At 64.1% G+C, this 57,671-nt stretch carries 34 protein-coding genes (1 of these 34 running past the window's edge); 16 read left to right on the top strand and 18 right to left on the bottom strand.

Translation table 11 applies throughout. The features are described from left to right. A protein-coding gene (locus tag LJY25_RS09070; RefSeq protein ID WP_227608004.1) for a hypothetical protein crosses the window boundary here: on the top strand, nucleotides 1-119 show its 3' end. It extends 625 nt beyond the left edge of the window; 119 of the gene's 744 nt are visible here — the last part of the coding sequence; its start codon lies off the left edge, out of view; its stop codon occupies nucleotides 117-119. Nucleotides 120-191: 72 nt separating this feature from the next. Here LJY25_RS09070 and LJY25_RS09065 read toward each other — a convergent pair whose 3' ends face one another. Further along, entirely contained in the window at nucleotides 192-2,645 is a 2,454-nt protein-coding gene (locus LJY25_RS09065; protein WP_227608003.1) for a TonB-dependent receptor, read from the bottom strand. A gap of 113 nt (nucleotides 2,646-2,758) precedes the next feature. Here LJY25_RS09065 and LJY25_RS09060 point away from each other — a divergent pair, with 113 nt between their 5' ends. The 3 genes from LJY25_RS09060 (at nucleotide 2,759) to LJY25_RS09050 (ending at nucleotide 11,222) form a co-directional block, all read left to right on the top strand. Beyond that, complete coding sequence (locus tag LJY25_RS09060; RefSeq protein WP_227608002.1) at nucleotides 2,759-3,424, top strand: MarR family winged helix-turn-helix transcriptional regulator; 666 nt, start codon at nucleotides 2,759-2,761, stop codon at nucleotides 3,422-3,424. 72 nt (nucleotides 3,425-3,496) lie between these two features. Next, nucleotides 3,497-5,308: a M61 family metallopeptidase gene (locus tag LJY25_RS09055; RefSeq protein WP_227608001.1), complete on the top strand. Its 1,812-nt coding sequence runs from the start codon at nucleotides 3,497-3,499 to the stop codon at nucleotides 5,306-5,308. Between the two features lie 505 nt (nucleotides 5,309-5,813). Next, on the top strand, nucleotides 5,814-11,222 hold the full coding sequence (locus tag LJY25_RS09050) for a LamG-like jellyroll fold domain-containing protein (RefSeq protein WP_227608000.1): 5,409 nt from the start codon (nucleotides 5,814-5,816) through the stop codon (nucleotides 11,220-11,222). 103 nt (nucleotides 11,223-11,325) lie between these two features. Here LJY25_RS09050 and LJY25_RS09045 read toward each other — a convergent pair whose 3' ends face one another. The 6 genes from LJY25_RS09045 to LJY25_RS09020 form a co-directional block, all read right to left on the bottom strand. Further along, nucleotides 11,326-14,592, bottom strand: coding sequence for an AsmA family protein (locus tag LJY25_RS09045; protein ID WP_227607999.1), 3,267 nt, complete (start codon nucleotides 14,590-14,592; stop codon nucleotides 11,326-11,328). A 148-nt stretch (nucleotides 14,593-14,740) separates the two neighbouring features. Next, nucleotides 14,741-15,460, bottom strand: a complete 720-nt coding sequence (locus LJY25_RS09040) for a ThuA domain-containing protein (RefSeq protein WP_227607998.1) — start codon at nucleotides 15,458-15,460, stop codon at nucleotides 14,741-14,743. A 230-nt stretch (nucleotides 15,461-15,690) separates the two neighbouring features. Beyond that, nucleotides 15,691-17,130 carry an MBL fold metallo-hydrolase gene (locus LJY25_RS09035; RefSeq protein WP_227607997.1) on the bottom strand — a complete coding sequence of 480 codons (1,440 nt, stop codon included), beginning with the start codon at nucleotides 17,128-17,130 and terminating at the stop codon, nucleotides 15,691-15,693. 82 nt (nucleotides 17,131-17,212) lie between these two features. Continuing rightward, a complete protein-coding gene (locus LJY25_RS09030; RefSeq protein ID WP_227607996.1) occupies nucleotides 17,213-19,639 on the bottom strand; it encodes an ABC transporter permease in 2,427 nt (808 codons plus the stop codon). Between the two features lie 39 nt (nucleotides 19,640-19,678). Then, nucleotides 19,679-20,368, bottom strand: a complete 690-nt coding sequence (locus LJY25_RS09025; protein ID WP_227607995.1) for an ABC transporter ATP-binding protein — start codon at nucleotides 20,366-20,368, stop codon at nucleotides 19,679-19,681. Between the two features lie 63 nt (nucleotides 20,369-20,431). Further along, the gene (locus LJY25_RS09020) at nucleotides 20,432-21,691 is read right to left on the bottom strand and encodes an efflux RND transporter periplasmic adaptor subunit (protein WP_227607994.1); all 1,260 of its coding nucleotides are present in this window, start codon (nucleotides 21,689-21,691) and stop codon (nucleotides 20,432-20,434) included. Between the two features lie 302 nt (nucleotides 21,692-21,993). On the opposite strand from LJY25_RS09020, the gene LJY25_RS09015 reads away from it, so the two are divergent. The 3 genes from LJY25_RS09015 to LJY25_RS09005 all read left to right on the top strand — a co-directional run bounded on the left by LJY25_RS09015 (nucleotide 21,994) and on the right by LJY25_RS09005 (nucleotide 25,213). Continuing rightward, entirely contained in the window at nucleotides 21,994-23,370 is a 1,377-nt protein-coding gene (locus LJY25_RS09015) for a sigma-54-dependent transcriptional regulator (protein ID WP_227607993.1), read from the top strand. Further along, entirely contained in the window at nucleotides 23,360-24,703 is a 1,344-nt protein-coding gene (locus tag LJY25_RS09010) for a sensor histidine kinase (protein ID WP_227607992.1), read from the top strand. The genes LJY25_RS09015 and LJY25_RS09010 overlap by 11 nt, the downstream gene beginning before the upstream one ends. Nucleotides 24,704-24,934: 231 nt before the next feature. Beyond that, nucleotides 24,935-25,213, top strand: coding sequence for a hypothetical protein (locus LJY25_RS09005; protein WP_227607991.1), 279 nt, complete (start codon nucleotides 24,935-24,937; stop codon nucleotides 25,211-25,213). Nucleotides 25,214-25,329: 116 nt separating this feature from the next. On the opposite strand, the gene LJY25_RS09000 is transcribed toward LJY25_RS09005, so the two are convergent. Next, complete coding sequence (locus tag LJY25_RS09000; protein ID WP_227607990.1) at nucleotides 25,330-27,987, bottom strand: PAS domain-containing protein; 2,658 nt, start codon at nucleotides 27,985-27,987, stop codon at nucleotides 25,330-25,332. 335 nt (nucleotides 27,988-28,322) lie between these two features. Here LJY25_RS09000 and LJY25_RS08995 point away from each other — a divergent pair, with 335 nt between their 5' ends. Next, a complete protein-coding gene (locus LJY25_RS08995) occupies nucleotides 28,323-30,932 on the top strand; it encodes a T9SS type A sorting domain-containing protein (RefSeq protein WP_227607989.1) in 2,610 nt (869 codons plus the stop codon). A gap of 206 nt (nucleotides 30,933-31,138) precedes the next feature. Next, nucleotides 31,139-32,758 (top strand): N-acyl-D-amino-acid deacylase family protein, encoded by a 1,620-nt coding sequence (locus LJY25_RS08990; RefSeq protein WP_227607988.1) that lies wholly within the window; start codon nucleotides 31,139-31,141, stop codon nucleotides 32,756-32,758. 23 nt (nucleotides 32,759-32,781) lie between these two features. On the opposite strand, the gene LJY25_RS08985 is transcribed toward LJY25_RS08990, so the two are convergent. Then, on the bottom strand, nucleotides 32,782-33,102 hold the full coding sequence (locus LJY25_RS08985) for a hypothetical protein (protein ID WP_227607987.1): 321 nt from the start codon (nucleotides 33,100-33,102) through the stop codon (nucleotides 32,782-32,784). A 308-nt stretch (nucleotides 33,103-33,410) separates the two neighbouring features. Between LJY25_RS08985 and LJY25_RS21245 the strand changes: the two genes are divergently transcribed. Together LJY25_RS21245 and LJY25_RS08980 are read left to right on the top strand one after the other, a co-directional pair. Beyond that, entirely contained in the window at nucleotides 33,411-33,545 is a 135-nt protein-coding gene (locus LJY25_RS21245; protein ID WP_262908708.1) for a hypothetical protein, read from the top strand. Between the two features lie 158 nt (nucleotides 33,546-33,703). Beyond that, the gene (locus LJY25_RS08980) at nucleotides 33,704-34,573 is read left to right on the top strand and encodes an alpha/beta fold hydrolase (RefSeq protein ID WP_227607986.1); all 870 of its coding nucleotides are present in this window, start codon (nucleotides 33,704-33,706) and stop codon (nucleotides 34,571-34,573) included. A gap of 29 nt (nucleotides 34,574-34,602) precedes the next feature. Here the strand turns inward: LJY25_RS08980 and LJY25_RS08975 are convergent, their stop codons facing one another. The 3 genes from LJY25_RS08975 to LJY25_RS08965 all read right to left on the bottom strand — a co-directional run bounded on the left by LJY25_RS08975 (nucleotide 34,603) and on the right by LJY25_RS08965 (nucleotide 37,244). Beyond that, nucleotides 34,603-35,064 (bottom strand): MaoC family dehydratase, encoded by a 462-nt coding sequence (locus LJY25_RS08975; RefSeq protein ID WP_227607985.1) that lies wholly within the window; start codon nucleotides 35,062-35,064, stop codon nucleotides 34,603-34,605. Nucleotides 35,065-35,308: 244 nt separating this feature from the next. Beyond that, on the bottom strand, nucleotides 35,309-36,313 hold the full coding sequence (locus LJY25_RS08970) for a J domain-containing protein (protein WP_227607984.1): 1,005 nt from the start codon (nucleotides 36,311-36,313) through the stop codon (nucleotides 35,309-35,311). After that, the gene (locus tag LJY25_RS08965; protein ID WP_227607983.1) at nucleotides 36,285-37,244 is read right to left on the bottom strand and encodes a histone deacetylase family protein; all 960 of its coding nucleotides are present in this window, start codon (nucleotides 37,242-37,244) and stop codon (nucleotides 36,285-36,287) included. The genes LJY25_RS08970 and LJY25_RS08965 overlap by 29 nt, the downstream gene beginning before the upstream one ends. Before the next feature lie 888 nt (nucleotides 37,245-38,132). Here LJY25_RS08965 and LJY25_RS08960 point away from each other — a divergent pair. The 4 genes from LJY25_RS08960 (at nucleotide 38,133) to LJY25_RS08945 (ending at nucleotide 45,518) form a co-directional block, all read left to right on the top strand. Continuing rightward, on the top strand, nucleotides 38,133-39,413 hold the full coding sequence (locus tag LJY25_RS08960; RefSeq protein WP_227607982.1) for a PcfJ domain-containing protein: 1,281 nt from the start codon (nucleotides 38,133-38,135) through the stop codon (nucleotides 39,411-39,413). Between the two features lie 78 nt (nucleotides 39,414-39,491). Beyond that, on the top strand, nucleotides 39,492-41,021 hold the full coding sequence (locus LJY25_RS08955; RefSeq protein WP_227607981.1) for a TROVE domain-containing protein: 1,530 nt from the start codon (nucleotides 39,492-39,494) through the stop codon (nucleotides 41,019-41,021). 1,489 nt (nucleotides 41,022-42,510) lie between these two features. Further along, the gene (locus tag LJY25_RS08950; RefSeq protein ID WP_227607980.1) at nucleotides 42,511-43,911 is read left to right on the top strand and encodes an RtcB family protein; all 1,401 of its coding nucleotides are present in this window, start codon (nucleotides 42,511-42,513) and stop codon (nucleotides 43,909-43,911) included. A gap of 167 nt (nucleotides 43,912-44,078) precedes the next feature. Next, the gene (locus tag LJY25_RS08945) at nucleotides 44,079-45,518 is read left to right on the top strand and encodes an RtcB family protein (protein WP_227607979.1); all 1,440 of its coding nucleotides are present in this window, start codon (nucleotides 44,079-44,081) and stop codon (nucleotides 45,516-45,518) included. Nucleotides 45,519-45,661: 143 nt separating this feature from the next. Here LJY25_RS08945 and LJY25_RS08940 read toward each other — a convergent pair whose 3' ends face one another. The 5 genes from LJY25_RS08940 to LJY25_RS08920 all read right to left on the bottom strand — a co-directional run bounded on the left by LJY25_RS08940 (nucleotide 45,662) and on the right by LJY25_RS08920 (nucleotide 54,919). Continuing rightward, on the bottom strand, nucleotides 45,662-45,874 hold the full coding sequence (locus LJY25_RS08940) for a PID-CTERM protein-sorting domain-containing protein (protein WP_227607978.1): 213 nt from the start codon (nucleotides 45,872-45,874) through the stop codon (nucleotides 45,662-45,664). A 78-nt stretch (nucleotides 45,875-45,952) separates the two neighbouring features. Then, nucleotides 45,953-50,398 (bottom strand): DUF4394 domain-containing protein, encoded by a 4,446-nt coding sequence (locus tag LJY25_RS08935; RefSeq protein WP_227607977.1) that lies wholly within the window; start codon nucleotides 50,396-50,398, stop codon nucleotides 45,953-45,955. A 306-nt stretch (nucleotides 50,399-50,704) separates the two neighbouring features. Continuing rightward, nucleotides 50,705-51,886: a PAS domain-containing sensor histidine kinase gene (locus LJY25_RS08930; RefSeq protein ID WP_227607976.1), complete on the bottom strand. Its 1,182-nt coding sequence runs from the start codon at nucleotides 51,884-51,886 to the stop codon at nucleotides 50,705-50,707. A 276-nt stretch (nucleotides 51,887-52,162) separates the two neighbouring features. Next, nucleotides 52,163-53,674, bottom strand: coding sequence for an NHL repeat-containing protein (locus tag LJY25_RS08925; protein WP_227607975.1), 1,512 nt, complete (start codon nucleotides 53,672-53,674; stop codon nucleotides 52,163-52,165). A 39-nt stretch (nucleotides 53,675-53,713) separates the two neighbouring features. Continuing rightward, nucleotides 53,714-54,919, bottom strand: coding sequence for a tail fiber domain-containing protein (locus LJY25_RS08920; protein ID WP_227607974.1), 1,206 nt, complete (start codon nucleotides 54,917-54,919; stop codon nucleotides 53,714-53,716). A gap of 144 nt (nucleotides 54,920-55,063) precedes the next feature. On the opposite strand from LJY25_RS08920, the gene LJY25_RS08915 reads away from it, so the two are divergent. Continuing rightward, the gene (locus LJY25_RS08915) at nucleotides 55,064-55,561 is read left to right on the top strand and encodes a hypothetical protein (RefSeq protein WP_227607973.1); all 498 of its coding nucleotides are present in this window, start codon (nucleotides 55,064-55,066) and stop codon (nucleotides 55,559-55,561) included. 250 nt (nucleotides 55,562-55,811) lie between these two features. On the opposite strand, the gene LJY25_RS08910 is transcribed toward LJY25_RS08915, so the two are convergent. Then, entirely contained in the window at nucleotides 55,812-57,548 is a 1,737-nt protein-coding gene (locus LJY25_RS08910; RefSeq protein ID WP_227607972.1) for a T9SS type A sorting domain-containing protein, read from the bottom strand. Nucleotides 57,549-57,671 lie beyond the last annotated feature (123 nt).

The following is a 57,671-nucleotide window of genomic DNA, read 5'->3' as shown; positions in this document are numbered from 1 at the left end:
AGCTGACCAGCTTGGATACGGCTGCCCGGCGGGCTTCCGGCACCTACTCCTTTAGCGTGGCTACGCCGGGCGGCGCGCCCGCTACAGTTACCGGCACATTCACCAACGTGCCGTTCTGACCAGCAGCAGCAAACAGAAAGCCCTGCCTGAAAAGCAGGGCTTTTTTATGCGGTAGTACCGGGCTGCTGACGTTAGAACTCCACAATGAAGCCGATGGTGGGCAGTACAGTTGAGGAACTGTTGTCGAGCAGGGTAGGTACGGCATTCGCGCCGTTCGGCTGCAGGGGCTGCCCGTCAGTGGTGACGAAGGCGGTGTTGTCCGGGGTGCGCTGGAAGGTATAGCTGTCGGGAGCCGGGTTGCTGGTGACAAAGGCGTTCTGCACGTCCACGTACAAATCCAGCGTCAGCCGGCGCAGGTTGATTCTCTTGTCGAGGCGGAAGTCGAACTGCTGGAAGCTGCCCAGGCGCTCGGTGTTCAGCCGGCTGTAGTCGAGTACGCCCAGGCCGTTGGTGAGGTAGTTCTGCCGGGAGGCCGTCAGGTCGTAGGGCGTGTAGGGCGCGCCGCCGGCAAACCGATACTTGAGCCCCATTTCCCAGCCGCGCCCAAACTTGCGGCCCAGCAGTACCGAGGCCAGGTGGCGGGTGTCCCAGGCCGAGGGCTTGTACCGGCCGTCGATGCCCGTAAACTCGCTCCAGAACAGCGTGTAGGAGGTTACGGCAAACAGGTTGCGGGTCAGCTTCTGCTGAAAGAAGAACTCCCCGCCGTAGGCCTGCCCCCGGCCGGTGCTGGTGACGGCCTCATTGCCCAGGGCCGCAAAGTCCCCGCCCAGGTTGGCCAGACTGATGCCGTTGCGCACCGACACGGGGTAGCGCCCGTACTTTTTGTAGAAGCCCTCCACGGTGAAGCGGGTGCTGGCGGCGGGTAGAAACTCGAGCCCGGCCACGTAGTGCGTGCTTTGAATGTAGTCGGCGCTTTGGTTGACGAGCCGGCCGCCGTTGTCGCGAAAGCCCAGCAGGGTGGAGGGTGGAATCTTGTAGTAGCGGCCCACCGAGGCGTTCAGGTTCCACTTCTCGGCCAAGGCATAGGAGGCCGACAGCCGGGGCGACAGGGTTTGCAGGAGGTTGGCGCCGCCGTCGGTAAACGAGTTGCCGTCGGTGCGCAGCCCGGCCGAGAGGGTCAGCCGGTCGCCGGGCAGCAGGCTGCGCGTAACCTGGGCGAAAAGGCCGAACCGGGCAAAGCTTAGGTCGGACTGAAAGCGCACGTCCACGGCCGGCTGCTGTTCCGAGCCGTCGGGGTTCAGCACGGCCCGGCGCAGGCGGTTGAAGTAGCGGGAGTTGAACTCAATCCACTGCCCCGAGGCGCCGTAGGCGTAGCGCCACTTGCCCGCGGTTTGGTTGACGTCGACGCGGAGCTTGTTTTCGGCCTCCCCGGAGCGGGTAAGCAGCACCCGCCGGCTTTCATCCCCGCTGAAGCTGGTGCCGCCTTCAAACAGATCCACCTGGTTGTCGAGCTGGGTGCGGCTCAGGGCCACGTTCAGGTAGCCCTGGCTGATGAGCTGGCGCAGCGCCACGCCCACGGTGTAGTTCCATTGGTCGATGGCGGGCGTGTTGCGCAGCAGGTACTCTTTTTCCGGCGACGACTCCTTCGGCACGGCCACCTCAAAATGGTCCAGGGCCCCCAGCCCCAGGGCCGTGAGCGTGGTTTTGGGTCCAAGCTTCGTGGTGACTTTAAACTGGGCGTCCCAGTAGTTGGGGCGGATGGGCAGGTCGATGGCCTTGAACAGCAGCTGCAGGTAGGAGCGGCGCACCGAGGCCAGGTAGGTGGTGTTTTTCGTGAGCGGACCCTCGAGCGTGCCGGCTACTTCGGTGCCGCTCAGCCGGACGTTGCCCTGGGTGCGGTCAGGGTTGCCGTCGCGCTGCCGGAACTGGAGCACCGAGCTGAGGGCATTGTCGTAGCGGGCCTCGAAGGCCGAGGAGCTGAGCGTGACGTCCTCGATAAACGACACGTTGAGCATGCCCGCCGGCCCGCCCGCCGAACCCTGGGTCTGGAAGTGGTTGATGACCGGCACCTCGATGCCGTCGAGGTAGTACACGTTCTCGTTGGGCGCCCCGCCCCGGATGATGATGTCGTTGCGGAAGCCCGCGGTGCCCCCCGTGCCGCCGCCACCCACGCCGGGCAGGCTCTGCACCACTTTCGAAATGTCGAAGTTGCCGCCGGGGTTGCTTTTGATTTCCTCCACGTTGAGCCGCTGCACGCTCAGGGGCGTTTCGGCCGTAGCTACTCGAATAGCGCGACTGGCCGTGACCTGCACCTCGCCCAGCTGCCGGGCCGCCGCGGTCAGCTCGAAGCGCACGATGTTGGCATTGCCGGAGGTGATGGTGACGTTGGAACGCAGCAGAACCTCGTAGCCGATAAAGCTGACCCGCACGTTGTAGCTACCCGTCGGAATGCCGGTCAGCCGGAAACGACCTTCCTCATCGGTGGCTGTACCCAGGGTGGTGCCTTCGAGGGCCACCGTCACGCCCGGCAGCAGTTGCTGGGTGGCCCGGTCGCGGACGGTGCCGCTCAGGATGCCGGTGCTCTGGCCCCGGCCCGGTACGCTGGCCGAGAAAATGAAGAAAATCAACAGGTAGAAAGTGCGCATGGAGGTCATGATTTAGTTGGGTATCATACAAACCTGTGCAAATATAATATGTTATCGAAGTAAACAAATATTATTTCATACTATCCTTGGTATGGTTTCGCTAATTTGCTGCCATGAAGTATGCGTTGCTGAAACAGGTTCTGGAAGAAGTGGAGGCTTTTGAACAGACGCGCCCCAGCGCTGGGGCCGCTATGCTGGCCGACTTTGCCGCCTGGCTTCACACCCGCACAACGGAAGTATCCATCGGGATGGCGCAGTCGGTTGCTACGCCCCGGATGTCAGCGGAAGCGGAAATCGGCAAGCTTATCGTCTTCATGAACCGCTACGCGCGGTCTTACATCCGCCTCGGGCTGGCCGGCACCCCGCTGCTCACCCCTGACGACTTTGCGTACCTGGCCACGGTGCTGGGGCATCAGCCGTTGTCCAAAACCGAGGTTATTGCCCGCAACGTTCACGAAAAAGCGTCCGGCACGGAGGTTATCAAGCGGCTGCTCGCCCACGGCCTGGTAGCCGAGCAGGCCCACGCCACTGACCGGCGCAGCAAGCTGCTGACCGTTACGGAAGCGGGAATGGGCGTGCTGGGGCAGGTGTTTGGGCGTATGGACCAGGCCGCCCAGCTTATTGCCGGCGACCTAACCCCGGACGAGCGGGCCCAGCTGCTGTACCTGCTGCAAAAGCTCGATGCCTTTCATCACCCCATCTACGCCGGCGCCCGGCCCGGCTCCTTTGAGCAGCTGCTGCGGCATCTGCCGTCCGGGTCCGGGAACAAACCAGCATAGGCCGGGCCTTACGCAAGCAACCCGCTCACCCGCCGGGCGTCTTTGCTCACCTTTTCTCACCAGACCTTTTCCATGCTTTCATTTCTTCGACCGGTCGCCCTGGCTGGTTTAGTAGCCGCTGCCGGCCCGGCTTTGGCCAAAGCTCCGTCCGAGCTGACGTATACCATCACCATGAACCCGGCCGCCAACTCCAACGAGTTTCAGGTGCGGCTGGAGCTGCCCAAGCTCAGCAAGCAGCAGGGCATCTACCAGTTTGCCGCCACGGCCCCCGGTACCTACCAGGTAATGGATATGGGCCGGTTCGTGCGCAAGTTCGAGGCCTTTGATGAAAAGGGGAAGCCCCTCGAGGCCAAGCAGATTTCCACGAACCAGTGGCAGCTCAGCAAGCCGGAGAAAACCCGGGAAATCCGCTACACCATTGCCGAAACCTGGGATACGCCGGTGACCGAGCATTCGATCTACCGGATGTGCGGCTCGTCGCTCGAAGCCGACCATGCATTGCTCAACGGGCAGACGGTGCTGGGCTACCCCCAGGGCATGCAGGCCAAATCCCTGAGGCTGAAGCTGGAGTACCCGTCCGGCTGGAAAGTGGGCACCGTGCTGGTCCCCGACGCGCAGGGCTATTATAAGCTGAAAAGCTACGACCACGCCGTGGACTCGCCCATTCTGCTGGGGAAACTGACGGAGGCCACCACCAAGCTCGGCGACGCCGACGTAGCGCTGTACTGCTACTCGGAAAAGGACATGGTGCAGGCCCAGCCCCTGCTCGACCAGATGCAGAAGATGCTTACGGCCGCCCAGACGTTTTTCGGCGGGCAGCTGCCGGTGAAGCGCTATGCCTTCCTTTACCACTTCAGTGAGCGGACTGCCGGCGCCTGGGAGCATTCCTACAGCTCGGAGTACGTGCTGCGCGAAACGCCGCTCACGCCGGAGTCGGCCAAGGGCATCGTGGATATTGCCTCGCACGAGTTCTTCCACATCATGACGCCGCTCAACATCCATTCGGAAATCATTGAGCACTTCAACTTCGTGCAGCCTACCGGCTCGGAGCACCTGTGGCTGTACGAGGGCGTCACGGAATGGGCCGCCCACACCATGCAGCTGCGCGGCGGCCTCGTACCCCTCGACGATTACCTGAATATCCTGCACAACAAAGTCACCTACGACCGGACCCGCACCGACACCACCTACACGCTGAGCCGGCTGGGGCTGAACTCGTTCAGCGACGAAGGCCAGCAGCAGTACGGCAACATCTACCAGCGCGGGGCCCTCACCGCTACCCTGCTCGACCTGCGCCTGCTGGAGCTGAGCGGCGGCAAGCGCGGCCTGCGTGACGTGCTCGTGGAGCTGGCCAAAAAGTACGGCCCCGACCGGCCCATCAGCGAAAAGACTTTCTTCCAGGACTTCACCAAGCTGACCTACCCGGAAATCGGGGACTTCTTTCAGCGCTACGTGCAGAAGGCCGAGCCCCTGCCGTACCGGGAGTATTTCGCCAAAGTGGGGGTCCGCTACGACCCGATTCTGCGCACCGGCCGCAAAGTGGCTTCCCTGGGCAAATCGGGCTACGTGGTCAAGGACGACGGCGTATTCATCGACCAGCCCAGCGCCGAGCTGCAGGCGGCCGGTATTCAGCGCGGCGACCAGCTGACGGGGGTGGCCGGTACCTTTGTGGACCGCCGCAACTATATGCCCGTGCTTGGGGCCGTGACGAAGCGGGAGCCGGGCTCCACGGTGGAGCTTACCATTCGGCGGGCCGGAGCGGAGCAAAAGGTGCCCGTGCGCCTGGCCGCCACCGACGAAGTGCAGCGCTACGTATTCGCCATCGACCCGGCCGCTACCCCGGCCCAGCTGGCCCTGCGCCAGGCGTGGACGAAGAACCTGTAGGGCGTTGATCCTACGCTTTTTAAAGCCCCGGCTGCCGAGCAGCCGGGGCTTTTTTGCATTCAGCTGAGTTCATCGGGCAGGTAGGTGCAGGTAGGTAGGTGAGTGGTTACTAAAGCCGGGAGAAGCGGCACACTAAACAACGCAAGCACCACGGCACAAAGAGGCCGAACAAGGCCGGTCAGCCCGCAATTCAGCCCAGTGAACGGGTGGCGGGCCCAACTGCCGCGCCCGTTACCGGCTGGCACTGAATGGAAGCCGCCAGGATGGGGCGAGGCCGGGTAGGTCGAGGCCGGGGTTGTGCTTTGCCCGGTTTTGCGCAGGACAGTGCAGGATAGGAGAGGGGCAGCGGGGCAGTAGTATTGGGTACTGATTCCAGGCAACAGGCTAAGGAAGTTGATGTTGGGGACCGGCGGCCGGAGCCGCCGGGTGCGGCAAAGCCCAGGTCCGGTTGAATGTTCATTAGCACTTCACTGATATTCTTTTCCATCTAACCCCCTGCTTATCGATGCGAAATCCTACTGCTTTCTTAGCGCGCCGCGTGGCGGCCGGCCTGGGGCTGGCTGCGGCGCTGCTGACCACCACGCTGGCTCAGGCCCAGACCGTGGCTTTCCCGGGCGCCGGCGGCTTTGGCCGCTTTGCCACCGGCGCCCGGGGCGTGGCCACGCGCGACGTTTACGTCGTAACCAACCTTAACGACAGCGGGCCCGGCTCATTTCGGGACGCGGTCAGCCAGCCCGGCCGGGTGGTCACCTTTGCGGTGGGGGGCATCATCAATCTGCAAAGCAACGTGCAGGTGGCACCCAACGTCACCATTGCCGGGCAGACCGCGCCGGGCGACGGAATCGTGCTATTCAACAAGCGCGTCACGTTCACCGGGGCCAGCAACAGCATCTGCCGGTTTCTGCGCATCCGCCTCGGGGCCACCGGCAACCAGGGCAACGACGCCTCCGGCCTGTCGCAGGGCGCCAACATCATCTTCGACCACATGTCGTTTTCCTGGGGCATGGACGAGGTGTTCTCGATCAGCTGGGACGGCAAAGGCACCGCGCCGGATAACATTACCGTTCAGAACTCCATCATCGGGCAGGGCCTGCACCGCGCCAACCACTCCGCCGGCGGCCTGATTCAGACGCCCGACGGGGGCAAGGTGAGCTTGCTGGGCAACCTTTACATCAGCAACAAAACCCGCAACCCCAAGGTCAAGGGCGTCAACGAGTTCGTGAACAACGTGGTCTACGACTGGGGCAACGGCAACCGCCTCGGGGAGCAGCTGAACTACGGCTGGTCGGGCGACGCCTACATCATGGGCGGCTCGTCGGGCGTGTCGGAAGTCAACATCATCAACAACTACTTCGTGGGCGGCCCGCTCACCCCGCCAAGCAAAACCACGCCGTTCTCACGCGGCACCGGCACCTTCAACCTCTACGGCGCCGGCAACTACTTCGACAACAACCGCAACGGCGTGCTCGACGGCACGCTGGTACCGTACGACACCGTGGGCTACCCCGGCATCGTGGGGGCCGGCTTCCGCAGTCAGCCGTTTGCCTACCCGGCCGCCAGCCCGGTGCTGACCGCCCAGCAGGCCTACCAGCACGTTATCGACAGCGTCGGCGCCGCCTACCCGCGCCGCGACCAGGTCGACGGGCTCATGATTGACGAGGTCCGCTCCCGCGGCACCCAGGGCTACTACGTGTACAACGAGACCGATCTGCCCTTCAGCAACGGCGGCCTCGGCAACGTGTTCGGGGCCCCGGCCCCGGCCGACGCCGACCAGGACGGCATGCCCGACGCCTGGGAAGACGCCCACGGCCTCAACAAGAACAGCCGCGCCGATGCCGTGGCCTTCAGCGCCGCCTACCCGGCCTACCTCAACATCGAGGTGTACATCAATTCCCTGATCAAAACGCCGGCTCCAGCCTTCGTGAAGCCGCCCACGGACCTGCAGCTGGCGGCAACGTCGGTCGAGCTGCCCGCCCCGGCCAGTCAGGTGGTGCTGAGCTGGACCGACAACGCCACGGGTGAGACGCACTTTGTGCTGGAGCGGTCCGCCGATGGTGTGACGTACAGCGCCATTGCCCAGCCCGGCGCCGATGCGGTAAGCTACACCGACAACGCCGGCTTGCAGCCCAACCAGACCTACTACTACCGGCTGCGTGCCGTTACGGCGACCGAAGAGTCGGGCTTTGCGCTGGGCTCGGTGAAGACGCCGGCCCTGCCCTCAGCGCCCGGCGTAGCGGCTTCGCCCACGCCCACCAACGGCCAGCAGTATGCCGATCTGGTGGCGGGCGGCCTCACGCTGAAGTGGACCGGCAGCACCAATACCGTCAGCTACAGCGTGTACCTGGGCACGAGCCCCACCACGCTGAGCAAAGTGGCCGACGTGCCGTATTCCGCCACGCCAACGTATCAGGCGGCCGGCCTGACCGAAAACGTGACCTACTACTGGCGCATCGACGCCGTGAATGCCAAGGGTACTGCTGACGGACCGGTGTGGTCGTTCCGCACGACGGGCGCGGTAGTGCCGCAGCTGGTCGGCCACTGGGGCTTCGACGAAACCGCCGCCGACGGCCTGCAGATCCTGGACCAGTCGAGCTATGCCAACCACGGCGTGCTGGGCCTCGACGACGATGACCAGAGCATCCGGGTAGCGGGCAAAGTAAACGGGGCACTCAGCTTTGCCTCGGCCCGCACCGACATGTACGTGGTCAGCATTCCGCACCAGGACCAGCTGTACCTGGACCGCAGCTCGTTTTCCCTGGCGTTCTGGATGAAGGCCGACCCCACGCTGCTGCCCTCGGGCACCACGGCCAGCGCCTACCTGCTCTGTAAAGGCTCGTTCACCAGGAACGCCGCTACCGGCGCTACCGGCCGCCGCTTTGACATTGAGTTCAAAAGCCGGCAGCTGCGCTTCGCCATCGACGACGACGTGAACAAGGACGAGCTGCAAACGGATGGCACACCCTTCTTCACCGGTAACTGGGTGCACGTGGTCGCCATGCGCGACGTGCCCAACAAAAAGCTCCTGCTTTACCTGAACGGCACGCTCATCAAGGAAATTACGACCAAGGCCAACGGCATCGGCGAAGTAAGCGACCTGGTCGTAGGCAACATCGGCGAGCTGGAGTTCCTGTCGTCGGCCAATGCCCCGGCGCCCTACAAAGGCGCTTTGGACGAGCTGAAGGTGTTCAACTACCTGCTCACGCCCCAGCAGATCGTGGAGCTGCGCCACTCCGGCCCCCTGCCCATGCAGGCCTACGATCCCAGCATTGCCAGCAACACCGTGCTCGAAGGCTACGGCGACGTGAGCCTGGGTTGGAAAGGCGGCTTCCAAAGCACGGGCTACAAGCTCTACGCCGGCTCCAGCGCCACCAGCCTCGCCTACGTGGCCGACGTAACGCTGGCTGATGCCGCCTACCGCCTGCCCTCTCTGACGCCCAACGCTACCTACTTCTGGCGGGTAGATGCCGTGAGCAGCCTCGGCACCACCACCGGCGAAACCTGGAGCTTCCGCACCGGCAACCCCCGCGGACTGGTAGCTCACTTCAAGCTTGACGAACCCTCCGGCATCCGGGCCACCGACCACAGCGCCTACCAGCACCACGCCACGCTCAGCGGCCTCACCGGCAGCCAGTGGCAGCCCGGCGCGGGCAAGTTTGGCGGCAGCCTGCTGTTCGGCACGCCGGTGCCCACCGGCTCCCTGACCGTGCCCGACGCCAGCCAGCTGCGCTTCGACCAGAACTCGTTTTCGATGTCGATGTGGGTGAAGATGCCCACCAACACCTACACGTTCTCCACCGGCAAAGACGCTTACCTGATTCACAAGGGCACCTTCGAGCCCGGCACCGGCAAGTGGTACGGCATGCAGCTCCGCGACGGGGTGCTGACCTTCTCCATCGACGACGGCACCACCAAAACCGACGCCGCCGTGCGGGTAAATACCGCGCCCTACAACCTCTTCAACGGGCAGTGGCAGCATATTGTGGCCGTGCGCGACGTCAATGCCAAGCTCATGAAGCTGTACCTGAATGGGACGCTGGTTGTCTCCCGGGCCTACACCACCGGCACCATCGGCAAGGGCGACCCGCTCACCATCGGCAACTCGGCCGAGAACAAACCCTTCCGCGACCTGCTGGACGACGTGCGTTTGTTTAATTACGCGTTGTCGGGCCCGGAAATTACCGACCTGGCCAAGCAGGAGCAGACCATCCGCTTTGCCGCCCTGCCCACCAGCACGCTCGGCGATGCTGACTTCGCCCTGACGGCTACGGCCAGCTCGGGCCTGGCGGTCAGCTACGCCAGCGCCGACACGACGGTGGCCCGGGTCCTCAACGGCCAGGTACAGCTCCGCGGCGCCGGTACCACGGTCATCACGGCTTCTCAGCCCGGCGACGCAAACTACCTGGCGGCTGCGCCGGTGGCGCAGCGCCTCACGGTACTCAAGCGCAGCCAGACCATCACGTTTGCTGCCCTGCCCGCCCAGCTGCTGGGCGACGCGGACCTGGCCCTGAGCGCAACGGCCAGCTCCGGTCTGCCAGTCGTTTTCATTTCCTCGGATCCAACTGTCGCGCTAGTAGTTGATGGTACGGTGCAGCTGCTCCGGGCCGGCACGGTAACCATCAGCGCCACGCAGGCCGGCGACGCCACCTACCTGGCAGCCCCGGCCGTGATGCAGGAATTGGTCATCAACCCGGTGCAGGTTGTGGTGCGCCACCAGGATGGCGACAACGGCCGCCTTACCAACAACGTTATCCGGCCCAACCTGCTGCTGGTCAATGAAGGCCCAGTGGCCGTGCCCTATGCCGAGCTGACCGCCCGCTACTGGCTGACGGCCGAGAATGACGCTGGCCTGAACGGCTTCGTGGACAATGCCCAGCAGCTGGGCCGCAGCCGGGTGCAGCTGCGCTACGTGCGCCTGCCCCAGCCCCGCAACGGCGCCTACGGGTACGTAGAGTATTCCTTCGACCCGGCCACTGGCAGCCTGCCCGTCGGCGGCACTTCCGGGGAAATCAAAACCCGCTTGGCCAACCATGACTGGGCCGACCTCAACGAAGCGGACGACCATTCCTACCGCAGCTCGTCGGCTTACCTGGCTAACAATCACCTCACGCTGTACCGCAACGGCCGGCTGGTGTGGGGCGAGGAGCCTGCGGTGGTCCCAGCGGTGCTGGCGCTGAAAGTGCTGGCCTCGAACCGCAACCACAACACCGGCTCCAACACCATCAGCAACCACCTGAGCGTGCAGAACGAGGGCAACCAGCCCCTGCGCTATGAGGACCTGACGGTGCGCTACTGGTTTAGCGCCGAAGGCAGCGCGGGCCTCAACTACTGGGTCGACTACGCCCGCCTGGGCCGGGCTAACGTGACGGGGCAGTTCACCCGCCTCGAGCCCGCCCGCGCCGGAGCCGACGCCTATCTGGAGCTGAACTTTGCACCCGGCCTGGGTACGCTTTACCCGCTGAGCGGGACCGGCGGCATACAGTACCGCATTGCCAAAGCAGATTGGTCGGGCTTCCTGGAGTCCAACGACTTCTCGTACCAACCCGCTGGTCCGCTGGCCGAAAATGACCACATCACGGTGTATTACCAGGGCCAGCTGATCTACGGCACCGAGCCCGCCGCAGCCAGCGCGCGGCAGATGGCCGGCAGTACGTCGGCCCGCCCGATGCGGGTGGCCGTGCTGGGCAACCCGGTGGTGGGCGAGCAGGCGGAGGTGGAAGTGCGCGGCGTGGCCGGGCAGTCCCTCACGCTCGAGGTCCTCGACCTGCAGGGCAACCCGGTGAGCACCCAGCAGGTGACGCAAGCCGCACCGGTGCAACACGCCACCATCCCGCTGCGGGGTGTGCGGGCCGGCGTGTACCTGCTCAAGGTGACCTCCGCCGAGCAGACCACGGTGGTGCGGCTGCTGAAGCCCTAAGCTTCCTCGTCGGCGTAAAGCAAACCGGACCTTCACTTATGGTGGAGGTCCGGTTTCTTTTTGGAGCCTGAGAAACCGTCTTGCGAAGAAGCTGGCCATACGGTCAGCGCAGCAACGACATGGTGGTGTCGAGGCGCTGGCCCAGCAGCTGCTGGTAGTCCAGGCGGAGCTTGTCCTGCTGCCGTTGCTGCTCCATCTTTTGGAAGAACCGCACCTTGTAGCGGGTGCGGGCCGTGGGGCGCAGCACGTTTACGTAGGTGAGGCCCGGGGCAAAGGGGCGCCGCCGTTCCTCGTTCTGAATCCGCTCTACCCGCTTCTCGTTGTTGCCGAACAAGGCCTGTAGCGGGTTTACGCCCACAAACAGGTTGGCCTGCCCGTCGAGGTAGTAGTTGCCGCAGATTTCGAGGTTGGTCAGGTTGCTGTTGAGGCGCAGGCCGGGAATCATGAGCTGCCGGCCGCTGAGCACAAACCGGGAGCTGACCGGCTCAAAGAACAGGTGGCTGGTGCGGGTGCCCTTCATAAAGCGCAATGCCTGCTCCAGAGCTTCCACGTTCAGCAGCTCCAGATCCCGGATGTCGGTTTTGAGGTAGCCCAAGGTCTGGTCGGCCATTGGCAGAAAGGTGGAGTCGAGTACGAGGTGCAGGTCGGCCGCGCAGCGCATCGAGCCCCGGATGTTTTCTCCACTGAACCCATTGAGACCCATGGCCGTGGCCGCGTCGAACAGGTCGGGCAGCTGGATATCCTGCAGCTGGGTCTGGATGTGGAGCGGATGGCGGTAGTGCCCCACGTTGATAAGCATCAGCCCCCGCAGCTTGACCTGGCCCTGAAACGCCTTCAGGGAGCATTCGTCGAGGTGGGCTTCGCCGTCCCGCAGGTGGGACAACAGCCGGAAGTTCTGACCCTTGATGGCGGCGTACTGCACCTGGTCGGCCTGCACGCGCAGCAGAGCCCGCAGCACGCCGTTGGTCAGCACCGAGCCATTCTCCCGTTCCCGCCGCTCCCGGCGCACGGCCCGCTTCAGCATCCGGTCCGGGGGCATCTCCTCTTCCTCGTCGGGGCTCAGGCCCGCCAGCAGCTGGAGCAGCTGCTGGACGTCAAGCGTCGCGTAGCGCAGGTCGAGGCTGGCGTCGGCGGCTTCCACGTTGCGGCCTACTACCCGGGCCGAGGCAGTGGCGGTGCCCCGGCCTCCGCGGGTGGTCGTGAAGGTAAGCAGGGGCAGGTGCATGGCCGGGCCGTTCTTGAGCAGGCGCAGGCGCAGGTTGCGCAGGTTTTCTCCTCCCGGCAGCTCCACGGTGTGGATGTCGCAGGTTACCTGCCCATCGGCGGCCAGCACTAATTCCCGCAGGGCCGGGCTGCCGGGCTGCTTGGCCGGGCGCTTCGGGGGCCGGGTCAGCAGCGTCAGAAAGCGGCGATAGTTGATGGTGTTAAAGCGGACGCCGAGGTTGAAGTCGATGGGCGCCACGCGGTTGGCCGGATCGGTGGGCCAGGCTGCCTGCCCGCTGATCTGCCCGCCCCACACCTGGCCGGCCAGGTTGCGGAGCTGCACCCGCTTGCCGTCGTGCAGCACAGTGGCGGCCAGGTTGTTGAGCGTGTCGGCCGGCAGCACCAGGCGCTGGCAGCGCAAGCCTATGTTCAGGTGTACGCCCGGTGGAATCAGGCTGCTGCCCATGCTGGCGGCCAGCGCCGCACCCCGCACCCGGGGGTGGCGCCGGACCCGGGTGCGCAGCGGGGAAGGCCGGGGCTGCAGCAGCTCCCGCAGCCGGGCCACGTGCAGCTCATCCACGGCGAAGTTGCCGGTGATGCGGGTGCTGGGGTACTGGTCCGTGACGTACGTGAGCAGGTTTTCGGTTGTGGCCGTGGCCCGGAACCGCATCCGGTCAATTACGCCCGAAGCATTCGAGAGCCGCCAGATGCTGTCTTCGAGTCCCACCTGCACGTTCAGCTCCGACACGCTGGCGTTCCGGCTGGTCAGCACGAAGGAAGCGTTGCGCAGCGTCAGGTTTCCCCGCACCGAAATGCCTTTGCGGCCCCGGTTTTCCTCTTTGCGGCGCCGCCAGTGCGCAGGAATCAGGTTGGTCTTCAGCGTGGTGGGCACCAGGCCGTGCAGGTGCAGGTCCATTTCAGCAATGCCGTGCCGGGCCTTCCATCGCCCTGGCAGCACCACGGCCGCCAGCTCCGGCAGCTCGGTGCGGCCCCGAACCCGTCCGCTCACGAACGGACGGGTGAAGTCGCGCAGCATCAGGTCGATGTCGAGCCGACCCGCGGAAGAGTAGATCCGGCACTGGCGCAGGGTCAGGGAAGTCGTCAGGGCGTTGTGGGCGGGACCGTTGTCGTAGATGCCCTGCACGTCCCAGTGGTGAATGCGGCGGGAAGAGTCGGGCCACTGCAGGCTGGCCCCGCGCAGGCCAAAGCGCAGCACCCCGTGGGGACTCACGGTCGGCCCGCTCAGGCCGGAGATGGTGTAGCGGATCCGGGCCTTGCTTGGGCTGGTGGCTCCTTCCACGAAGGGCCGCATGCTTTCCGGCAGGGCCGTGCGGAGCACGTCGGTGAGGGGCTGGTTGCCGGCAAAGCGCAGGTTGAGCAGCGTACCGCGCTGGTCGGGTACCGAGGTGTGGGTGCCCCGGATGCGGATCGTGTCGCCGTTGAGGGTGGCCCGGCAGCGGGAGAACGTGCCCTTCCGTTCCTGAAACGAGTAGCGGTAGTTGACGACGGCGCGAATAGGCTCCCGCTCGAGAATGGCGCCCCCGCTGTTGCGCAGGTAGTCGAGCTGCCCGTCGAGGGTGCCCCGCGCCCGCAGCTGCCCTCCCCGGATGGTTGCCGCCAGCCGGGCCAGGCGGCAGCTTGCCCCAAACGCCCGCTGGGTGTAGTCGTTGCGGGTCTGCATCCGGAAGTTGTACACCAAAAGGGAGTCGAGGTCCAGGTTCAGAATCGGGTCCCGGGCCGGGCGTGGGCGGGGGCGTTTGCCGTTCAGGCCCCAGCTGTGGCCCTGGGCATCAACCTGCTCGCGGAAGTCCACGTCGTGCACGACCAGGCGGGTGATGCGCACCTGCCCGCGCAGCAGCCCGCCCAGCTCCAGGCGCATATCGGCCCGGCCGATGCGCAGCACCGGTACGCGCTGCCCGTAGGCAGTATCGGTCAGGCTGAGGTGGTGAATAGAAGCGGTGAGGTGGGGAAAGTCGCGCCAGGGCGAGAGGCGCACGTCAAACGGCGCCAGCACCAGCTCGGTGTTGCGGGTAAGGCGGGTGCGCACCAGCTGCTCGAGGTAGCGCTGCCCCAGGGTACTGCCGATCAGCCAGGCCAGCAGCCCGATAACGAATCCAATCAGCAACGCTCCAATCAGTAGTGTGCGCCGAAGAGAACGTAGTTTCATAGAGCTGGCTGCTGCTTCCGGAAGCAAACTGCCGGGCTAGTGCCGGCGCCGGAATAAGTCAGCATACGCGAAATTTAGTGTTTTTACCGCAGTTCAGCGGTTCATCCCGGTACGGCATCAGGAAAAGCCAGCGGGCCGGGGTGCCGCGCTACTGCGGCCCGATGGCGTACTGCACGCCGCCGAGCAGGTGCTGGCGGAACGGCGGCTCCCGGAAGCTTTCCGGGGTGTGGCCCCCGCCGGTGTAAAAAGCCCGGCCGCCTTGGTAGGAGTGAAACCAGGCAATGGGGTGGCTGGCGCCGTGGGTGCCACCAGAGTAAGTACTCTCATCCAGGTTGGCCAGCACGGTCAGGTCGGGCTGCAGATTGCGGAAGTTGTACCACTCGTCGGTTCGCACCCAGGCATCGGGCAGAAAGGAAGAGGCGGGGTGGGCTTTGTTGATGACGCGTACCGTAGCCTGCTGCACGGCCGGGTGGCCGTTGAAATAGGCACCCACCAGCCCGTTGTACCAGGGCCAGTCGTACTCGGTGTCGGTGGCGGCGTGAATGCCGACGAAGCCGTTGCCGGCTCGGATAAACTGCTCAAAGGCGGTTTGCTGGGCGGGGTTCAGCACGTCGCCCGTCGTGCTCAGGAAGACCACAGCCTTGTAGCCGCTGAGCTTTTCGGACGTAAAGCTCTCAGCCCGCACGGTCGTATCGACCCGGAAGCCGTGGTCCCTGCCCAGTTGTTGCAGGGCCAGGATGCCCTCGGCAATGGATTGATGACGAAAGCCCGCGGTTTTGTAGAAAACCAGCACGGCCGGCCCAGTCCCGGGCGGCTCCGGTTCCGGCGGCCCCGAGCCGCAGCCCGGAAGCAGGGCAAGAATCAGCAAAAACAGAAAGCCAGGTTTGTTCGGGGTAATAAGTTTCTGGTTGGCAGGCATCGGCAGTAACTCAGCTTGGGAAAGGCAACCGGGTTGGTATCACTACGGGGCGGGCGCAGCGGGGTTAACAAGGCACGCAAAGGCCCCGGATCAGCTCTCGCCGCTTTGGTAGCTGCCCACCGGTAAACGCAAAAGGGCACCCCGGCGGGGTGCCCTCTGTCCGGATTGAGCGGACCAGCCTATTTGGCCTTAAGATAAGCCTGAAACAGGGCCGGGGTGATAGACGAGTAGCTGTGGTGCCCGATGATACGGTTGTAGGTCAGCTTTTTGGCCTGCAGATAGCGCTGAAACTCCTTGCTGACGGCAATGGCGGGGGTGATGGTGCCGTCCTCGGGAATGGTCAGCAGGTCGCCCTCGTAAATCAGCCCTTCGGCCGGCAGGTACAGGAAAGACATGCCCTCGGCGTGGCTGTTGGGCACGGCGTGGAACTCGATGCGGCGGCCGCCATCGGTCATGGTCTTGACGCCCTGAAAGAACTCGAACACCGGTTCTTTGTGGTTTTTGGCGTAGTCGTCGGCGAAGTTGCCCAGCTCGCCCTTGAGGATGGCCCGCACGGGAGCTTCCAGCGCCGGCGTGCTGATGATGGTCGCCCCTTCGGCTACCCACTGCCGGATGCCGGTGATGTGGTCGTTGTGGTGGTGGGAGAGGTGCACGTAGCCGATGCGCTTGCCCGGCAGCGTCTTGTGAATCACGTCCAGGATGGACTTGGTCACGGCCGGGTTCAGGGGCGCCTCCGTCACCAGCACCGACTCGCGCAGGTTCACGAAAATGACGTTCCGGTCCCCACCCACGCCTTCGATCAGGTACACGTCCTTGGCAATTTCCTTGGCCGCCAGGGCCGTGGGCGCTGCCGCCTTGGGAAGCTGGTAGACCGCCGGAATATCGAACACCGCAGCCGGAATCAGGTCGTTGACGTGGAAGTCCGCCACCCGCTCGTCGGCGGTAAGGCGGCCGTTGGCGAGCTGCCGGCTGTGGTGCGGTACCTGCAGGTTCAGCACTTTCCGGTAGTCGTCGAAGTGCCGCTCACTGGTTTCCTGGCCGGCCTGCCGGACCATTCGCAGCAGCAGCCCGCTGGCTTTGTCGAAGGTATAGTCCTGGGTGCCGGGGGCCGTGCGGTAAATGCGCCGGACGGTAGGCTGCCCGGCTACCTCCAGGTACTGCAGCGAGTCTTTCGACTCCAGCAGGCTTTTAAGCAAAAAGTAGGGCTGGTTCTGCAGCGAAAGGCCCTGGTTGGCGAGGTAGCTTTTCGGCCCTTGCTTGAGCAGCGCTTTGCCGTTGCGGGAAAAGTTGCGGTCGTACAGAAACCGGGTCGAGTCCTTGCCCACGGTCACGAAGTCGAACACGTAGCCGCCGGGGTAGTGGAACTCGGTATGGTTGCGGTACTGCCCGGTCGTGAAGTCCCGGTGAAACTCGCCTTTCAGCTCGTTGGACTTCGGTTTGGAAAAGGTGTAAGCCTGCCAGGGGTTAAAGTTCTGGCTGACGCTGCGGTATGTGAAGCGCTGCACCTGGTCCCAGGGCCCGGACGCCTGCATGGCCCGGCGCACGACGTCGGTGGGGGTCTGGGCCCGGGCCGCCGGCAGCCCGGCGGTCAGGAAAAGAAACGGCAGCAGCGCTTTCATGGGCAGAGGGGTTGTGGAAAGGAAGGTGAGTACGCCAAAGACCGCAACCGGTGGTTCAGGCTGCACGAATATAGCAGCGGCGCTAGTTGGCGCGCAGGTTGTTTACCGGATTGGCGGTAGCGGCCCGCACGGCCTGGTAGCCGACGGTGATAAACGCCACGGCGGCAGCAGTGAGCCCGGCGGCCAGGAAGGCCCAGAGCGGCATGTCGATCCGGTAGGCGAAGTCCTGCAGCCACCGGCTCATGGCCAGCCAGGCTGCCGGAAAGGCAATCAGGGCCGCAACCAGCACCAGCACCAGAAACTCCTTCGACAGCAGCCCCACGATGGTGGCTACGCTGGCCCCGAGCACCTTGCGGATGCCGATTTCTTTTTTGCGGCGCTCCGCCGCGTAAGTGGCCAGCCCAAACAGCCCGAGGCAGCCCACGAAGATGGCAATGCCGGTGAAGATCCACAGCAGCGACTTAAGCTTGTCCTCGGCCTTGTACATGTCGTCGAAGTTCTGATCCAGAAACCGGTACTCAATAGGGCTTTCCGGGCTGAACCGGCCCCACACCTGCTTTACGCCATCCACGGAGCTGCTGAGGTTGTCGCCCTTGAGCTTTACCGCCACCTTCCAGTAGGCCCCGGGAAAGATCTGCAGCACGGCCGGCTCCAGCTTGTCGTACAGGCTCTTGTAGTGGAAGTCCCTGACCACGCCGATGACCTTGCCGGTTTTCAGCGAATCCGGGTTTTTGTCGTTCCACACTTCCCACTGCACCGTTTTCCCCAGGGCCTGGTCCGGCGCGCCAAAGCCGAATTCCCGGACGGCGGTTTCGTTGAGGATAAACGCCTGGTCTTTGTCGGTCTTGCGCTCTTTCGAAAAGTCCCGGCCCGCCACCAGCTCCAGGCCCAGCGTCCGGATGTAGTCGTAGTCCACCATCAGCTGGGTGACGCCGTATTCCTTTTTCTCGCCGTCGGTGGGCACAATCAGGCCGTCGCCAGCCACCTGGTCGCCGGGAAAGCCGTAGCCGATGCTTACCGACGCCACGCCGGGCACCTGGGCCAGCTCGTTTTTGAAGGTTTCGTAGTGCTGACTCATGTTCTGGCCCCGCATGGGAAAGAACATGATCTGGTCGCGGTTGAAGCCCAGGTCTTTGTCGTGCAGGTAGCTTACCTGCCGGAACACCACGATGGCGCAGATGATCAGGAACACCGACAGCGCGAACTGCACCACAATCAGCCCGTGGCGCAGCCACTGCACCCGGCCAAAGATGCCGTCGGTGACCACGGCGCTCTTCAGCACCTTCACCGGCTGGAAGCCCGACAAGACCAGGGCCGGATAGAAGCCGGCCACCAGGCCCACGACCACCGTCAGCACCGCCAGCAAACCCAGCAGCTCCGGATTGCGCAGCAGGTCAAAGGCCATGTCCTTGCCGGTAAACTCATTCAGCGAGGGCAGCAGCAGCGCCGTGAGTACCACGGCCAGCACCACGCTCACCAGCGTGAGCAGCACCGTTTCGCTCAGAAACTGCCCCATCAGCTGCTGCCGGCTGGCGCCCAGGGTTTTGCGGATGCCTACTTCCCGGGCCCGCTGCATCGACTTGGCCGTGGCCAGGTTCACGAAGTTGAAGCCGGCAATCAGCAGAATAAATGCGGCAATAAAGCTCAGAGCCTTGACGTACGTGATGTTGCCCCGGACCGACAAATCGAACTTGAAGGCGGCGGAATACAGGTGCACGTCGTGCAAAGGCTGCAGAAACGGCTTGTCGTTCAGTTCCTCGCCCACCATCGTGGGCTTCACTTTCTCATTGATGTAAGCCTGGAGCTTGGCTTCGGTCTGCCGGACGTCGGTGCCGGGCTTCAGCTTCGCGTAAGTGAAAAACTGGTTCCAGCCCCAGGCCTTCATGCGCGCCGGCGGAATCTGCGCCGCCGCCAGTGGCACGAGGTAGTTGACGTTGAGGTGAAACTTCGACAAGCCGCTGCGTAGCACGCCCGTCACCAGAAAGCTGGACTTGTCTACTTTCAGCTCCCTGCCCACCGGGTTCCCGTCGCCGAAAAAGCGCTTGGCCAGGTTTTCAGTTAATACAATCGAGGTGGGCGCGTCCAGGGCCCCGGCGGCCGAGCCGTACTTGAACGCCAGCGGAAAAACGCCGAAAAAGGTGGAGTCCACGTACAGGCCGTCCTCGACGTAGATTTTCTTGTCGCCGACTTCCAGCAGGCTCGTCGACGCCCGCATCAGGATGCGCATCGTCTGCTCGACCTCCGGAAACTCCTGCCGGAGCGTGGGTGCGAACATGGGCGACACCGAGCTGTACGTTTCCAGGGCATCTTTGCCGGTATGCTCGGTGTACACGCGGTACACCCGCTCGCCCCCGGGCAGAAACTTGTCGAACTGCAGCTCGTCGTGCACGAACAGCCCGATCAGCAGGCAGGCCGTGAGGCCCAGGGCCAGGCCGGCAATGTTGAGAAAGGAAAAGCCTTTGTGCCGGACGAGGTTCCGGTAGGCCACGAGAAGGTAGTTCTTCAGCATAAGGCAAAGCGTGAAGCGGTGAAGGGTAGGAGCGGGTTCTCAGGCGCTGAAGGCCTGGGTCAGGTTTTCGAGCACCACCTGCCCGTCGAGCAGTCGAATCACGCGGTGGGCGTAGCGGGCGTCGTGCTCGGAGTGCGTAACCATAATGATGGTGGTGCCGCCCTCGTTGAGCTCGGTGAGCAGCTCCATCACCTCGTTGCCGTTGCTGGAGTCGAGGTTGCCGGTGGGTTCGTCGGCCAGGATCAGGCGGGGGCTGTTGACCACGGCGCGGGCCACGGCCACGCGCTGCTGCTGCCCGCCCGAGAGCTGCTGGGGAAAGTGGTTGCGGCGGTGCATGATCTGCATCTTCTCCAGCACCTGCTCCACCTTCTGCTTGCGCTCGGCCGCGCCCACGCCCAGGTAGATCAGGGGCAGCTCCACGTTCTCGGCCACCGTCAGCTCCTCGATCAGGTTAAAGCTCTGGAACACGAAGCCGATGTGCTTTTTGCGCAGCTCCGCGCGGCGCCGCTCACTGGTCTGGGCTACTTCGGTGCCGGCAAAGGCAAACCGGCCGCCGTCGGGTTCGTCGAGCAAACCCAGGATGTTGAGCAGCGTGGACTTGCCGCAGCCCGAGGGACCCATGATGGCCACGAACTCGCCTTCCGCCACGCGCAGCGTCACGTTGTTGAGCGCCTTGGTCTGCACCTCGTCGGTGCGGTAGATTTTTTCCAGGTTTTCGATTTCAATCATGGCAGTCGGGCGGTAATGAAAGGGTTGGAAGTGGGGAATGCAGACTTGTTGGGGTAAAGAGTCCTACTCGGACTTGGCATTGAGCAGCAGCTCGCCCATGCTGTCGAAGCCTTCGTAGCTGGAGGTGATGACCTGGTCGCCGGGCTTCAGGCCTTCGAGCACCTCATAGTAGTCGGGGTTCTGGCGGCCCAGGCGGATGTCGGTTTTGTAGGCTTTGCTGCCGTTTTCACTCACCTTGAAAATCCAGTTGCCGCCGGTTTTCTGGTTGAAGCCCCCCCGGGGCACGCGCACGGCCACGGTCGGGTCGCTCAGGGTCAGGCGCACGGGCACCGTCTGGCCCCGGCGCAGGTCGGGCGGCACGGGGCCCACAAACTCCAGGTCGACCTGCAGACCCTGGGTTACCTGCGGAAAAATCTTCTTTACCGTCAGCGCATAGGGCTTGCCGTTCACGCTGATTTCGCCTTTCTGGCCGGGGAAGATGCGCGAGATGTAGTACTGGTCCACGGTGGCGCGCACCTTCAGGCCGGTGAGCATGTCGAGCTGGCCGATGCGCTGGCCCCGGGTTTTCAGCTCCCCGATTTCGGCGTTGAGCGAGGTCAGGCGCCCGGCGGCCGGAGCCTTGATCGTGAGGTCGTCGAGCTTGCGCCGCATCAGCGCCAGGTTGCTTTGCATCCGCGTTACCGACTCCTGCATCTGCCCGATCTGCTGGCGCATGGCCACGGAATCCTGGCGCAGGGCCTGGCGGCTGAGCTGGCGGCGGCGCAGCTGGTAGTCGTAGCTGTTTTTGGTTTGCTGAAACTCCTGGCGCGAAATCACCTTCTCGCTGTAGAGGTTCTGGTTGAGGTCGAACAGGCGCTTGGCCTCGCGCAGCTGGTTGTCGATTTCGGCCTGCTGATTGAGCTGCTGGATGCGGTTTTGCTGCAGCAGATTGCGGGTGTTGTGCAGGTTGTTCATCAGGTCAAATACCGCCGTCTCGCGGTTCACCATCTCGAGCTGCAGGTCGGTGTTGGCGAGCTGAATGATAGGCTGCCCGGCGCTGAGCGTGGCGCCGTCTTCGACCAGGATGCGCTGCACCGTGCCGCTTTCGGGAATGTCGAGGTAGATGGTCTTGATGGGCATTACGGCCCCGTCTACCGGCACGAACTCCTGGAAGGGGCCGCGCGTCACCGCGCTGATGGTGAGCCGCTCGGGGTCGATGTTGAGCTTGGACGGCCCCGCCGAGGACAGCAGGCTGACTGTGACGGCCGCCACGAGGGCCACCACCGCGGCCAGCAGCAGCAGCCGGCCGGTGGTCCAGGTTTTCTTTTTAATCAGTTCGTCCATGCGCTTGGCAGCAATTCGCCCGGCTGGTTAGGGGGCCAGGTAAAAGCAGCGCAGTAAGAACGGTGCCATGATTGTAACTTGTTGCTAGTTAGTCGGTTGTGCTTGTTACGCGGGTTGAGCCCTTTTAAAGTGTCCGGTTTCGATACAGCTGACCGTCCGGTTGTGATACACCGCGCCGGAGTTGGCTGCCTGAAAAGCCGCTTGTTGCCGCTGCCGGGCAGGTTTTCTTACCTTAGTACGGTTTATGGTGGGCCTCCCGGGCCGGGTGCATTTCCAGCCGGGCCCATTCCCAATCGATTACCATGGTTTTGAAAAAGGCGCGCATTCTGGTGGTTGACGACGACACCGATGTGCTGTTTGCCGTGCGCATGCTGCTCAAGCCCGAGGTGCAGGAGGTCGTGACCGAGAAAAACCCCGAGCTGCTGCTTTCCCTGCTCAGCCGGCAGCGGTTCGACGCCATTTTTCTGGACATGAACTACAAAAGCACCCTGGGCACCGGCAACGAGGGCCTGTACTGGCTGAGCCGCATCCGGGAGCTGGACCCCGCCGCCACCGTGATTATGATAACGGCCCACGGTGAAATCAGCACGGCGGTCCGCTCGCTCAAGGCCGGGGCCACCGACTTCATCGTGAAGCCCTGGCACAACGCCCAGCTGCTCGAAACCCTGACCGCGGCCCTGCAGGCCCGCCCCATTGGTAAATCGGCCCCGGCGGTCAGCCCCCCGCGCCGGCCGGCCTCGTTCGCGGAGTTCGACCTGCTGGGCGAGTCGGAGGCCATGCAGGAAGTGTTTCACAAGATTGAGAAGGTAGCGCCCACCGAAGCCAACGTGCTGCTGCTCGGCGAAAACGGCACCGGCAAGGAGCTGGTCGCCAAGGCCCTGCACCAGAAGTCATTTCGCGCCGCCCGGCCCTTCGTCACGGCCGACCTGGCCGCCATGAGCGAGGGAATCTTTGAGAGTGAGCTGTTTGGCCATAAGAAGGGCTCGTTTACCGATGCCCGGGAGGACCGGCAGGGGCGGTTTGAGGCGGCGTCGGGCGGCACGCTGTTTCTCGACGAAATCGGCAACGTTTCCCTGGCCCAGCAGGCCAAGCTGCTCACCGCCCTGCAAAACCGGCAGGTGATTCCGCTCGGCTCCAACACCCCGGTGCCCGTCGACATCCGCCTGATTTCGGCCACCAACGCCCCGCTCTACGAGCTGGCCGCCCGGCAGCAGTTTCGCAAAGACCTGATCTACCGGCTCAACACCGTGGAAATCACCCTGCCACCCCTGCGCGCCCGGGGCGACGACGTGCTGCTGCTGGCCCGGCACTTCGCCGGCATCTACGCCGCCCGCAACCGCAAGCCCACGCCTGCGTTCGAACCCGCCACGCTCGACACGCTCCGGCGCCACCGCTGGCCCGGCAACGTGCGGGAGCTGCAGCACGCCGTGGAGCGGGCCATCATTCTGGCCGAAGGTGACGTGCTGCGTCCCCGGGACTTTCGGTTTTCCACCCTCGAAACCGGTGGGGAAAGTCCGGTGGAGGCCGCCCCGGAAGTGCCTTTGCAGCTCAGCGAAGTTGAAAAAGCCACCATCCTGCGAGTCATCGAGCGGCACCACGGCAACATCACCAAGGCCGCCCGGGAGCTGGGCCTGACCCGCACCGCCCTCTACCGCCGCCTGGAGAAGCATGACCTTTAAGCGCGTCGAGTTCGGTATTGCCCTGCGGCTGATCGGGCTGCTGCTCCTGCTGGCGGCGTTGCTCCAGGCCGGGCAGCGCGGGCACTATGTGCTGGCCGCACTGGCCCTGCTGCTGCTGGCGCTGGCCGTATGGGAGCTGGGCCGGCACGTCACGCGGGGTAACCGGGCGCTGGCCGACTTTCTGCTGGCCATCAAGTACCGCGACTTTGCCCAGCACTACAACGAGGCCCACGTCAACGGCGCCCTGCACGCGGCCTTTAACCAGCTGAACGCCACGTTCCGCCAGCTCAGCGCCGAGCGGGAAGCCCAGTTCACCTACGTGCAGACGGTACTTCAGCTGATTGACACCGGCATTGTCACCTACGACGAGCAGGGGCAGGTGGAGTCGGTGAATGAGACGTTCCGGCAGCTGCTGGAGGTGCCCTACCTGAAGCAGATCAGCGCCCTGCAGCGGCGGCACCCCGGGCTGCTGGCCGCCATCAACGCGCTGGAGCCCGGGGCGGCCACGGTCGTGCGGCTGGTCGTGGGGCGGCGGGAGATGCAGCTGCTGTTGTCGGCTACCCGGTTTCGGCTCCAGAACCGGGAGTTCACGCTGCTGGCTTTGAAAAACGTAAGCCAGACCCTGGAAGAAACCGAAACCGAGGCCTGGCAAAAGCTGCTGCGGGTGATGACCCACGAAATCATGAACTCGGTGGCGCCCATTGCATCCCTGGCCGACACGTTGCGGCGGGATCTGCACCGGGAGCTCAGTTTGGCTCCGCCCACGCCGGGTGCCGACCACGAGCTGCTCGACGACGTGCTGCACGGCATCGGCATCATTCAGCACCGCAGCGAAGGGCTGCTCCGGTTTGCTCAGGTGTACCGCGACTTCAGCACCATCGGCACGCCCCGGCTGGCCCCGGTGCCGGTGGCAGCGCTGTTCAGCACGATTCGCACCCTGATGGCGTCCCACCTGGCCGAGGGGCAGGTAGACCTGCGTACCAGCGTGGAGCCCGCCGGCCTGGAGCTGCTGGCCGATGCCCAGTTGCTGGAGCAGGTGCTGATTAACCTCGTGCTGAACGCAGCCTATGCCGTCCGGCAAACCCCGGCCCCCCGCATCCGGCTGCTGGCCCGGGAAGTGGAAGCCGGCCGCGTCGTCATCGAAGTGGCCGACAATGGCACCGGCATTGCGCCCGAGGTGCTCGACAGCATCTTCATTCCTTTTTTCACCACCCGGGCCGGGGGGACCGGCATCGGACTCAGCTTGGCCAAACAGATCATGCGCCTGCACCGCGGCAGTATCAAGGTGCAGTCGGTCCCGGATGAAGGCACGGTGTTTCAGCTGGAGTTCTGACAAAGCCGGGGGCATAGAGGCAGGGCGCGCATGATGAGCCGGTGCCGGTACCCGCTGGGCTGCCCGCGGTGTAAAATACAGGGACTGATGCGACGGCGCACGATTCCGGCCTTTGTCGGCCACCTTGCGGGGCCCAAACCCTCCGCTGCCTGGCTGCGTTGAAAGCTGAACAGTAGATGCCCAGTGGCCGGCCGTAGCTGCCCCCTGTTCTCACCTTTCCACATCCTGCCCATGGAACCCTCCAATCAACTTACGCCCGTCCAGCCCGGCCCTAATCCGGCCCGGAACGAGCCGCCCGCCAAAGGAACCACGGACCCGGGCACCAGTCAGGACGCACAGCCCCAGGGGCCCAGCCCCGATGCGGCCCCCGCCGAGCCGGTGGCCCCGCCCGAGCCCGTGACCGACCCGGAAGCCCCCGACGGCTCAGCTGACCCCGGCACTGACACCCGCTCCGACGGCGACGGCGACACCGATACCGGCCCTAGCACCGCCGACGCCCAGCCGCTGTAGCAGCGGCAGCCGGCGCTGGTATACTCAGCAGGAGAGGAGCTTACTTTTTTCGAATACCTGGCCATACCCGCAATACCCGGCTGCGCCCACGTATTTTCCTAAGCCCTCACGCCAACTCAGCCCGCGCGGCCGGGGAGGTGAATCCGGAAGGTGGTGCCTTCGCCCAGGGTGCTTTCCACGTCGATGTGGCCGCCGGCCTGCTGCACGATGCGGTTGACAAGGTACAAGCCCAGGCCCGAGCCGTTCACGTGGTCGTGGAAGCGGCGAAACATCTGAAACAGCTCCGAGCCGTAGCGGCTCATGTCGAGCCCCAGCCCGTTGTCCTGTACCAGCAGTACCACTTCGCCCTGCCCGTCCCGCTGCGTGGCGACCCGCACCCGGGGCGTCCGGCCGGGCTGGGCATACTTAAGGGCGTTGCTGAGCAGGTTGTAGAGTACGCTCTGCAAACCCAGGCGCGCAAAGTACACGACCGGCACGGCATCGAAATCCAGCTCAAACTCCGCCCTGGTCGCGGCCACCTGGGAGTGCATGCTCTGAATAATGCCCTGGGTGAGCGGCAGCAGCGCCACCGACTCGGCCCGTAGCTGCTCGGTGCGCCGGCCGGCCTGCACCACTTCGGCCAGTCCCTGAATGGTACTGTGAATCTGGGACAGGGCCTCTTCAAACATTCGCACCAGCCGGGCCGCTTCGGGGTCGTGGAAGGTAGCTGTGCGCTTGAGTTCCTCGAACACCCCGGCCATGTTGTTAACCGGCTGCTTCAGGTCATGCGAGGCCGTGTACACAAAGTTGTCCAGGTCCTGGTTCATGCGGGTCAGCTCCTCGTTGGCCTGCCCCAGCTCGTCATTGGTGGTCTGCACGTCGTCGTGGGCCTTGCGCAGGTCCTTGTTGGTGGTAGCCAGCTTCCGGCTGGTAAGCTGCAGCGCCTCGGCCAGCCCCCGCTGCTGGTGAATGTCGGTGATGGTGCCAAACCACTTCAGCACCTGGCCCTGCTCGTCGCGCACCGAGAGGGCGCGCACCATAAACCAGCGGTAGGCGCCGTCGGCGCGGCGCAGCCGGGCTTCCTGCAGGTAAGGTTCCCCGGTTTGCAGGGCCTGCTCCCATTTTTCCTGAACGAGCGGAAGATCGACGGGATGGTAGCTTTGCATCCAGCCCCGTCCCTGGGCCTGCTCGGGCGACGAGCCGGTGTAGTGGTACCACTGCTCATTGTAGTAGTCCACGTTGCCGTCGGGAGTAGCCGTCCAGACCATGTGGGGAATGGCATTGGTGACGGTCCGGAATTCCTGCTCGCTGCGCTCAATCTGCCGGCGGGCCAGCACCTGCGCGGTCACGTCGTAGGCAAAGACCAGAATGCCGTCGATGGCACCCTGCTCGTCGAAGCGGGCCTGGTATACAAAGTTGAGGTACACATCCTCAGGCGTCTCGTCCGACTGCCGGGGCAGGCGCAGTTTCACTTCCTTGCCCTCGTAGGTTTCCCCGGTCTGGTACACTTGCCGCAGAATGCCCAGGATAGGCTCTGACGTGAACTCAGGCATAACCTTTTCCAGCGGATGCCCCAGCAACGTCCGGCCGGGAAACAGCTGCTGGTACTGGGGGTTCACCAGCTCATACACCAGATCGGGGCCGTCGAGAATGCAGATAGCGGCCGGGGCCTGCATAAAGAACCGCTCGAGGCGGGCCCGCTGCCGCTCGGCCTCAGCCAGGGCCTGCTGGGCTTCGTGGGTGCGGTGCTCTACCCGACCTTCCAGCTCCCGGTTGAGCTGCTGCAGGGACTGCTGGGCCAGGCTTAGCTCTTCGATGTTGGCCCGGGTTTCCTCGTTGGCGGCCTGTAGCTCCTCGTTGGTGCTGCCCAGCTGCATGTTCAGGGTCTGGAGCTCGAGCTGGGCGTCTTCAACCTGCTGCCGGGCCCGCACCAGGGTCGTGACTTCGTAGGCAAACACGAAGATGCCGTCCACGTTGCCGGTGCCGTCGTGGGTGGGCTGGTAGATAAAGTTGTAGTACCGCTTTTCCAGCTCCCGGGGGTGGGTGTTGTCGTGGTCAAGCTGAACCAGCATTTCGTTGGCGTGGTAGGTTTTGCCCGTATGGTACACCTCATCAAGCAAGTCGAAGATGGGCTGGCCTTCCAGCTCGGGCATGGCTTCCCGAATGGGCTTGCCCAACAACGGCCGGTTGCCCACCAGCCGCTGGTACTGACTGTTTACCAGGCGAAACACGTGGCCGGGCCCCTCAAAAATGGCAATCATGGCCGGGGCCTGCATGAAAAACCGCTCCAGGCGGGCCCACTGCTGCTCGGCCTCGGCCCGGGCCACCTTCTCCTGGCCCTGACTTTCGCGCAGCGCCACTTCCACGGCCGTGCGGTCGTGGTCGGCGGTGTCGGTAAAGCTTACCAGCAGGCCGGCCCCCACCCGCCGGGCCGAGAGGTGAAAGTAGTTGTCGAGTCCGTCGGCCTGGTAGTTTACGCTAAAGCGTCCGGGCTGCCCCGACTCAAATGTGCGGCAGTGAAAATCGAAGACGCCGGTCGCCAGGGTGTGGGGAAACAGGGTCAGGTAGGATTTCTGGGGCCGGGCGTCGAGGTTCAGGATACGCCGGGCCGCCGGATTGAGCAGCTCAATGGTGAGGTCAATGATTTGCCCGCTGCCCGCCGGGTCGTACACCGGCAGGTACAGCGCTACCCCGGTCAGGGACGCCTCAAGGAGGCCAAACGCCAGCTCCTCGGCCGGAAATGCCGTCAGCACATCGGCAGTTAAAGAGGACAGGGTACCGGCAGACTGGGACATGAGAACAAAAAGCAGCGTCAAGAAACCGCCGGATCCGGCAGTTGTCGAAAGTCAATCAACCGGCAAGATACTGTACAGAGCGCTAAGTACGAACACGTAGGGGCCCCGAAAACCAACTCCGGATGCTGTGTACGACATCCACGCGGCCTGGATGCCTACTGTTCAGCTTTGCTGCCGGCATCCTTCAAGCCGGGGCTGCGCCTGCGGCGGGCGTGAAATAATGCTTAGTGCCTGGATTGGCCCGATTGGGCGGACGACCCCGGTAGGTCATATTGCCTGCGCAAACCAACCGCCTATCTTTCAACGATTATTCCCGGCCCCTTACTGTGTTTTGTATGTATCCGCTTTTATCCGCAACGGTCTGCTTCCGCCCTGGTGAACGCGCCCGTCGTCTGCTACTGCTGCTGGCCTTGCCGCTTATGCTGCTGGCTGGGGCGGCCCGGGCCGCCGCGCCGGCCGCCTTATCATCCGCCGGGGCGGCAGGCCGGCCGCTGCGCGAGGCGCTGAACTCCGACGGCACCCTGAAAGCCGGCTCTCAGGGCTCTTTTACGGCCAGTGGCTATACGCTGAGTACCGATGGCACCGGCCAGCCTACGTTTCGGCCGACCAGCTCAACGGCCGCCGAAAGCCTGCTGGGCCCGGGCGACGAATTCTGGCAGAACGGCTTCGGCCTGCCCGGTGCCAACGGTCCGGTCGGCTGCGTGGTCCGGGCTTCGAATGGCGACCTCTATGTCGGTGGACTTTTCACCGGTATCGGCAATGTGGCGGCCAGCCGCGTTGCCCGGTGGAACGGGACGGCGTGGAGCAGTCTGGGAGCGGGCCTGAACGGTGAGGTGCAGGCGCTGGCGCTGGACGCAGCCGGTATCCTGTACGCGGGCGGCGTATTCACCCAGGCCGGAGGGCGGGCAGCTTCCCGCATTGCCCGGTGGGATGGCACGGCCTGGAGCAGCCTGGGGGCAGGAACCAATGGAAACGTTCACGCGCTGGCCCTCGATAACGCGGGCAACCTCTACGCCGGAGGAAACTTTTCCGCCGCCGGGGGCACGGCAGCCAATCGGATTGCGAAATGGAACGGCAGCAGCTGGAGCGCACTGGGCGCGGGAATGGATGGTGAGGTGCAGGCGCTGGTTGTAGATGCCAGGGGCAGCGTCTACGCCGGTGGGTCTTTTCTGCAGGCCGGGGGCACTGCCGCGAGCCGCGTTGCCCGGTGGGACGGCACCGCGTGGAGCAGCCTGGGTAACGGCCTTTCGGGAACCCTGACAAATCAGACGGTGATGGCACTGGCTGTCGACGGCAGCGGCAATGTGTATGCGGGGGGCTACTTCAGCCAGGCGGGTACCGTGGCAGCCAACCACATTGCCCGGTGGGACGGTGCTGCCTGGAGCGCGCTGGGCGCAGGGACAGGTCTTACCGTGCGGACCCTGGCTGTCGACGGCAGCGGGAATGTGTACGCCGGGGGCTACTTCACCCAGGCCGGGAGCATCGCCGTCCGGCACCTGGCCAAATGGAACGGGACGGCGTGGAGCAGTATGAACACGCAAACAAACAGCGTGATAGGCGGGCTGGCGGTTGATGGCAGCAGCAACCTATATATCGTCGGCGCCTTTACCGAGGCAGGCAGCGGGGCAGCCATGCACGTGGCCCACTGGAATGGCAGCAGCTGGAACGCGCTGGGCAGCGGACTGGACAGAAGAGTGCACGCGCTGGTACTGGATGGGCAGGGTAACGTGTACGTCGGCGGCTATATCAGCCAGCCCGGGAACCCGGCTTTTTCCCGCATTACCCGCTGGAACGGCACCAGCTGGAGCAGCCTCGGAACCGGAATGAATGGATCGGTCCTGGCTCTCGCGCTTGACCCCGCCGGCAACCTGTATGCCTCCGGACGATTCTCAACAGCCGGGGGCGTGGCAGCAAACAATATTGCCAAGTGGGACGGTACCAGTTGGAGTGCCCTTGGCGCCGGAATTGACGCCCAGTTTGAGGTAAGCGCCCTGGCCACCGACAGTCGGGGCAACGTGTATGCGGGAGGGCTTTTCAACCGGGCCGGGGGAGTCGCGGCAAACAACGTGGCCATGTGGAATGGGAGTGCCTGGAGCGCAATAGGTACCGGCGCGACCGGGGACGTGTTGGCCCTGGTCGTGGATGGCAGCGACGATGTGTATGCAGCCGGTAGCTTTCCGGCGGCGGGAGGCGGGACCTCAAGGGGCGTGGCCAAATGGAACGGCACTGCCTGGACTGGACTGGGTACGGGCTTGCGAGACCTGGTCCTGGCCCTGGCCGTGGATGGCAGCGGTACCTTGTACGCGGGGGGCGTGTTTAGTCAGTCGTCCGGCTCGGTTGCGAATTGCGTTGCCCGCTGGGATGGCACGGCCTGGAGCAGCCTGGGGAGCGGCCTGAGGGGTGAAGTACACGCGCTGGCCGTCGACGGCCGCGGGAATGTCTACGCCGGGGGACTTTTCAATCAGACCGGAACCGGGTCCATTATCGGAAACAACGTTGCCAGCTGGAACGGTACCACGTGGAGTGGACTGGGCACCGGCCTGAATCATTTTGTGCTTGCCCTGGGCGTTGACGGCCCCGGCAACGTGTACGCCGGGGGGACCTTCACTACCACGGGCGACGACTCGAAGGTGACGGCCTACTTCGGCATCTACTCGCGGCCGGGAGTGTTGAGAATGGCCCCGGCCGCGCTGAGCGCCCAGGTAGCCTTGTATCCGAATCCGGCCGGCAAAACAGTATGTGTCGTGCTGCCAGCCACCCTGAACCGGGAATCGGCGACGACAGAGTTGGTGGACGACATGGGTCGCGTCGTGCGTACGCAGGTGCTGCCGCCAGCCGGAACCACGGCGCGCCAGCTCGCCCTGGGCAGCCTGCCGCCAGGTCTGTATCTGGTTCGGATTGCCACGCCGCAGGGACTGATAGTCAGGAAGCTGCTGGTTGAGTAAGCGTTAAGCGACGGCCCCGTCAGCCGATAGGGCTGCTTGTGGAAGCCCCTTGCAGGAGCGGGTTTTAACTATCCTGATAAAAGAAGGCGGGTGGCCCGGCCTGGCGGGGTAGACTTCCGGACAGGAAAAGTGAGGGGCCCTCGGCTGCCGGCTCGTTTGCCGGTCAACGGCTATCTTCCGGCTTGAAATCATTCTTCCCGGAGCTTATGCCGCGTTTCCTGCTACTTGTCGTGCTACTTTTTGCCGCGCTGCCCGGGCTGGCGCAGGTGACACCCCGCGCCAGCCTGCTTATCCGCAACGGCCGGGTCGTGGACGGTACCGGCAACGCCTGGTTTCTGGCCGACGTGGCCGTGCAGGGCGGGCGCATCGTGGCCGTGGGCCGCCTGGCCGCCGACTACCCCGCCGACACCGTCATCGACGCCCGCGGGCTGGTGGTGGCGCCCGGCTTTATCGACGTGCACACCCACATCGAGGACGATGAAGTCAAGCAGCCCACCGCCGACAACTTTATCTACGACGGCGTGACGACCGTCATTACCGGCAACTGCGGCTCCTCCCGCCCCGACCTGGGCCGCTACTTCTCGTTTCTCGACAGCCTGCACCTTTCCGTGAACGTGGCCTCCCTGGTCGGGCACGGCACCCTGCGCAAGGAGGTGATGGGCCGGGCCAACCGGGCGCCTACCGAAGCTGAGCTGGGGCAGATGGAAGGTCTCGTAGCCCGGGCGATGCAGGCTGGGGCCGTGGGCTTGTCGTCGGGGCTGATTTACATTCCCGGCACCTATTCCCGCCCGGCAGAAATGGCCCGGCTGGCCCGGGTAGTGGGGCGCTACCGCGGCATCTACGCCACCCACATGCGCAACGAGGGCGACAGCGTGCAGCAGGCCATCCGGGAAGCGTTGTGGGTTGGGAAGGAAGCGGGCTTGCCGGTCGAGATTTCCCACTTCAAGCTGAGCGGGCAGCCCAACTGGGGGCAGGCCGACAAAACCCTCGGGCTGGTGCAGGAGGCCCGCCTGGCCGGGCAGGAAGTCACCATCGACCAGTATCCCTACACCGCCTCTTCCACTTCGCTGAGCACCCTGATTCCGGATGCCGTACAGGCCGATGGCCGCGACTCCCTACGCGCCCGCCTTTCCCGGCCGGCCGTGCGCGCGGCCACGGAAGCGGCCATGGTGAAGCGCCTGAAGCAGCGCCGGCTGCGGCACTTCAGCTACGCCGTCGTCGCCAGCTTCCCGCCCGATACCAGCTACAACGGCCTCAGCATCGAGGCCATCAACCAGAAGCGCGGCCGGCCCCACAAAGCCAAAGCCGAAGCCGCCACGGTGCTGGACCTGGTGCTGCAGCACGACGCGGGTATGGTCTTTCATGGCATGAGCGAGGCCGACGTGCAGCAGATCATGCGTTACCCGTTCAATATGGTAGGCTCCGATGCCAGCATCCGGGTGTGGCGGCAGGGCGTGCCCCACCCGCGGGGCTACGGCTCCAACGCCCGCGTGCTGGGCCGCTACGTGCGGGAGCTGCAGCTGATCGGTCTGGAAGAAGCCGTGCGACGCATGACGTCCCTGCCCGCCCAGACGTTCGGACTGCCGGACCGCGGCCTGCTGCGCCCCGGCATGGCCGCCGACCTGGTCGTGTTTGATCCGGCGGTAGTCGCCGACAAATCCACCTTTACCCAGCCGCACCAATACAGCGTGGGCATGCGCTACGTGCTCGTGAACGGAAAGATGACCGTGCGCAACGGGCAGCATACCGGCCGCCGCAGCGGACAGGTACTGTTCGGCCCTGGGCGTCAGGTCCCGGAATCGGCTCCGGTCCGGAAAGGCGGATAAGTAAGCCAGCAAGCCGGCCCGGTTTACGCGGCAAGGATACCGGCGGGCAGGTTAACCGGTGCAGCTTTTACGGCCGGCGTCTGTCCGACCAGCTGGCCCGTGGCATCGTAATAGGCTACCACGTACTCGGCCTGGTCGCCCGGAGGCAGGGGCCGCTGGTCGAGGTGGGGGCTGCAGGCGTTATAGGCAATGCACTGCCAGGGCAGGCTGCAGCTGCGCCGGTAAAGGTAGGCGTACTGGCCCGCAGGCTTATCGAAGTCCAGGCGGCGGCCGGCCGGCACGTGGTAGAGCTGGAGGCGGGCCGTAGGGGTGGAAAGGAGAGAGGCAGGTAAAGTTGAACGCATAGAATAAGGTCCGGCCGGGAAGGTCTGGCCGGGTTCTAAACGGAGCCGTCCCGGATTAGGGTCCCGGTTTTGTACGGATTTGCAAAGCGGAAAACCCTGAAAAATGTGCGGCGGCCAGGTCGCAGATCCGGTCGTACTATCCCGGCTATACCCTGAAGCACGTGGGGCTGGAATGATTTATCCTGCGTCAAGGCGAGGCGTTGCACCCGGCTGGCCGCCGGCGAGGGTCGGCTTCGGGAGGTAACAAACCACGCCGGGCCTCGCGTATGAGGGGCGCAGGACCCGTACCAGCGCCTATTCCCTGATGTATGAAACTACCCGGACTTAAGCTCAGACCCCGCCGCGACGATACGCCCCCCGACAACTACACCAAATGGGGCTGGTATGCCATGGCCGTCCTGTCCATCGCGTGGATTGTCTACAGCCTGTTCTTTGATAAATAGCCCGGGTTCTGGAGTCGCCTCCGATTCACTTTCCGGAAGGCCTGCCCGCCGGGACGACTATCCGCGTCTTCCGGTTTTCCTGTTGCAGACCCGAAGTGGCCTAACCCACCGTAGCTTTGCGGCCAACTTTTCCGGTTACCTGCTTTTAGCGCCACATTTTGACAAAACCACGTTCCGCCGCTGCCCCTCCGGTTCCCACCGCTTTGAAGGTGCTGCGCCTGCAGCTCAAGGTAGCGGCACTGATTTCGACGGAGCTGGCGTTCCGGCTGGCTTGGCGGATCTTCTGCACCCCGCGGCGGCTGCCGCCTAAAAAGTGGGAGGCCGATGCCCTGACCGGGGCCCGGCGCTTTGCCGTACCCTTCCCGACCGGGCAGCTGGCAGCATACGAGTGGGGCGCCGCTGGTGGGCGCACGGTGCTGCTGGTGCACGGCTGGGAGCACCGGGCCTCTTTCTGGGGCGCCTTTGCCCGGGCGCTGGTGGCAGCCGGCTACCGCGTCGTGGCTTTCGACGGGCCCGCCCACGGCCTCTCGCCGGGGCTGCGCACCACGCTGCCGGAGTTCGGCGCTGCTATTCAGGCCGTGGCCAACGCCGCCGGCGACGTCTGGGCCGTAGTGGCCCACTCCTTTGGGGCTGCTGCTACGGCCGGCCTGCCGGTTCACTTCAACGACGGACAGCTGCTGCCCCGACTGGTGCTGCTGAGCGTGCCGGGCAGCACGCCGGCCGTGTTTCAGCGCTTTGCTGAGCTGCTTGAAATTCCGCCCCGGGTGATGCGGCGGATGCTGGCGTTCGTGGCCGCGCACGGCCGGGCCGCCGAAAGCTTCAGCCTGACCGAGGTTGGGACGGCCGTGCCGGCCGAGCGGGCCCTGCTGCTCCACGACCGGCAGGACCCCACCATCCCGTTTGCCGAGGCCGAGGAAATAGCCCGTCACTGGCCCGGCCTGGATTTCCGGCCTACCAGCGGCCTGGGTCACAACAAGATTATGCGCGACCCGGAGGTTATCCGGCAGGTAGTAGCGTTTCTGCAGTAGTGCACTGCCTGCTGCCGTAGCGGCCAGGCTTAAAAATGGTAAAGGAAGGTGGCAACCCCGGTGAAGGCAGGCTTCTTGTTATCCAGGATTTCCAAGGCCACCTCAATGCGGGCCTTAGCCACACCGCGCAGGTCTTTCACCGATTGCAGCTTAGCCCGCAGCCGCACCTGGCTACCAACCTTCACCGGCTGGTTGAAACGCAGGCTTTCGATTTCATAGTTCACTTGCATCTTCAGCCCCTCAAACGCTACCAGCTGGGACCAAAAGTGGGGGAGCAGGGAAACCGTGAGGTAGCCGTGGGCAATGGTCGTCTGAAAGGGCGACTCCACCCGGGCACGCTCCGGGTCGGTATGAATCCACTGGAAGTCGAGCGTGGCGGCGGCAAATGCGTTAATCTGCTCCTGGGTAATAGTATGATAGGGCGAAACGCCAAGCTCTTGGCCTTCGAGCTGCAGCAGCTCAGCCAGGCTGCGAATAGTCAACTGACTCATGCGGGTAGGTGCGTAAGTGGGGTTAGTACGCCTAAAAGTAGAACAACGGTCGGGAATCAACGGCGCCTGAGCCTACGAGCGAGCCATCGGGCAGCCAATGTGCTCAGAAACAGTCCGGCCGGCTTATCAGCCGGCGGCCGGAAATTCGACTATTTATACTTCTCACTATCGGCCCGGGTGGTAACGCATACCTCCGGGAGTTCGGCCAAAGGGCCGGAGTGAATACGGGCTTCGAATCACCGCGCTAAATGCCTTCCTGCCCGGCCTGGCCTAGCTCGCGCAGCAGCTGGCGCAAGCCTTCCGGCGTCTGTAGGGTCCGCTGCACGAGCTCCAGGTAGTCAAGCTCCTGCCGCAGCTGCCGCTTGGTCAGCCGCAGCTCGGCTTCGTGCTTTTTGCCGGTGCCGGCAAAGGGACGGTCCGGGCCGTACTTAAGCTCGTTGAGCTGCTGCTTGAGGGCGTTTTGCTGCTGGGTCAGGGCGCGGGTGTAGCGCACCAGCACGTCATCGTCGTCGGCTGGCTGGGCGGGGGCGTGGCGGCCCAGCAGGTCGAGCAGGGTGTAGAGGTCGTTGTTCTGGTAGGCCTTGGTGATTTGCTGCATCCGCTCGGTCTTGGCGCGGGCCAGCTCCGGGTTGCGTTCCAGGTCGGGGTGGTTGGCGCGGGCCAGCTGCCGGTACAGCGCCTTGGTGTCGGTGAGCAGGGCCAGCTGGTCTTTCCGGGCTTCGCGCTCCGCCTTTTCCTGAGCGCGCTCGGCTTTGGTTTTCCGGCGACCGGGCTGCTCCGGCGCCGGAGCGGGTTCGGAAGCAGGCTCAGCGTCGTGGTCGGGCTCGGGCAGGGGACCGGTGGGGGCGTAGCGGCGCAGCAGGTCGGTCACGTCCTCGCCGAAGCGGCGGTGCAGGGTCCAGGCGTTGTGCAGCAGCAGCTCTTCTACCTGCTTTTCCTCGGCCCGGCTCAGGCCCATGGTAAGCCCGGCTTCCAGCGGTTCAAACAAAGCCCGGCGGGCCGTCACCACGGTCTGGGCCAGCGGACCCACCTGCTTCCAGTACGTGCGGCGGGCCTCGGCCTGGGCGGCTTCCAGCTCCCGAAGCTGGTCGCGCAGGTTTTCTACTGCCTGCACCGCCTGCCGGAAAGCCTGGCGGGCGGGCGACGCGTCGGGCTCGGCTTGCGGCCGGCTCAGGCCGCGCTGGGGTGCCGGGGCGTTACGGGAATCAAACTCTTCAAACTCAGGTAGCGGCATCGGAGGCAGGGTCATCGGGAAAGGGGAGGGGCCGGCATGGGGCACTGCCCCACAGCGCATAAGCCGCTTCAAAGGTATGGCAGTGGGCATCCACGATGTCGCCAATCTTCTCGGAATAGCCCCCGCCCATGCTCACCGCTACCGGCAGGCTGCGCGCGTGGCACAAGCCCAGCACCAGCTCGTCGCGGGCACGGCAGCCGGCTTTGGTCAGGGCCAGCTTGCCCAGCTTATCGGTGCCGAGCACGTCCACGCCGGCCTGGTAAAACACGAAGTCGGGCTGCACGCGGTCAAGCAAACCCGGCAGGGTCGAGCCAAGCAGAGCCAGGTAGTCGACATCGGACATGCCCAGGGGCAGCGGTACGTCCAGGTCGCTTTGCTCTTTGCGCAGCGGGTAGTTGGCGCCGGCGTGCATGCTGAAGGTAAACACCCGGGGCTCGGCCCCAAAGATGCTGGCCGTGCCGTCGCCCTGGTGCACGTCGAGGTCCACGACCAGCACCTGCCCGGCCAGCCGGTGGTGCAGCAGGTAGGCGGCGGCAATGGCCAGATCGTTAAGCACGCAGAACCCTTCGCCCCGGTCGGCAAAGGCGTGGTGAGTACCTCCGGCTAGGTTGAGCGCCACGCCGTCGCGCAAAGCCCGCCGCGCCGACTGCAGCGTACCGGCCGAGGAGCTCAGCGAACGAAGCACGAGCTGCCGGTTCTGGGGCAGGCCCAGGCGGCGCACCTCGGCGGCCGACAGCTGCAGGTCGCGCACCTTGTGCCAGTAGTCGGCGGTGTGGACGCGCAACACGTCCTGCTCGGCGCACAGGCCGGGGTCGTAGAAGTCCTCCGGGGGCGCAATACCCCGCCACAAGAGCTGCTGTCGGATCAGCTCGTATTTGGCAATCGGAAAACGGTGGCCGGGCGGCAGATCGAGGGTATAGCGCTCCGAAGTGGCCAGGCAGGGCATGAGGTAATGCGTTGTGAGCTTTGGTTTAGGCGGCGCGGTACAGCTGAAAGCCTTAAGCCGCGCTCCGCTGCTTGAACGACAGGAGTGGTTAGGAGTTATCAAATCAGCTAGCGCCGATTAAACAGGTGAAAAATTAAAGGGTTGCCGGATGTAATTATTGAAATCAGCTATCTGGTGTTTTTGGTCTGAAAAAATATTTTTAAAAATGTTGCCTTGCATTGAATAACCTTTATACCTTTGACCCGTTCAAAGCCAAAATACAAAAAGCCTTTCCCCTTCAACTGCCATGCGCCGCCACGAAAATAAATTCGATTCGCCAGCAAGCTCGCTGATCCAGATGGATCGGTTCGGGTTCGGCGCGCACGCAGACAGGTAAAGTTCTTTCGATAGAATCAACCCCCGCGAAACGCCCGAATCCACCCCGATTCGGGCGTTTCTCATTTCCCCGGGTACTAACTCGTTACTGATCATGTTGTCATCTCTCCTCAACCAGTCCTGCCGGTTCTGCGCAATGCCCACCGCTGCTACGTGCTGCTGCGGTGACGGCAGGTCGCTGCCGCAGTTAAGTTGCCCCACCCTAAAACGGGAGCGGTAACGCCGAAGCCGCCGGGCCCTGCCATTGCTGGGCCGGTATTTAATTCAGAAATAGATCCCCCATAATAAATTCACCGAAAATGGTGGAGTGGGAAAATATTGTCTGAATTTTTTGACACATAATTTCTGAATCTGGCAATTTAAATACGCCGGCATTAAATCATTTTCTCATCTCGAAAATAATCTGACTATGTACGAAAGCTTCAGGATCCAACTCAACTCGTCCGCCTCAATGGCGCCCGCACAGTCTGATTTTTTTATCGGTAACCGCCCTCGCGCAGGGCACCCACCCCGATGTCTAACCGCAAAAAACGCTTCTCCCAGCAGTCCTGGGAAACCCGCCAAGCCCTAGCCGCCCTGGCCCGGCACGCCGACTTCTACAAGCAAACCGCCGGGCAGCAGATCGATCTACTTTTTTCCTGCGCTACCATGCAGGAACTCCACCGCCGCATCGACCCCGACTCCCCGCTGGCCCTGCGCTACCAGCACTGGGTAATGAGCGTGCCGGTCGATAACCGGCCCCTGGCCCGGGAGGCGCTGCTGGCCCTGGCCACCCGGCGCACCGAGCTGCTCGAACGGCCCGAAACCCTGACGGCGGTTGGGGTGCTGGCCCGCCTCTACGGGCACCGGCAGGCCGAGCTGACCGACTGGAAGCCAAAAAGCCGCAATACGTTCCGGCAGCTGGTCAGCCTGGTGCGCCACCTCTACGACGGCTACGGCGACGTGCCGGCCTGGGTGCTCGAAGCCTGGGTTTCCGGCGAGCTGATCAGTGCCGGCGTGGACCTGGCTCAGCTGACCATTCATCTGGGGCAGGGCCAGAGCCTGCACTCCTTCCCGGGCCTGCCGGTGCCACTTACCCGGCGGCTGGAGCACGAGATGCGCCAGGCCCCGGCGGGCAGCAGCTTCGTCGAAGCCCTGCGCTACGCCCAACTGTCCGTTCGGGGGGCTCTGCCCTGGCTGCGGCCAGTGATGCAGACCGCCTGGGGCCGGGAAATCGGCCCGGATGATTCTTTCTGGCTGGGCGTGGTCGACTTTTTTGCCGCCACGCCCATGGTCGACCCCCGGCAGTTCGGGCCGGTGTGCGACTGGATTCACCAGAAGCGCACGGTTGGCATCGGGACCGAGCCGCCCCAGCCGGGGTTCAGCCTGAAAGGACGCTCCATGGAAAGCCTGCTTGCTCAGACCGAGCGGTGGCACCGGGGACTGGCGCACAACCGCCGCCACGGCGGGGAGCTGCTTTCCACTTCCTGGACGGGCCTGCCGGTCAGCAACTTCGTGAGCGGCGCCGACCAACGGGTGCTCATCACCCAGCTGCTCACCTACGAGGAGCTGGTGCTGGAAGGCCGGACCCTGCGCCACTGCGTGGCTTCTTACCTGAATTCCTGCCAGAAAGGGCGCTGCGGCATCTTCACCGTGCTCATCGACGGGGTGCGGACGCTGACCCTGGAAGTGTTGCCCAACCGCTCCATCGTGCAGGTCCGGGGCCGCTTCAACCGGGATATGACTTCCACCGAGCAGCTCTGGCTGACGCGCTGGGCCGACCAGGCCCAGCTCAGCCTCTCCGACTACGCTTAGGAAACAGGTGTTGCGGCAAGGGCCCGACACGCCCCCTGCGGCAGCTTATCATTTCACCACTTCTCCCTCTCACCACTTATGCGCTTCAACTTTACTTTCCGCAAAAACGGGCCGGCAGCCGTGGTGAACCACGCGGGAGCTACCGCCTTCGCGCTCACGCCCCCGCTGGAGCTCTACGCCGCCGTAGCTACCGCCGCGCTCAATGACCAGTACTACGAAACCGCGGGTACCCGCCTGCAGCGCCTGCGGGCCCTGGTGGCGCAAAACAACCCGCGCTTCGTGGCTCAGCTGGCCGTCTATGCCCGGGAGCAGCTCAACCTGCGCACTGTGCCCCTGGTCTTGTGCGTCGAGCTGGCCCTGATTCACCGGGGCGACAACCTGGTAAGCCGCCTGGTAGCCCGGGTGGTGCAGCGGGCCGACGAAATCACCGAGCTGCTGGCCTTCTACACCATGGCCAACGAGCGGGCGGGCGTAAAGCGCCTGAACCGCCTGTCGAAGCAGCTGCAGAAAGGGCTGGCCCTGGCCTTCAACCGTTTCGACGGCTACCAGCTGGCCAAGTACGACCGGGCCGGCTTTGTCCGCCTCCGCGACGCGCTGTTTCTGGTGCACCCCCGCCCGAAAAGCGCGGAGCAGCAGGCCCTGTTCGACCAGCTGGTTTGCGGGGAGCTGCCCACGCCCTACACCTGGGAAACGGAGCTGTCGGCCCTGGGTCAGCAGTCGTTTGCAACGGCTGCGGAGCAGCAGGCAGCTTTCCGCGGGAAATGGGTCGAGCTGGTAGGTAGCGGCAAGCTGGGCTACATGGCCCTGCTTCGCAACCTGCGCAACATCCTGGAAGCCGATGTGTCGGCCGAAACGGTAACGCAGGTGTGCCGGGCGCTGACCGACGAGCGGGCCGTGGCCCGGTCCCGGCAGCTGCCCTTTCGCTTCCTGGCCGCCTACCGCGAGGTGCTGACGGTGCAGTCGGGCTACGTGGCGACGGTACTCGACGCGCTGGAGCAGGCCATTGCCTACTCGGCCCAGAACCTGCGGGGCTTCGGTGCCGGAACCCGGGTCGTGGTAGCCTGCGACGTGTCCGGCTCGATGCAGCAGCCGGTGTCTGCGCGCAGCAAAGTCTTGCTCTACGACGTGGGCCTGGTGTTGGGCATGCTCCTGCAAAGCCGCTGCGGAAACGTGACGACTGGCATGTTCGGCAACACCTGGAAGCGGGTGGCGCTGCCCAAAGGCCAGGTACTGCGCAACGTGCAGGAGCTTTACCGCCGCGAAGGCGAAGTCGGCTACAGCACCAACGGCTACCTGGTGGTCAAGGACCTGCGCCTGCGCCGGGAGGTGGCCGACAAGGTGATGGTCTTTACCGACTGCCAGCTCTGGAACAGCACCGGCGACGGGGCTACCCTGGCCCGGGAGTGGGAGAAGTACCGCCGCGAGGTGGCGCCCCAGGCCCGCCTCTACCTCTTCGACCTGGCCGGACACGGTACGGTGCCGGTGGAGGTAAAGGAGCAGCAAGGGGTGGCCCTGATTGCCGGCTGGTCGGATAAAGTGTTCGACGTGCTCCAGTCTCTGGAAAACGGCGGCACGGCTCTGACCGAAATCGAGAAAATTGAACTGTAAACCCCTCGGTCGGGGGCGGCAGCATAGTCAAGCGGGCTGCCGCCCCTCAGTAAATTAGTTGTCAGTTGTCCGTTGTCCGGTAAAAGGATAGCAGAGCACTGACAACGGACAACTATCAACGGACAACTGCCAACTCATACAACTGACAACCAGTCCATTCAGCAGGGTGCCGTAGCGGGGTGATACTTCGCCTGGTAGAACTGTCCGCAGCTCCGGCGGCGGTCAGCGGGTTCGACTCCCAAACGCACCCCGCGCCTGTTGTCCCTGCCGTACTGGTTCTCATCAACAAATCCGGCGGGTGTCGTCGGGAAGCGTTCCTTCGGGTCGTGGGTTCGAGCCCCGCCTTCGGCTGCTATTTCGGGCAACCGGAGTAGCTCAGCTGGTTAGAGCAGAATGGCTTCGGCCGCGCTTTCTTCCTGTTACCCCGCCGTGTTGTTAACAATCATTCAGGTGCCGTAGGAGTGCATTCCTTCGCCGGAGCTGGAAGCCGCAAGGCAGGCGGGTTCGAATCCCGCCCCGCTGCCATCGGATAGCGGGCCGCGTCAGGTAGTCGCGCCAGCTGTTAGGGCATTTCGCGTGTTGCCCTGAATATACCTTACCTCGTTGGGTGCCGTAGCCCAGCCTTACTTCGCACTGATAACGCCCAGGTCGGGGGTTCGAATCCCTCTCGTTGCTTTTCGGAGCGGCGGTAGCTCAGTGGTAGAGCAGGATATGGTGGCTGGGCGCCCTGTTGCCCCAACGAGTTTTTTTTATGCTGCTGACCGGGTGCCGTAGGCGGGCGCTACTTCGGTAAAGGTTCTTTCGGGAGCTGAGCGGGTTCAAGCCCCGCACCCAGCGCTTCGGCTGCTGGTGACGCCCGGTCTGCCGGTGCGTCGGCAACGCCAGCCGTTTGTTGCCCCGGTACGCAGCGTGTTTTTCCTGACTGGTGCCGTAGGGCCGCCGTACTTCATTTGGGACGGTGGAGGTCGGGGGTTCGAGTCCCTCCCGCGCCTTCGGGCGCGGTAGCTCAGCTGGTCAGAGCCCAGTTCAGGGCGGTCCGTCTGTCGCCCGATCAGGAAGTAGCGCAAGGGCCCGGTGTCGTGGAGCAGCATTTCTTCGTCTGCCACTTGATTCCGAAGCTGCTCACCCGTTGCCCGGGCCCCTTGCTTTCCTGCGCCGGATGCCGTAGGTCCGCGCTGCTTCGACCCTTCTTGTCGGGACGTACGCGAGTACCCCGTCAGTTGCGGCCCGTCAGTTGCGGCCCGCCCGTTGCTCCGGTTTTTGGGAAAGTAAACCGACTGTTTACGAACCGCTTCTTCTTATCATTTCATCACTCTACTTTCCATACTCAGCCAGGATTTTATGGGCAGTAAGAATCGTTCTGACGGTTTTACCACCCCGCCCTGCGGGCAACCCTCCTTGAAAACGGAGGAGAACTACCGCCCTACTTCCGCCAGCCTGCTCCTTTCAACTCCTGACTTCTAGCTCCCAACTTCTAACTCCTCAACATATGGCTCAACAACTACGCGGCAATGACTTGCGGGAGCTTGGCTTCCCGGAAGGCCGCGCCATCGGGCTGGCATTAGCCCAACTGCAGCGCAAGCACCTTAAGCGCCTTTCACAAACCGATCAGCTGGCGTTGCTCCGGCTGCTCCTCCACAACCCACACAACTTTCTCACCGACCTCGACTGGAGCCATACCGCGGCGGCTTTGCTGCCCCCGCCCAGCCGCCACATCGAACTGGTGCCCCGTAAGGACTACGTCACCTTTGGTGCCGAGTACATCGAGCCGGGGGCCGTGCACCAGATGGAAACGGCCATGAAGCTGCCCGTCACCGTAGCCGGGGCCCTGATGCCCGACGCCCACCACGGCTACGGCCTGCCCATCGGGGGCGTGCTGGCCACCGACAATGCCGTAATTCCCTACGCCGTGGGTGTCGACATCGGGTGTCGGATGGCCTTGTCCATCTTCCCGCTGCCGCCTGCGTTTATGACGCAGCGCGTGCAGGAGCTGCAGAAGCTTTTGCTCGACAACACCCGGTTCGGCAACCGCACCGGCTTCGACCGGGGCAAGAAGCTGGGGCACGAGGTGCTGGAGCGCGACGAGTTCACGGCCATTCCTTTCCTCCGCAACAAGCAGGGTACGGCCGCCGAGCAGATCGGCACCTCCGGCTCGGGCAACCACTTCGTCGAGTTCGGGGTGGTCGACATCACCGACCCGGCCAACGAGCTGGGCGTGCCGGTGGGTCAGTACGTAGGGCTTTTGTCGCACAGCGGCTCCCGGGGGCTGGGCGCCAGCGTAGCGAATCACTACACCAAGCTCGCCATGGAAAACTGCCAGCTGCCCGCCGAAGCCAAGCACCTTGCCTGGCTTTCGCTCGATGGGGAGCTGGGTCAGGAATACTGGGCCGCCATGAACCTGGCCGGCGACTACGCCTCGGCCTGTCACCACCACATCCACCAGCGCCTGGCCAAGGCCCTGGGGGAGCGGCCGCTGGCGAAGGTGGAGAATCATCACAACTTTGCCTGGAAGGAACGCCTAGCCGATGGCCGGGAGGTCATCGTTCACCGCAAGGGCGCGACGCCGGCCGGCAAGGGTGTGCTGGGCGTGATTCCCGGCTCGATGACGGCCCCCGGCTTTATCGTCCGCGGCCGGGGCGTGGCGGAGTCCCTGGGTTCCGCCTCGCACGGGGCCGGGCGACTGATGTCGCGCACCCGGGCCAAGGCCGAGCTGGGCGAAGCGCAAGTGCGGCAGTACCTGCTCGACCACGGCGTCGTGCTGCAGGGCGGGGGTGTCGACGAGGCGCCCATGGCCTACAAGGACATTCACGCCGTGATGCAAAGCCAGCAGGAGCTGGTGGACGTGCTCGGCACCTTCCTGCCCAAAATCGTGCGCATGGACGGGGCCTGAGAATGCTCGCGCACCCGACCAAACCACCCGCCGGGACTCCCGGCGGGTGGTTTTGCGTTTCTGCCCCAGAAAGGATGCGGCTGGCCGGATGCCGGGCCAAGCTCAACTATCGCAACCCCCGACGCTTAATCCGCGCTACAACCCGCACCATCCTTTCTTACCGCACCATGGCCAAAGCAACCAACAAGCTTCACAGCAAGGACCTGCGCCAGCTCGGCTTCACCGACGACAAGCAGATCAGCCTTGCGCTGGATATCCTGGACAACCGCGAGTTGCGCAAGCTCGACAAAGGCAGCGCCCAGGCCCTGCTCAAGCAGATCAAGGAAGACCCCTACAAGTACGTGCGCGACGAGCTGTGGCGGCCCCTGGCTCAGGAGCTGGTGCCCCAGCCCAGCCGCGACGTCAAGCTCAGCCCCGACATCAAGGACTACCGCCGCTACGGCGAAGCCTTTATTGAGGACGGAGCGCGCAAGCAGATGGACACGGCCATGACCCTGCCCATCACCATCGACGGGGCGCTGATGCCCGATGCCCACCAGGGCTACGGTCTGCCCATCGGCGGTGTGCTGGCCGTCGACAACGCCGTGATTCCCTACGGCGTGGGCATGGACATTGGCTGCCGGATGGCCCTGTCGGTATTCGACCTGCCGGCCCGCTACCTCGACCAGCGCACCCAGGAGCTAAAAAAGCTGATTCACAACCACACCCGGTTCGGCAACAAGGAAGTGTTCAAGAACCCCGCCGATGACCCGGTGCTGGACCGCCCGGAATTTAAGGAAATCGGGGTGGTGCGGGGCAAGCGCGAAGCGGCCATCAACCAGCTCGGCTCCTCGGGCTCCGGCAACCACTTCGTGGAGTTTGGGGTGGTCGACATTACGGCCGAAGACAACGATATGAACCTGCCCGTGGGTCAGTACCTGGGGCTGCTTTCCCACAGCGGCTCCCGGGGCCTGGGGGCGGCTATTGCCCAGCACTACACCAAGATTGCCATGAGTAAGTGCCCGCTGCCGCCCGAGGCGCGCTACCTGGCCTGGCTCGACCTCGACTCCCAGGAAGGCCAGGAATACTGGCGGGCCATGAACCTGGCCGGCGACTATGCCTCGGCCTGTCACCGCGACATTCACCGCCGCATCAGCCAGGCCCTGGGCGAGAAGCCCCTGGCGAAGGTGGAAAACCATCACAACTTTGCCTGGAAGGAAACCCTGGCCGATGGCCGCGAAGCCATTGTGCACCGCAAGGGCGCCACGCCGGCGGGCAAGGGCGTACTGGGCGTGATTCCCGGCTCGATGACGGCGCCCGGCTTTATCGTCCGCGGCCGGGGCGAGCGGGATTCCATCCAGTCGGCGTCGCACGGGGCCGGCCGCAGAATGTCACGCACCCAGGCCAAGAAAGAGTTGTCGGAAGGCGACGTGCGCCGCCACCTGCGCGACCACGGCATCGAGCTGATCGGGGGCGGGCTGGACGAAGCGCCCATGGCCTACAAGGATATTCACCAGGTAATGGCCCACCAGCAGGACCTGGTCGATGTGCTGGGCTCGTTCACCCCCCGCATCGTGCGGATGGACGCCGGGGGCGGGGTTGGAAAAAGCAAGTATGGCGGCGAGTAGAATAGCTCCCGTACCAGCTCACTGCGTGACTTCCCGGACCTATGTTGCCGGTTTCGGTATCTGCCCACTATAAAAAAGCAACGCCCGGAGAAGCTCCGGGCGTTGCTTTTTTGCTTTTTGACTGGTTCAGTTCGGGATACGGGTTAGCGGCGGGCGTCGCGCAGCTTTTTCAGGCCGTAGGCAGCGCCGGCGGCCAGCAGCAGGGAAGCCCCGGCGTCGATGGGCACGGCCGTGGGAGTTGGAGTGGGGCCACCGGAGTCCGGGTCCTGAGCCGATGCGGTCTGCAGGCTCCCGGCTCCTAGCATCAGGACCACGCTGGCAAGCACGGTGCGGTGAATCGTGGAAAGGTTTTTCATCGGAAGTAGGTTAGGTCAGAGCAGACTTACGGCTCACTCGGTGAAGAGCGAGCCGTAAGCTACTACAACAGCTGAGAGTTATTCAACAACAAGGCGTTTGGCAACTACCCCGGCGGCCGAGTTGAGCCGGAGGGTATATACCCCTTTGGCCAGCCCACCGAGCTGCAGCACCTGCGTGGTAGCGGCGTTGGCCGGCAGCGTGCGGCGCAGTACTACCTGCCCCAGCGCGTTAACCAGCGTCACGTCCGTGATCTGCTGGGCCAGCGCCGCCGAGCGGGATAGCGTGACCTGACTACGGGCCGGATTCGGGTACAGGCTCACCTGCTCGGCCAGGGCGGTTGGCGTGGTCGCCAGTATCCGCTGCTGCGTGATGACGAGCGTGAAGCGGCCCGTGGGTGCGGCCCCGGCTACCGTACGGAAGCTGTAGCCCGCCGACTGGCTCAGGTCGGACACCGAGCCGGTCTGCATGTCGCGCAGGTAGGCAAAGGTGCCGGCCGGCAGGTTGGCCAGTTCCGTAGCGCGCAGCGTGTAGGTGCCGGGCTGGGGCGTGCTTACCCGCAGGGCAACCAGTACGTCGGCGGTAGTAAGGGCCGGCAGGCCGTTGATGGCCAGTGTATTGCCCGGTACTTCGCTGGCGAGCAGCAGGTTGCTGCCGGCTTGCAGCTTGTAGGCATCGAAATCAGAGTCGAAGCTGCTGGTAGCACCGGCGGCGAAGTAAACTACCGCGTCATCGGCCCGGCCGGTAGCGTCTGCCAGGTCGAGGCGCACGAGCGGGCTGCTGACGGAGGCGCCGCGCTGGAATACCGCCGAGGGGCTGCGGGGTGCGGTCAGACGAGCGGCGTTGCTAAAGCTCACGACGCCGTTGTTGCTGTTCGGGGTAGATACCCGCACAAAGAAGCCCTGGGCAACGGGCAGTTCATCGGTTACGCCGTTGGTGCCCACACCGCCGGAGTTGGCCACGTAGGAGCCATAGGTGCCGGTGTAGGGCCCCGACGAGCGGAACACGTACACGGCGGCGTCCACGTTGGAGCGGCCGACCAGGTCCCAGTCGATGGGCGAGGGGTAGGGGTTACCGAGCAGCTGGTAGCCCGAGCGGGCCTGGCCCCCGTGCGACAGACCGCTGAGGGTAAGGTTACCATTCTTGGGCGAGCCAACGAAGTCGACCGTTTCGGTTCCGGGAATGTTCACGGTGTAGCCAAAGCCGACCCGCATGGAGTCGCTCAGGCTGTTTGGTGAGAAAAAGCCTTTGTCGAAGTCCTGGGGCGAAGGGTTGCCGCTCGTGTTCACGCGACTCTGGTCATAGCCAAACACCGTCGGGAAAGGCGTTTCGGTGCCCGGCGTGGGCGACGAGTTGTAGGCTGGGTTCACAACCGGCGTGAAGCCGGCAGTGGCCAGGTCAGCAAACGAAGTGCCTTTCACCGGCGACGAGTAATGGCGGTAGCCCAGGCCCGTGTTGGCCGATGTGATGTTGCGCTGCACCGTGATGCTGCCGATAATGCCGGCCGTGCCGTTGTTCACCACCATAGCCGTGCCCGTTGCGTTGGACAGCAGCGTTAGGTTACCGTTGGAAGTCAGGTTGCCGTTCAAAGTCAGAACCCGCTGCACCTGGATGGGGGCGGTGGTGGTTAACCCGGACGGGCCACCGGTCAGGTTCATAAAGAACGTGGTGGTGCCGCTGATGGTCTGCGCGGCCGGGCCGTTGAAGGCGATGGTGCCGGTGCCCGAGCCCAGCGTTGTGCCGCCGTTGTTGGTGAAGCTGCCGTTCACGGTGAGCATACCGCCGTTGGCCGTCGTCAGCGTGGCGCCGCTGCCCAGGGTCACGTTGCGGGCCTGCTGGGCGTTGCTGACCACCGGGTCGTTGGTGGTGTTGGGAATGGTCACGTCATCCGTGGCGGTGGGAACCTGCATCGGGCTCCAGTTAGAAGCCGTACCCCAGTCCGTGGAGGTGGCTCCGGTCCAGGTGAGGCCGGCGACTACAACCGGGGCCGGGGTCAGGAAGGCGGCCAGGCCGCTGAGGTTGGTTCCGTTGCCAATCTGCCCGATGGGGAAGAAGGAGCCGTTGGTAAGGTTCACATCGTACAGGAAGTCGAAGTCGCTGGTAGTGGGAGTAGCCGTGGCAAAGCCGGTATTTACCGGGGTAGCGGGCGTGGTCAGGTCCGTGTAGATGTCGAAGTCGACCCCGGTAGCGGGATTCACGATGATGCCCGAGCTACCCAGCGGGGAGTTGGTGCCGGCGTTGGGGTCACTAAACGAAACGACCTCGTTGGTGACCTGGTCGTAGCCGAGCAGGATAGTGCCGGTCGCAGCGTTGTTGTCGTTGTTGGTGTAGGCACCCGCCGACAAGGCCCGGCCCGTCGGTCCGTCGTTCACCGTTGCCAGGGCGCCGGTGGTCGGCACGACCCGGTAGTTGTTGCCGTTGGCGCCCACGATGCGGATCCGGTCGGCGGCCGGGTTAAAGTCAAAGCCGACCCCCGAGGCTGTACCCAGCGAATACGTCTGCCCGGTGCCCACCGGCGTCAGCGCCGCGGTAGTCAGGTTCACGGTGTAAAGCTGACCCGTGCTGGTGGAAGCGTTGTAGCCAAAGGCGTACAGCATCCCGTCGAGCGGGCGGAAGTCCAGGCCCGCCAGCGTCTGACCGGCGGCCAGGCCCGAGAAGTTCACGGCCGTTCGGATATTGGTGGGGTTGTCGGAGGTAAACGAAATCAGGTTGGAGCCGGCAATGCCGTAGAACAGGCGGCCGGAGAAGGCCGGCTGGGTCAGCGGGGCAATAAAGGCGGACAGGTCGCGCACCGGAATACCCAGGCCAACCACTCCATTGCTGGTGCTGGTGCCGCTAGCCAAAGCCACGGTGTACAGCGTGGACGCCTGGGCCGTGTCAGCCCCCGAAACGGCGAAAGCGCGGTTGGTCCGCGCAACGGCGTCAAAGTAAATGTCCAGGTCACTTACCAGGCCGGTTGCCGGAAACAGGTTGGTACCTCCCCGGGCCGTCAGCTGACCGGCGTTGGGGTCGGTTTGCTCAAACAGCTGGTTGCGGGCGTCGTCGATGTCGTAGAGCTGGGTGCTGGTGCTGCCGGCATACGAGTTGGTATAGGCCACCGAACCGATGGTGGGCGTGCCGGTAGTGCCGCCGACGAAGTTCAGGTTGCCATCTTCTACTGGCGCGGCACTGGGGTTGTTCGGATTGAGACGGTAGTTGCGCGTGTTAACGCCCGTTACGCGGATGCGGTCCACGGTGGGGTTGAAGTCGAAGCCGATACCGTTGATGGCCGCCCGGGTGCTGCCCAGGTCCAGGGTAAAGTTGGTGGCCCCGAGCGGCGTAGCCACGGCAGTGCTCAGGTTGATGGTGTACAGGCGCGACTCGCCGTTGGCGGCGCGGTAGCCCAGCCCGAACAGCTCCCCGGTGTTGGGGCGGAAGTCGGTGCCGACCAGGTTCTGGGTGGGCGCGATGCCCGTAATCGGTACGGCGGATACAATGTTGCCCGGGTCACCCGAGTAAAAGGAAATCAGCGTGTTGTTGGCCGTCACCCCGTACAGCAGCTGTCCGGCCATCGAGGATGGAGCCCGCACGATCTGCACGGCAATGTCGGTTACGCCGGGAGCCGGGTTGGCATTCGTAGGCGGATCAAACGGGCTGCCACCACCAACAACGCCTTCCAGCTGGGTAGACCCGTTAGTCAGGTTCAGGGCGTACAGGAAAGTGATAAACTGACCAGGGCGGTCCGGGTCCGGCGTATTGATGTTCAGGTAAGCCTTCTGGGCCCGGGTGGTAGGGTTGGTGTAGATGTCCAGATCCGTCGTCGTACCCGGGCTGTTGACGGGCGGGGTCGAGCTGATGTTGGCGACAAAAACCTGGGTGCCGTTGTTCGGCGGGACCTGCCGGAACAGCATGGCCCGCTGCTCGTCAATGGTGTAGAGCGTGGTAGTCGTTGCGCCGATAAACGAGTTGGTATAGGCAGCCGTGGCAATAAAGGGGTTTTCGCCCGGAGCGGGCGTCGGGCCGGCAAAAGCAATGGCGCCATCCGTATTGGTCCGCTCCCCGGTTACCGGGTTCAGCCGCAGGTCGGCCTCGTTGGTGCTTACTACCCGGATGCGGTCCACCGTGGGGTTGAAGTCGAAGCCGATGCGGTCCGCTGCCGTACCCAGGTTGAATGTGAAGCCACCGCCTACGCGGTTCGCCGTTACCGTCGAGGGGCTGCTGAAGTCCAGGGTGTAAACCAGAACTTTGGTCGAGTCCGGGTTGTAGCCCAGCGCGTAAAGCTGGCCGGTGGCCGGGCGGAAATCGATGCCCACCAGGGTCTGGCCGGGCCGGATGCCCGTAATGGGACGGCGGCTGCGCTGGGTAGGACTGGCAACGTTAATCGAGGTCAGGTCGGTGCCCGACAAGCCGTAGATAATCTGGGCGGCGGCGGGTAGCCCGCTCAGCAAGAGGCCAAACAGCAGCAAAGCCCCGCCCAGCCGGCGGAACCGGCCGCGGGAAGGGGATAGGGCTGCGCGCTCCGGAATCGGAAGTAAGCGTGTGCTCATACTCGGATAGGGTAAAGGTGGAACAATGAAGCAGTACGGTTAAGGTCTAAAAGGTCCTACGCGCCCGGCGGTTAAAACGGTTTGCCTGAACAGGTTAAAAGTGAATTAAATATTTGCTGCCGCCTGCCGGGCTGACCAAAGCAAAGCCGGTTCGGTTGCCGGGCCTCCGTGAAGTAAAAGGTCCCGGCGGAAGCAGCGCGGGGCCTGGGCGGTTCCGGATAAAGCACACGGCCCCCCGGATGTTCCGGAGGGCCGTGTGGGGTGAATTTGGAGCGGAAGCTGACGGGAGCTGACCCTGTGCCTGCGCTAATCCAGGTCGATAAAGAAGGTGGTGCCTTCCCGCTCCTTGCTTTCCAGCCAGATCTTGCCCTGGTGCAGCTCGACAATCTGCTTGGTGATAAACAGTCCCAGCCCGGTGGTGGTGTCGCCGTACAGTCCCGACCGGGAGGCCGTGCTGAACTTGTCGAACACGTGGGGCTGCAGCTCCTCCGGAATACCCAGCCCGGTGTCCTTAACCACCAGCCGGGTGAGGCCGTCGTGCCGCTTGAGATGCACCCGGATCTGGCCTCCCGCCGGAGTAAAGTTCATGGCGTTGGTGAGCAGGTTGTCGAGAATGCGGCCAAACTTGTCGGCGTGGATGTTCGCGAAGATGGCTTCCGCCGGCAGGTCCAGTATCAGCTCAATGCCTTTGTCCTGGGCCGCTACCCGGAAGACCAGCAGCCGTTCTTCCAGGAAGGCGCCCAGGTCGGTGCGGTGCTTTTCCAGCTTGGTAGCTTCCAGCTGGCCAAGGTAAAGCACGTCCTTCAGCAGCATGCCGGCCTCGGTGCACGCCTTGCCAATAAGCGTCAGCAGCTTGTAGACTTCTTCCCGGGCCGGCTCCAGCTCAATGCTGCTCACCCCGGGGTCCCGCCGCAGCAGGTCCACCAGCAGCTCGATGTTGTTGAGGGGGCTCTTGAGGTCGTGGGCGGCCAGGTGCAGAATCGTTTCCTGGGCGTCGTAGAGACGCTTGTGCTTGATGGCCAGTGCCTTGCGCTCCGATATGTCTTCCAGGGTGGTGTAGCCCAGCTCACCTTCCGCATCGGGAAAGAGCACCGAGGTTACCTGGCACCAGAACGAGGAGCCATCCTGCCGCACCAGACAGGTTTCCAGCACAAAGCTGGGTTCCCGGTGGCTCCACAGCCGCTTCTGCAGCTTGTCCCAGTCGGCCACGTGGTCGGGGTGGGCAAACTCCAGGATGCGGCGGCCTACCAGCCCGGCCGGGGTATCGAAGCCCAGCATGGACGCCAGCGCCTGGTTGACCTGGCGCATCATCAGCGTGGGGTCGATAATCTTCTGGCCCAGGGGAGAGTTTTCGAACACCGTCCGGAACCGCGCCTGGCTTTGGTCGGGGTCAGCCGCCGAGCGGAGCTTGGCGTTTTCGGCCTGCAGCTGCTGCAGCTCGGCGTGAAGGGTCTGGTAGTTGGTAGTAGAGGGCGTAGAGTCGGGCATAGCGGGCTAAGAAAGCAACAACCGACCCGAAAGCATACGGGCTGGCAGCGGCGAACAGGCCAAGGTAAGTCTTCCCGGCTAAGCATCGCCTTTGCAACTAACATTCCGGAACAATGTTGCCGGGTCGGGTAGCCATGCAGCCCGGCTCCCTGGCAGGCAGCCGGCATGGGGTAAGTAAGAACAAGCATTCTAGCTTGCGCGGCTTCCAAACTAAAACGGCCGCCCCGAAATCCGGAGCGGCCGTTATGGGATACGCTTTCCAGGGATGCTACTGCACTACTTGCGGCTGGCCGGAGCAGCGGCTTTCCCGGCGACGGGGGCTTTGCCCGCGCCCGATAGTTTGGTCAGGAACAGGGCGCCGGTATCACCGGCCGCAGCCCGGGCGGCGGCTCCGAGGGTAAGCGTACCGTTGAAGTAGCCGCTGAGAAACACGTCCCCTTTCGGGCTGAGGGCCATGCTCATGGTCCGGTGCAGATTGTGTGCCTTGCTGCTGGTTTCCTTAACCCAAAGACGCTGGCCTGCCGAACTGTACTTTGCTACGTAGGCGTGCGGTACGTGAGGGTTATACTGGATTGAAGCCCCTCCGCCCAGATCCACCGGCGGCACCTCGCTATACGTGCTGATGTTGCCCGCGAGGTAAACGTTGCCGGCTCCGTCCACGGCCACGCCGGCGCTTTTGTCCTCGAAGTCATTGCCGGCGCGCTGAATCCATTGCGGCGTACCATCGGCTCCGTATTTAGCCAGGAAGAAGTCGGCGTGGTCCCCCTTCCGCCGCAGCCGGATTTTGCCGGTGGTCAGGGTATCGCTATCAAAGCTGGCGGCCAGGTACACCTGCCCGCTGCCATCGACGGCCACCGTAGGCTCGGTTTCCTGCTCCGTCCCGCCGGCCTGGCGGGCCCACTGCACCGCGCCTGCCGGGCTGTACTTCACCAGGAAGACGTCGGAGCCGCCATTGGCGTATTCATTGGTTTGGCTGGGAATGGTCACCAGCGTAGTCGAACCAAAGGTGACCTTGTCCCAGAAGATGCCGGTCAGGTAAATATTGCCCGCCGCATCGAGGGCTACGTCGGACCCGATCTGGTCGGGCCCATTGGCCTGCCAGGCCCATAGCGGCGTACCCGCCGGGTCGAGCTTGACCAGGAAAGCCAGGTTTGGCTCATTACCGGTCGTCGCCGGGGGGGCTTTAAGGCTGAACGGGCCGAATGAGGCCTCCATAATGAGCGAGCCGGTCAGGTAGGCGTTGCCGGCCGCATCCAGGGTCAGCGACTCCGGACTTACGGCGCCCTTAGTCTTGCCGAAGTTCCGGGCCCACTGCACCGTGCCGGCCGCATCGTAGCGGACCAGAGCCAGATACTGCGATTCGGTGTCGTTGCTGGTAAGCGTAATGCTGCCAAACGTTGCGTGCGCCAGGTAGGGTGCCACTACGTAGGCATTGCCCGCCTGATCAACCGTCAGGGTTTTGGCCAGGGTGCTCTCGAGCTTCCGGGCCCACAGCACCTTGCCCGCCGGGTCGTATTTGGCCAGAAAAGAGCTCAGGTCAGAATTGTCGCTCCCTGCCCCCGTCAGGGTGATATGCCCCAGGGTGATGCCCTGCATGTAGTGACCCAGCACGTAGCTGTTGCCGGCGCCATCGGCGGCCACCCGGCTAAAGTTGACTTCCCAGTCGCTAATCGCGTTGGAAGCCGGCTTGCCCATTTTCTGAACCCAACCAAAGTCCGGGGTCTGGGCGGTACAAAGCAGGCTGCTGCCGAGAAGGCTGAAGGCCAGCAGGAAGGAACGGTGAAGCATAAAAAAGCAGGTGGCAAGAAAACGGCAGGGAATAGGTGCCTACGCGCGCCGGCGCAGCAGCAGGCCCAGCCCGCCAGCGGCCAGCAATAGCGCAGCGGCCAGGGGCAGGCCGGCGGTGCTGGGCGACTGTTTCTGCTCCAGGGCCGTCAGCCGGGCTTTCAGCGCCTCGTTCTCGGCTTTAAGCGACGTCAGCTCGGCGGCCTGCTTTTGGGTGCGGGCGTCGAGGGCCTGCACGCCGGCCAGGGCCACGCCGTCGGCATCCACAGTGCCGATGCTAATGCTATCGGAGCCCAGGCCGAAGGCCTTGTGAAAGTCCTGGGCCACGGGCCCCATGTGGCGCACGGTGGCAGGGTCGGTCTTGTAGCTCCAGCGGGTCAGTGGCACGAGGCGCAGGCGAGCCAGCACGTCCTCGCCCAAAACGGGCTCAAACCGGTGCTTTTTGTTGCGGTCAGAGACATTGGTCCAGACACCGGAGTTGTGCAGATAGGCGCCGGAGGAGGTCGCAATCAAAGCCGTGGGCTGGCCCCAGTCGGTGGTAAGGTTGCTGGCGCTGGTGGTACCCGGCAGGATGCTCACCCCCCGGGTAGGAAGGTAGCCGTTCGTCGAGCTGGTGGTACCGCCCGTAACCATCCGGAACCCGCCGGTGACGCGCCACATCGCCGCGTGGTTGGTTTCGACATAGAACTCATCCGAATAGTCAGAGGTGCTGTTGTTGTCCACTACCGAGCGGTCGGCAAACACAAAGGAGCCTTGCCGGGGGGAGCCGTTCCCATTACCACGCGTGTTGGCATGGTAGCCGAGCGCAACAGAATTGGCACCAAGGGCAGAACAAGACTCGCCCATGGCAATACTGCCGGTGTTGGAGGCCGCCACATCTTTGCCGACGGCGAAGGAATGGTCTCCCAAGGCCCGGGCGCTATTGCCCATTGCTACTGAGTAGAGACCAATGTTAGCGTCGTCCCACTGCGTGCCGTTCACATATCCGGCGCGGAACGAGGCTTTACCCGGATACCAGAACAGCCGGGTACCGGCCCCGCTGGCAGGAGTGCCGTTGGTAGCCCCACTGTCGTAATCGCCACCGAGGTAGAACGTGCCGTTTTTGGCCAGGTACAGGCGGGTGACGGGCGTGGGCGTACCGGGGATACGGCCCGCCATGAGCGTGTCGGGCGTCTGGGCGAAGGCAGTGGCGGGCAGCAGGCCGAGGAAGGCAGCGCCCAGGGAAAAGGCCGGGACGAAGTGTTTCATGGAAAGGAGGAAGCTGGGAATTCCCGCAAGGTAAAGTTTTGCCCCAAGCCGGAAAATATTTCAGATATTACTATTGACTTACATAGGGCGGGTCAATAGCTTACCGGGGTATTCAATTCTTTAATCATTAAACGCTTACGTATCATGGCAAGAGTATCCAACAACATCATCACCCAGGGCCTGAGCGGTACCATCGGCGGCACGCTGGTCTTCCGGCAGGTAACGGGGCGTACCATCGTGGCCGCTGCACCGCGCGAATCGGAAAAGGCGCCTTCCGCCCGGCAGCTGGCCCATCAGGAGCGGTTCCAGATGGCCGCGCTGTATGCCAAAGCCCAGCTGCTGGATGTAGCCAGCAAAGCCGAGTACGACGCGGCCCGCACCCCCGACAGCTCGGCCAGCGCCTACGCTATTGCCGTAGCCGACTTTATGCAGGCACCCGACATTCATCAGATCGACCTGAGCGACTACCAGGGTCAGGCTGGCAACACGATCCGGGTACGGGTTACCGATGACTTCAAGGTAACCAGCGTACGGCTGCGCATCGAGAACGGGGACGGCTCCTGGTGGAGGAAGGTTCCGCCACCCCCGCCGCGAATGGCCTTGACTGGACGTATACCGCTACGGCCAGTAACCCCAGCCTGAATGGTGACAAAATCACAATCACGGCCACTGACAAGCCCGGCAACGTGCGCATCGATCGGCAGGTGCTGTAGGGGTCAGCTTGGTTTTGTACTAGTTCACGCCCCTGTTGGCATCGGCTGACAGGGGCGTTTTGGATATAGCTCCATCGAACCTACCCTTACTCTACTCCGAACGAGCCTCCTCGGGAAAATACAAACCAACACGGCCGCCCCGGATTCCGGGGCGGCCGTGTTGGTTTGATTCGTTGCTTTTACTCCACTACCAGTTTCCCGGCGTAGGCGAGGCCCTGGGCATCGGTGGCGCGCAGGGTGTAAAGGCCAGGGGCTAAACCCCGTACCGATACTGCAGCCGCGGCCGATACCGTCGTTTCCCGGGCTACGCGGCCCAGCGCGTCGAGCAGCTGCACGCGGGTGCCGATGGGCAGAGCGGGCACGGAAACAAGGTGAGTAGCGGGATTGGGGTAGAGGCCCAGGGTGGCGGGGCGGGTGGGTTGCGCTGAAGCCAGCACATTGTCGGTAAAGGATGCCAGAAAGCCGCCGTAGGTGTTTGCCGCCGTGGGCATGGTCTGGGTACCGAACCGGGAGGCCCCGTTGGCTTGTCCGCCCACATATACGGTGCTGCCACTGACGGCCAGGGCCTCGCCTTCGTCGGGGAGCGTGCTGCCGGCTTCCTGGGCCCAGGTAAAGCTGCCGGTGGCGCCGGCATCGGTCAGACGGGCCACGAAGATATCGGCTCCGCCATCGGCACCGATGTTGGTGAGGGTAGTAGCCCCGAAGGGAGAAGAGAGGCTGCGGAAGTTGCCGGTGATGTACACGCTGCTGCCGCTGACGGCAATGTCCGTGACCTGCTCGATGTCGGTGCCCCCGGCCCGCTGGGCCCAGGTCCAGGTTGAAGCACTGCCGGCATCCGTAAGCTTGGCGACGAATATATCGGGCGAAGTATTGGCTATGGCATTGGTAAGCAGCACGGAGCCGAACCGGACCGTGGGGCTGCGGAAATAGCCGGTCAGGTACACGCTCGGGCCATTTACCGCCAGGGCAATGGCTTCGTCATAGTCGGGTCCGCCCACGCTGTGGGCCCAGGTAAAGCCGGCGGTGGTGCCTGCGTCGGTGATCTTGGCCAGGTACAGGTCAGGGCTGCCGGGGTCGGACTGGTTGGTGAGGGTAATAGCGCCGAAATTCATGGTGGGGGCACGAAAGGACCCGGCCACGTACACGTTCGGGCCGGCCACGGCCAGGGCCGGGGCTGGTTCCATGGTGAAGCCGGGCGAGCCCGTAGCCTGCACCCAGCTGAAGGCGGCAGTGGGGCCCGCGTCGACCAGCTTGGCCACGAAGGCATTGGCCCCGGGGTTGTTGACGGTGATGCTACCAAAGGTGGCCTGGCGCTGGCTGGTGCCGGAGAGGTACACGTTGGAGCCGCTGACGGCAATGTTGCCGGGAAAGTCGTCGTAGATACCGCCGGCCTGCCGGGCCCAGGTCCACGAGGCGCTGGTGCCCGCGTCGGTGAGCTTGGCCACTACGATGTCGCCGCTAAAGCCCGGGGCGTTGTTGTTGGGCAGGGTGATGCTGCCGAAGCTGACAGCCCCGATAAATGAGCCGGTAACGTACACGCTGCCGCCGCTCACGCTGATGCCCGAGCCCTCATCACTGCGGCTGCCCCCGGCACCCTGCGCCCAGGCGAAGCTGGCGGTGGCGCTGCTCCACTTAGCTACGAACAGGTCGTACTGGCCGTTGCTGGTGAGGCTGTGGCTGCCGAAGCTGACGGTGTTGGTGAAGGTGCCGGTGAGGTACACGTTGCCGGCCGGGTCGGCGGCAATGGCCAGCACCCGGGTGAAGCCGGTGCCCTGGCCCGCCGCCACCACCCGCTGCCAGGCAGGGGAGGTCTGGGCCTGGGCGCCAGGGCTAGCCAGCAGCGCGAGCAGCAGGAACAGCAGGCCGGCGGCCCGTAGCCGGAGCGGGTAGGATAGGCGGGGGAGAGATAGAGTCATAGGAAAGGGTAAGTGAATGGGAGGGTAAGTATGGGCAAAGCAGTAAGCAGGCTACAGTGCGTAGCCTTCGTCGGGTTAGCGTACCAGGCTCAGGGCTGCTAAGGTAGTCAGCAGGAGTTCCAC

The sequence above is a fragment of the Hymenobacter translucens genome (genome assembly GCF_020685205.1).
Lineage (GTDB): Bacteria > Bacteroidota > Bacteroidia > Cytophagales > Hymenobacteraceae > Hymenobacter > Hymenobacter translucens.
Note: the sequence above shows the minus strand (reverse complement) of the source record. Positions and strands in the feature narration are given on the sequence as shown.

What these genes read in the sequence shown, in the direction of transcription:
- LJY25_RS09065 (WP_227608003.1), bottom strand. Translation starts at nt 2,645, where the DNA reads ATGCGCACTTTCTACCTGTTGATTTTCTTCATTTTCTCGGCCAGCGTA.
- LJY25_RS09060 (WP_227608002.1), top strand. Translation starts at nt 2,759, where the DNA reads ATGAAGTATGCGTTGCTGAAACAGGTTCTGGAAGAAGTGGAGGCTTTT.
- LJY25_RS09055 (WP_227608001.1), top strand. Translation starts at nt 3,497, where the DNA reads ATGCTTTCATTTCTTCGACCGGTCGCCCTGGCTGGTTTAGTAGCCGCT.
- LJY25_RS09050 (WP_227608000.1), top strand. Translation starts at nt 5,814, where the DNA reads ATGCGAAATCCTACTGCTTTCTTAGCGCGCCGCGTGGCGGCCGGCCTG.
- LJY25_RS09045 (WP_227607999.1), bottom strand. Translation starts at nt 14,592, where the DNA reads ATGAAACTACGTTCTCTTCGGCGCACACTACTGATTGGAGCGTTGCTG.
- LJY25_RS09035 (WP_227607997.1), bottom strand. Translation starts at nt 17,130, where the DNA reads ATGAAAGCGCTGCTGCCGTTTCTTTTCCTGACCGCCGGGCTGCCGGCG.
- LJY25_RS09030 (WP_227607996.1), bottom strand. Translation starts at nt 19,639, where the DNA reads ATGCTGAAGAACTACCTTCTCGTGGCCTACCGGAACCTCGTCCGGCAC.
- LJY25_RS09025 (WP_227607995.1), bottom strand. Translation starts at nt 20,368, where the DNA reads ATGATTGAAATCGAAAACCTGGAAAAAATCTACCGCACCGACGAGGTG.
- LJY25_RS09020 (WP_227607994.1), bottom strand. Translation starts at nt 21,691, where the DNA reads ATGGACGAACTGATTAAAAAGAAAACCTGGACCACCGGCCGGCTGCTG.
- LJY25_RS09015 (WP_227607993.1), top strand. Translation starts at nt 21,994, where the DNA reads ATGGTTTTGAAAAAGGCGCGCATTCTGGTGGTTGACGACGACACCGAT.
- LJY25_RS09010 (WP_227607992.1), top strand. Translation starts at nt 23,360, where the DNA reads ATGACCTTTAAGCGCGTCGAGTTCGGTATTGCCCTGCGGCTGATCGGG.
- LJY25_RS09005 (WP_227607991.1), top strand. Translation starts at nt 24,935, where the DNA reads ATGGAACCCTCCAATCAACTTACGCCCGTCCAGCCCGGCCCTAATCCG.
- LJY25_RS09000 (WP_227607990.1), bottom strand. Translation starts at nt 27,987, where the DNA reads ATGTCCCAGTCTGCCGGTACCCTGTCCTCTTTAACTGCCGATGTGCTG.
- LJY25_RS08995 (WP_227607989.1), top strand. Translation starts at nt 28,323, where the DNA reads ATGTATCCGCTTTTATCCGCAACGGTCTGCTTCCGCCCTGGTGAACGC.
- LJY25_RS08990 (WP_227607988.1), top strand. Translation starts at nt 31,139, where the DNA reads ATGCCGCGTTTCCTGCTACTTGTCGTGCTACTTTTTGCCGCGCTGCCC.
- LJY25_RS08985 (WP_227607987.1), bottom strand. Translation starts at nt 33,102, where the DNA reads ATGCGTTCAACTTTACCTGCCTCTCTCCTTTCCACCCCTACGGCCCGC.
- LJY25_RS21245 (WP_262908708.1), top strand. Translation starts at nt 33,411, where the DNA reads ATGAAACTACCCGGACTTAAGCTCAGACCCCGCCGCGACGATACGCCC.
- LJY25_RS08975 (WP_227607985.1), bottom strand. Translation starts at nt 35,064, where the DNA reads ATGAGTCAGTTGACTATTCGCAGCCTGGCTGAGCTGCTGCAGCTCGAA.
- LJY25_RS08970 (WP_227607984.1), bottom strand. Translation starts at nt 36,313, where the DNA reads ATGACCCTGCCTCCGATGCCGCTACCTGAGTTTGAAGAGTTTGATTCC.
- LJY25_RS08965 (WP_227607983.1), bottom strand. Translation starts at nt 37,244, where the DNA reads ATGCCCTGCCTGGCCACTTCGGAGCGCTATACCCTCGATCTGCCGCCC.
- LJY25_RS08960 (WP_227607982.1), top strand. Translation starts at nt 38,133, where the DNA reads ATGTCTAACCGCAAAAAACGCTTCTCCCAGCAGTCCTGGGAAACCCGC.
- LJY25_RS08955 (WP_227607981.1), top strand. Translation starts at nt 39,492, where the DNA reads ATGCGCTTCAACTTTACTTTCCGCAAAAACGGGCCGGCAGCCGTGGTG.
- LJY25_RS08950 (WP_227607980.1), top strand. Translation starts at nt 42,511, where the DNA reads ATGGCTCAACAACTACGCGGCAATGACTTGCGGGAGCTTGGCTTCCCG.
- LJY25_RS08945 (WP_227607979.1), top strand. Translation starts at nt 44,079, where the DNA reads ATGGCCAAAGCAACCAACAAGCTTCACAGCAAGGACCTGCGCCAGCTC.
- LJY25_RS08940 (WP_227607978.1), bottom strand. Translation starts at nt 45,874, where the DNA reads ATGAAAAACCTTTCCACGATTCACCGCACCGTGCTTGCCAGCGTGGTC.
- LJY25_RS08935 (WP_227607977.1), bottom strand. Translation starts at nt 50,398, where the DNA reads ATGAGCACACGCTTACTTCCGATTCCGGAGCGCGCAGCCCTATCCCCT.
- LJY25_RS08930 (WP_227607976.1), bottom strand. Translation starts at nt 51,886, where the DNA reads ATGCCCGACTCTACGCCCTCTACTACCAACTACCAGACCCTTCACGCC.
- LJY25_RS08925 (WP_227607975.1), bottom strand. Translation starts at nt 53,674, where the DNA reads ATGCTTCACCGTTCCTTCCTGCTGGCCTTCAGCCTTCTCGGCAGCAGC.
- LJY25_RS08920 (WP_227607974.1), bottom strand. Translation starts at nt 54,919, where the DNA reads ATGAAACACTTCGTCCCGGCCTTTTCCCTGGGCGCTGCCTTCCTCGGC.
- LJY25_RS08915 (WP_227607973.1), top strand. Translation starts at nt 55,064, where the DNA reads ATGGCAAGAGTATCCAACAACATCATCACCCAGGGCCTGAGCGGTACC.
- LJY25_RS08910 (WP_227607972.1), bottom strand. Translation starts at nt 57,548, where the DNA reads ATGACTCTATCTCTCCCCCGCCTATCCTACCCGCTCCGGCTACGGGCC.